Genomic DNA, 57,671 nt, shown 5'->3' with positions numbered 1-57,671 from the left:
TTTTTGCACTATCCGAGATGCTTTTCGGATTTGGAAAAGATGTAACGGTATTGTATATATCAAGAATGTTAGGCGGTGTTAGTGCGGCATTCATGATGCCGGCGGTGACCGCTTTTGTTGCGGATATTACTACATTAAAAGAACGCCCTAAAGCAATGGGTTATGTGGCAGCGGCCATTAGCACAGGTTTTATCGTTGGACCAGGGATTGGTGGTTTTTTAGCTGAACATGGTACGAGACTTCCTTTCTTTGTTGCAGCAGCTTTAGGATTTTTAGGAGCTGTTTTTTCATTAGTTATATTGAAAGAACCTAAACGACCAGAACTAAAAGAGAAGAAAACAGAGAATCAAGTAGCAAAATCAGGGTTCCGCAAAGTGTTGGAGCCGATTTATCTCATTCCGATGATTATCATTCTTGTATCTAGCTTTGGTCTTGCTGCTTTTGAAACGGTCTATTCTCTGTTCGTCGATCATAAATTCGCCTTTACACCAAAAGATATTGCTTTAATCATCACAATTAGCGGAATTCTAGGTGTCATTGCGCAAGTGTTATCGTTTGACCGTATCGTAGGGAAAATCGGGGAGATCAGACTAATCCAAGTTTGTATGGGCGTATCAGCAATATTCATATTTGCTATGATTAAAGTGTCGTCATACTGGTCTATATTAGTGGTGACTTTTATTATTTTCCTCATGTTTGATTTGATACGTCCTGCATTGACAACATATTTGTCTAAAATAGCTGGCGATGCGCAAGGCTTTGTAGGGGGACTAAATTCTACTTTTACCAGTGTAGGAAACATTATAGGTCCTGGAATTGCCGGAATACTATTTGACGTGAATATCGATTATCCATATGTACTATCGATGTATGTGCTTGCACTAAGCTTTGTTATTTCCCTATTTTGGAAAGAGCGGACTAATTAAATGAAGGCTATCCTTCGACTAGCAACCCGTTTAGCGGTATAAACATTCAAAGTAACAATTGAATTAGTAAAATATTTATATGTAAATACCACTGCAATCCACATAGTAATTGGCAATATTGTTGACACATAAAATGGCTTAGCTCTTATTCAATGGGAGCTAAGCCATAGTTATTTCTGTACATGAACTCCAATTATCGAGAAATAACAGTAAATAAATTCTAATGTGGATCTCTATTTAACCTGGAACAAGTACCTTCTTGCATTACTAATAAAAGAAACCTTTCATGTCAAAGATATATAATTTAACACTAGCCTAAAAAAGGTGGTCTTTTAACTGAGGATGTAGTCTTCTTCAAAAAAAATACTTTATAAAGTATAATGGATGAGTATTTAACTAAAATAATTTCAAGGAGTTTAGATATGGTTTCAAATAAAATGAATGCACAACAATTGGCTTATGAATACATTCAAGAGCGTATGTTGGATGGAACTTATAAGGGCGGAATGAAGTTAGTAGAAGAACGTCTTGCGGATGAGATTGGTGTTAGTCGTACTCCAATTCGTGAAGCAATTAAAAGACTGGAGCAAGAAGGTTTAATTAAAAATAAGCTTATCTATAGTCCCACTGCACAAGATTTGATATACATATACGAGATGCGCATAGTTCTAGAAAGTTTTGCGGCAAAAAGAGCAGCGAAAAATATGACACCTGAAAAGATAATAGAACTTGAGAATACCATAAAGGAATCTCGTAATTTGCTTATGGAAGGACAATCCAAAAAAATATACAATGCAAACCAACATTTTCATGAACTAATTATAGATGAATGCCAAAATCCATTAATGATTGAAAGATTGGAAAAAGCTCAGACAATTTTCTATTTGTTTAGCTTAAGACTTGATATATACAATCGTCCACGTTTAATAGATGAGCATGAAGAAATTTACAAGGCCATTAAGAATAAGAATGAACAACTTGCTGGCGAACTCATGACCGAACATTTATATAAAGACATGAATTTTACTCTAGAGGTTATTGGCAGGAACGGGGGATATTAGGATTTTGGTACACCTAATGTATACCCGTTTCTTTACTGTATCATTGTCCATCCATGTAATATTTGCAGCTCTTTTGGTTCAAAATAACCTTTTAAGATTCTATATTTTTTAATGAAATACTATAGTTTAATGTTTTGAAGTCTTTCAAAATTTATCTTTAAATTGATGCTTTAAATCAAATTTATCACCACCACCAACAGCCTAAGACATAGTAGCACCTTCATCACATATGCTTTCACGGTATATTTTCCATCAAGCAATGTCTCTTCTGTGAAATATTCTTCTGTCCATAGCCTTTTCATATTAAAGAATGCTCAATAAAGGCCATACCCAACCAATGCAATATATAATATACTAAATTCCCTTTAACAATTTTTCGTAAAACCTCTTTATTTTCTATTCACTTCTTTATATTCCGAAGCGATAGACCCCCTTTAAGCAAATTTTATAAAGCGATTCTTATAACAACCAAGTTAATAGTGTAAAAATAGTTAATGATTATATATCCTCCAATACTTAATTTTTAATGTGTACAAATAACAAATGAATGTAGTAAAATGAAGAATGTTATTCTGCATACAAAACTGATGATTTTGTATGCAAAATTTTTCTTTTAAAATAGTTCTCATTATTGCTTAAGAAAGGAGAATAAGTATGACGCAGTACAATTTAGAAGAATTGAGGATGCTCAATCAGGTGCTACTTGCCCTTTTTATCGTAGCTGATTTTGCCCTTTTACTCTTTTTCTATAATAGTCCATTCCCTTGGTTTGCCCTTTTAGGTTCTGGAATTGGTTTAGCCATCATTGTTTTTTGTTGGACAGGAAGAAAATACACCATTTTCATAGCTTCATTATTTGTTTTTTCAGCTCTTCATACGATTGTTTATAATTGGAGCTCTATTGTGCATTAAAACAAGGAACATTTTTGGCCGTTTTTTATTTAATTAGCTAAATAGTAAATTATGAAATTTATAGGAGGTTTTATGATGTCAGAACAAGAAAAGAAAAATTCCGTTTTAGACAACCGTTCGTCTAGACGTACCTTTATCAAAAATTCTGGTTTGACAGTAGGGGGAGTTGTCTTAGGTGGAGCTTTAGGAAGTCTTTTCATCAAGGATGATATATCAACAACTACTACTGAAACTCACGATCACGCAGCAACGCCTTCCGCTAATCCAAATGTAGCTCTTATGTTCTTTACACCAAACCAATATCAAGTTACTCAAGCAGCAGTGGAACGTATTTTCCCTGAAGATGCAAATGGTCCTGGTGCCAAAGAGCTGAATGCTGCTATTTATATTGATCACCAATTGGCTAGTCCATGGGGTTCTAATGTAAAGGATTACCGTTTAGGTGCATTTTATAAAGCAGAAGAAAACCAAGGTCCACAAACGAAAATGCTTCGTAAAGATCTATTCATAGCTGGTTTAGAGAGCTTAAACACGTATAGTAACGAACAATTTGAAGCTGACTTTAAAGACTTAGAAGCTACTCAACAAGATGAAGTTCTTCAAGCTTTTAGTGAAGGAAAAGTTGAATTATACGGAAAAGTTTCTTCTTCGCAATTTTTCAGTTTGCTACGTACATTAACTATTGAGGGTGTATATGCAGACCCAATGTATGGTGGTAATGATAAAATGATTGGCTGGAGTATGCGTAAATATCCAGGTTCTCGTATGCAATACGTGAATGAAATACAAGATGAGAAGTTTATCGAACTTGAACCACAAAGTTTAAATTCTCATATGGGACATTAATAGAAGGGACTGACATATAAATGGTTACAAAATTACCTAAAGTACCTGTCGTAGTAGTAGGGATGGGATGGGCTGGTGGAATCGTCTCAGCTGAACTAACGAAAGCAGGAATAAATGTTGTTGGATTAGAACGAGGTAAAGACCGGACAACAGCTGATTATACAATGGGACATGATGAACTTCGTTATCAACATCGAACAGAACTAATGCAAGATCTTTCGAAAGAAACGATTACATATCGTAATACAGTATCAGGTAAAGCTTTACCGATGCGTCACTATGGTACATTCATAGTAGGAGACGGAGTTGGTGGTGCAGGTAGTCACTGGAATGGACAAACTTATCGTTTCTTACCGTATGATTTCGAAATTCGTACGAAAACAATTGAGCGTTACGGAATCGACAAAATTCCTGCTTGGATGGAAGGTCTTAACGACTGGGGTCTCACTTATGATGAAATGGAACCTTATTATGATACATTCGAAAAAATGGCTGGTATTTCAGGTGAAACAGTAGAACTATGGGGGAAACGTACGAATCCATATCCAACGCCTCCTTTAGTAAAAACACCATTAATGAAAGAATTTGAAAAAGCAGCAACAACCTTAGGATACAAACCTTTCGTTATACCTGCAGCCAACCTTTCTGAAAGCTATACAAATCCAGATGGTATCTCTCGTGCAGCATGCCAATACTGTGCATATTGTGAAAACTTCGGTTGTGAATATGGAGCTAAAGGGGACCCTGCTGTAACAGTAATTCCGGTTGCAAAACAAACAGGTAAGCTAGATCTTCGCACACATTCTAATGTATTAGAATTAACTAAAGCTGGCGGTAAAGTAACTGGAGTAATTTACGTTGATATGCTAACGGGAGAGAAATTTGAGCAGCCCGCAGATGTAGTTGTAGTTGCAAGTTATGTATTCAACAATGCTCGTTTACTTCTAAACTCTGGTATTGGGACGCCTTATGATCCGAAAACAGGTAAGGGGACAATTGGCAAAAACTACTGTTATCAAATAACTGCTGGAGGTTCTCAGCTATTCTTCGAGGACAGAGAGTTTAATTTATATGGTGGTGCTGGTGCATTAGGTATGGAGATTGCTGAATATATGGGGGATAACTTTGACCATTCTGAAGTAGATTTCATACACGGTGCTGGCGTTCGTTCAACCCAATATGGGGACCGTCCAATTGCAGTAAACCGTGTACCTGCTGGAACACCAAGCTGGGGTGCAGAGTTTAAAGAAAAATCTATTAAATACGCTAACTCAAACTTCCCAGTTAAAACACAGGGTGCTTCTTTACCACATAAAGATAATTACCTGGATCTTGACCCGGAATTTAAAGACGAATTTGGATATCCATTATTGCGTATGACATATGAATATACAGATAATGACCGTGCGATGGGGAAATACATGTCCACTATCACGCGTAAAATTGCAGAAGAAATTGGCGCAGATATTATTGATACAAATGAAGAACAGGCTCCATTCAACGTAAACAAAGATTCCAACACACATAACACAGGTGGGGTTATTATGGGTGCTGACCCAGCAACATCTGCACTAAACACTTACCTACAAATGTGGGAAGCTGAAAATGTATTTGTGGTAGGTGCATCTGCATTCCCGCATAATAGTTGTTTCAATCCAACTGGCACACTTGGTGCACTTTCGTATCGTGCATCCGAAGGTATTCAAAGATACCTAAAAGAAGGCGGAATACTAGTTAAAGCATAATGATAACTTTTTAGTTGCTAATGAGTTATGTTAAAAATGAATGTATTCAATGCAGTAAAAAACACTATATATATGGAAAATGGACTGTTAATTAGCATACGATTAACAGTCCATTTATGTTTTGTACCATTCAAGTGAACGAGTTACTCCTACTCTGGGTTAGCTATTTATATTAGGCATAGGAGGGAAAGAAATACCTTGCGATTAGCAAATATATTATGCAAATGCTAAATAATTAAATGGTACTTTCCTGATATCTATGAAAAAAACTAGTGAGTAAACGATTATATTCATGTTTTTTTTCTAAAATTGGTAAATGTCCACAGTTCCCAAGAATGGCTAACTCAGCTCGTGGCATAAACCATTTGGTTTGAAGGACACTAAACAAAGGATTTACTTCATCGTATTGCCCTCCAATGATTAAAGTTGGCACACTGACAAATGGCAGGATAGGAAGATAATTAGATTTGATCGCTGAAAAAGAGGATGCAAGATAGGGTGTTTTTTTTATAAGAAACATTTTTTTCGCTGCATCGATTAAACTGGTTTCTTTTCGATATAAACACTTTTCTGCAGTATAGGTTGTATACTCGTCGCTTGTTGATGAATGCAGGTTTCTTGCGCCTTTCATAACTGTCAGTTGGCCTAAACAAGTAGGAGCATACGAAAAGGTATTAGATAAAACCATTGATTGTACGATTTTTTTATTTTGACAATAAATTTCTTGAACGACTAGTCCTCCCATTGAAAGCCCGCAAAAATGGGCTTTTTCAATGCCTAAAGAGGCAAGTAGTGATAAAACATCTTGTGCAAATACTGAAATTGAAATATTATCATATTCTTCCGATTCACCATGTCCGCGAAGGTCGGGTATAATCAATCGATAATTGGAGGATAATTCGTATTGGTTTTCCCAGGATTCCTTTATGCTTCCTAATCCGTGAATTAAAACGACAGGTTCGCCTTGACCGATATCTAAATAATGGATGGTATAGACCTCCTTACTAAGCTGATTATTGTCTAGTGTTCCCGTGCGACTTCCCATTATTCGTATTTTATTCATAAGGAAGTTGTTTTGTCTTTTTAGGAAAATCCGATACAATAGAAGATAAGAATATTTAGTGGTGAAATGGAGGACTTAGTCGTGCCGGAAGCAGCAACTTTACAAAAAGAAGCAATGGAAATGCTAAAAAAGACAAGCAGAACCTTTTACATACCAATCACATTTTTGGAACCAAAACTAAAAAAAGCGGTTGCCTCTGCCTATTTAGTGATGCGTGCGATAGATGAAATAGAGGATCATGAAGCGTTAGGTTCGCAGGAAAAGCAGGCACTATTGCGTGCAACGAGTAAAATGTTGGCAACTGGATTTAATGCAAAAGAGTACGAACAGCTAGTAGAACCTTTTAAAGAGATCCTGCCTGAAGTTTCCTTAAGACTTGGTGATTGGCTTGCAATTTGCCCAGTAGATTTAGTGGACAAAGTAAAAGAGTCTTCAAGTGAGATGGCAGAAGGTATGGCTAAATGGGTAGAAAAGAATTGGCAAGTAAAAACAAAAGAAGATCTGGATGAGTATACATATTATGTTGCGGGTTTAGTTGGGGTCATGCTTTCTGACTTATGGAAGTGGAGCGCGGATATCGATACAGACCGAGAACTAGCGATTGCATATGGACGAGGTTTGCAAGCGGTAAATATTTTGCGTAACAAAGACGAAGATAAAGAACGCGGGGTTCAATTTTTCCCAGATGGCTGGACACGTGAGGACATGTTCCAATACGCAGAAGATAATTTAGCAAAAGCAGATGAATACAACAAAAGTATTAAACGAAAAAGTATCGTATTGTTTTGCAAGCTCCCACTTGCACTGGCACATAAAACATTAAAAGCCTTGAAGAGTGGAAAAGAGAAAATGACTCGTGCGGAAGTAGAAGCTACAGTGGAAGAAGTACAAGCGGAAGCGTAATAAAAATAGTGACAATAATAAAAAACCAGACAAGTTGCTGTCTGGTTTTTTTATGCAAAAATCTATTATTGAGCTGTATATCCACCGTCAATTGTTAAACTATTACCAGTCATGAATGAGGAATCATCAGAAGCCAAGAATAGTACAGCCTTTGCCATTTCTTCTGATTGACCAAGGCGTTTCATTGGTGTCATTGATGCTAGTATTTGTTTGCTTTCTTCCGGAATAATTGGAGTGTCGATGAAACCTGGGCATAATGAGTTTACACGAATGTTTTGCTCTGCATATTCCAGTGCAAGTGAGCGTGTTAAGTTAATAACGCCACCTTTTGCTGCATTGTAAGCTGCTGAACCAGGTGATCCAACCCAGCCATACATAGAGGCTGTATTGACAATAGAACCCCCACCCGATTTAAGCATTTCACGAATTGCTTCGCGAGCGACTAAAAATACGCCATCTAAGTCAACATTTACCGTGTTGCGCCATTCCGCATATTCTAGTGTATGTGATGGTTGTACACGACCAATTCCTGCATTATTGAAAACGATATCTACTTTACCAAAAGCTTCAATTGTTTGTTTAAAAATAGCTTGTACTTCTTCTTCACTTGTAATGTTTGCTTTCACAAAAATCGCTTCTGCATTGTTTGCTTTTAGTTCTGCTTCGAAAGCTTTCCCTTTTTCTTCATTTAAATCTACTAGTACGACTTTGGCACCTTCAGAAACGAAAAGTTTTGCTGTTGCAGCACCAATACCTGATGCTCCACCTGTGATGACTGCTACTTTGTCTTGTAATTTACCCAAAAGAATCTCCTCCAGAATTTATATTTCGTGTTTGTTATAATGGAAAGATATAGTGACTAGTTAAACTATTTTGCTTACACTCTAATTTTATCAGTCTGTTCAAACCAATCAATCATTAGTAAATCATTAACTGTCTAACTTGTAGACATTTGGAATGGATTCGTCTATTTTCAGGAGGTTAATTCATGCACAATGAACAATATGAACTTTCACAACGGCAAAATCGGACAAGAAAACATTTAAAACAGGCATTTATCGAACTGATAAAGGAAAAGGGCTATCATGTCGTCACGGTTAAAGATATTGTTGATAAAGCTAGTTATAATCGAAGTACTTTTTATGTGCATTATCAAGATAAAATGGAATTAGCGGATGATTTACTTCATTCAATGCTTCAAGGTCTAGAAGATTCAGTGGGGAAGCCATACGTCCACGGGCAAAAAGTATATACAACTAAGTTAAATTTCCCTTCCTTTAATCTGGTGACTTATATTTATGAACATCGCCAGTTTTTTGAACTTATTAAATACGAGGACACATTACCTGGTTTACATACGCAATTGCCATCTACGATTACCAAAATTTACGATGAACAATTTATTTTCAAAACGATTAACGATATGCCCGTTAATATGGATTATTTTAAGCGCTATACGTCTTATGGGTTTTACGGACTTATCATCCATTGGATTTCAAATGACTTCCATACTCCCCAAGAAGAATTTATCCAAGAAGTGATTGATTTATCAAAAACACATATCTATTCATTTGAGTATGTAGGGCGTTAATATAAGCTTATAGGGGAAATTAGTTTCATTCATAATATGGCTAGTTGTATACTAATTATTGAAAGTGAATATTTCTGCATACTATAAGAGGAGGAATTTCCCAATGTTATCTGAAAAACTACATGAAGCATTGAATGAACAAATGAACTTCGAATTTTATTCTGCCCATGCGTATCTCTCAATGGCTGCATACTGCACAGCAGAGGCGTATGACGGGTTTGCTAATTTCTTTTTAGTACAAGCTGAGGAAGAGCGTTTCCATGCAATGAAGTTTTACAACTTTCTAAGTGATTTAGGATACAGGGCTACGATTGATGGGTTTGCAAATCCACAAAACGATTTTGCTTCTATTTTAGATACTTTTGAGACTGCATTATCACACGAAAAAGAAGTGACACGTCGTATTTATAATTTATCGGATATTGCTTTAGATGAGCGAGAGCATGCAACTATGGCATTTTTGAGATGGTTTATCGACGAGCAAGTAGAAGAAGAGTCAACTTTCGATACACTAATTAACAAAATCAAACGCATCGAAAATGATTCAAATGCCATCTTTATGCTAGATTCGGAGTTAGCGTCACGCACATTTACACCGGACCAAGCGTAAAAAGTAATGTTCATCCCAAGAAGAAAGTAGATTCTTCTTGGGATTTTTTGTGTTCCTGCACAACGAACAATTCAGAATTGTTTGTTGCACAGGGACATACCGAAATGAGTTAACCAATAAAAAAAACATGTTTACACAAATGGAGTTTCAAGTTATGATTTATTTAATTCATAGATGTCGACTTCTTTTGAAAATTTGCAATTGTTTATTGTGCTGATGGGGGAAGAAAATGAAAACAAAAGAAATGGTATTTGCTGCTTTATTTGCTGCATTAATAGGAGTATTGGGGATGATTCCACCAATTCCACTAGGTTTTATACCGGTGCCGGTCACTGCACAAACACTTGGTGTTATGCTTGCAGGAAGTTTTTTAGGAAAGAAAGCCGGAGCACTTAGTTTGGTTTTATTTATCGTATTAGTCGCTTTAGGTTTACCTTTATTATCAGGTGGACGGGGAGGGCTTGCTCCGTTAGTAGGTCCGTCTGCAGGATACATTTTCAGCTGGCCCATTGCCGCATTTTGTATCGGACTTGCTATAGAAAGAGTATGGTCAACATTAAAAGTATGGAAAGTAATCGTTATCAATTTTATTTTCGGTGTCGTACTTGTTAGTCTAATTGGCGCACCTCTAATGGCGATCATCACGAATACGTCGATTTGGGCGGGACTTGTTGGTGCAACCGCGTTTTTACCTGGAGATTTAATAAAAGCTATTATTGCAGCCATTATTATTGTGCAAATAAAAGCGGTTAGTCCAATTGAACAGAAAGTTAATAACTAAAATATAAAACGATTAACTAGGATGATGAGAGATGAATCTAGTAGGACCATTACTACATAATGCAACACAGCACCCTAATAAAATTGCCTTAACTGATGGACAAGAATCTCGTACATACGCAGAACTAGTCCAGTCGATGAAAAAGGTAGCGAATGGGCTATATCAAAATGGTTTTAAGTATGAAAATATCGCTATTTTATCAGGGAATCGGATTGAATTTGTGGAGGTTTTTCTTGGAGCTATTTATGCAGGATGTGTACCGATTCCATTAGATCCCAAGTGGAGTGCAAATGAATTGACGACTATTTTACAGCAGTGCAAACCTAAAATGATTTTTATAGAGGATGCACTAGTAGCAAATCCAAACTTTCAGGATAAAGAAATGCAAATGTTGACCTTTTCAACAGGTGAAACAGGTTCCTATGACAGCTGGCTAGTCAGTTTAAAACCGGAAGCTAAGATAGATGATACAAACGAGTTATTATTTATCGGCTTTACATCTGGCACCACAGGTATTCCAAAAGGGTATATGCGTACTCATTTGTCATGGATCAAGAGCTTTTCAGCGACCAATGAAGCATTTCGATTCGATGAGATGGAGCATATTTTAGCGCCGGGTCCCTTCGTCCAATCATTGTCCTTGTTTGCTGTAATGCAAAGTTTGTATAGTGGGGCTACTTTTCATATCATTCGTAAATTTAGCGCGAAGGAAGTTTTACGGCTTTGCAATGAACATCCCAATGCTATTTTGTTTGTAGTACCTACGATGATTGAACCGATACTTGAGCAAGTTACTCCAGGGCAGGCGCATATCCAAGCGCTCATATCTTCTGGGGCAAAGTGGTCGGAGGCGTCTATCAAAAGAGCGAAGGAAATGTTTGGTGAAGCAAAGTTATATGAATTCTACGGTTCGTCGGAAGCAAGTTATATAAGTTATTTAGACGTAAATGCAAAAGAAAAGTCCAATTCATTAGGGAAGCCTTTTCCGGGTGTCCAAGTATCGGTTCGTGATGAGCGATTTCAGGAAGTGCCGTCCGGAACAATCGGACAGCTTTGTATTCGAAGTAACATGATGTTTTTAGGGTATCATCATTTACCAGAAGAGACGAAAGCGGTTTTTCGAGACGGCTGGCTCCTACTTGGGGATTATATGTCGATGGACGAAGATGGATATTTGTATTTGGCAGGTCGAGTGAAAAATATGTTGGTGTCTGGTGGTCTTAATGTTTATCCGGAAGAAGTAGAGTTTGTGCTACGGCGACATCCAGCTATTGGAGAAGTGATGGTGCTCGGGTTACCAGATGCATACTGGGGAGAACGAGTAACAGCCCTTATAAAATGGGAGGGACAACAACATCTATCAATAGAAGAAGTGAAAGAGTATTGTCGAGATTATTTAGCAAGTTATAAAGTGCCAAAGCAACTGATAGCTGTAGATAATTTTATTTACACGAGTAGTGGGAAATTGGCACGTCAGGCGATGAAAGATTATATAGAGAAGGTGATGGTATGACGGAAGCGGTGATTGTCATGGCAAAACGTACTCCTATAGGGAAGATGGGGGGCGTGTTAAGTACGCTGGAACCGGAGGAATTATTAGCACCGCTTATCAAGCATATAGTTGCGGAAACAAACTTGCCAAAGGACATGATAGACGATGTAATTATAGGAAATGTCGTAGGACCGGGAGGGAATATTGCGAGAGTTTCTGCGCTAGAAGCAGGTCTTCCTGTCACCGTTCCTGGTGTGACTGTTGACCGGCAATGTGGTTCTGGTTTAGAGGCGATCAATATGGCTACTAGATTAATACAAAGTGGTGCAGGAGAAGTTTATTTAGCGGGTGGTGTGGAAAGTACGAGCCGTGCTCCTTGGAAAATGGCTAAGCCACAAAACCTCATGGGTATACCGGACTTATATACACGTGCCAAGTTTACACCAAGTAGCTACGGTGATCCAGATATGGGAATTGCCGCCGAGAACGTGGCAAAAAAATATGAAATTTCAAGAGAAGAACAAGATCAATTTGCTTTGGAAAGTCATCGAAAAGCTATTCATTCGCAGCAAACCGGACGATTTGAGAAGGAAATTGTGCCGCTTCAAGTTAATGGAGAATGGATTAGCGAAGATGAATGCCCAAGAGCTAATACTAGTAAAGAAAAGTTACAAAGATTGTCACCTGTATTTCAGGAAAATGGCACAGTTACTGCGGGAAATGCCTGTCCGCTAAATGACGGGGCAGCACTTATATTAATCATGTCTCGTGATAAATGCGAAGAGCTAAACCTTAAGCCCATTCTACGAGTAGTAGATGCACAAGTGGCAGGTGTGGACCCAAACTATTTAGGAATTGGTCCGATTCCGGCCGTGCAAAAAGTGTTAAAGCGGCAGCAACTGACAGTAGAGGATCTAGATATAGTGGAGTTTAACGAAGCGTTTGCCTCGCAAGTATTAGCTTCTTTAAAGGAACTTCACATTCCTTTGGAAAAAGTAAATCGTGGAGGCGGTGCATTAGCTATTGGTCATCCATACGGAGCATCGGGTGCCATTTTAATGACACGATTATGTACTGAAATGCTGCACGAGCCTTTTAAAAGGGGAATTGCCACACTGGGTATTGGCGGTGGGATAGGGCTTGCAACGCTTGTAGAGGCAGTTGAATGAACATGGTCCAACAACAATTGTATGTCACGGACGAGTGGATTTCGAGGTACGCACAAAGTATAGAAGCTCCTTTGCAAAAAATCGATGGTAAATTTATTGCCCCATCCACAATGCCAATTATTTTTTGGCAAGAATTCGATATTCCTTGGCTTAAAGAAGCTAGAGCATTGATTCATGGTACACAGCGCTTTTCATATGAAACACCAATCACAGCAGAAATGGTGCTAGATTGTGAGTTAACGTTAACGAACGCGGAGGAAAAGGTAGGAAAACAAGGAATGCTTACTTTTTTAACACATACGCTCGTTTGTAAATGTAAGGATGATCTCGTTGTTACAGCGGAAACAGTATTAATCCAAGTAGGTGACCCCCGTGAAAAAACATATAACAGTTGAGGCAATCGAAAAGTATGCAGCTGCTTCAAAAGATAAAGCGGCCATTCATCTAGATGTGGATGCTGCACGAGCAGCTGGGTTTGATCAACCTCTCGTTCATGGCATGTATATCATGGGATTAGCGCAATCATTGTACATAGAAGGGCATCCTACGCAATGGATTACAGCATATAAGATGAAATTTCAAAAGCCACTTTTTGTGGACACGGTAGCGGTTTTTAATTTTGAGCGATTGAAGGATAGTGTTGAAGTGGTGGTTACGACGGAAACAGGCGATAAGATTGCAGCAGGCACTTTTTTAGTGAAGGAGTTGCAACGATGAAAAAAGTAACAATCATTACGGGTTCTACGAGAGGGATTGGGCGAAGTATCGCCATGCATCTTGGGCAATCAGATTATCAGATTGTCGTGAATGGAACAAAACAGGAATTAGTAGACGAAGTTGTACAAGATATTAATCGAGCTGGCGGTGATGCGATAGGTTATGTTGCCAATGTTGCAGATCCAACTGCAGTTACTAAAATGCTTGATGCAGTTACAGCTCAATTTGGTCGCATAGATGTGCTCATACATAATGCAGGTAATTTGCATGATCAAAAATGTATTCGTATGACAGATGAAGAGTGGAGATCTGTACTAGATGTGCATTTGAACGGTGCTTTTTATAGCATTCAGCGAGTACTTCCACATATGCAAGTAAGTGGTGGCGATATTCTATTAATGACCTCTACAGCGGGATTAGGGGGCTCTATTGGTCAAGTGAATTATAGTGCGGCAAAAGCAGGAGTACTTGGTATGACATGGACGCTTGCAGCAGAACTAAAGCGCAATCATATTCGAGTGAATGCTATTTCACCAGCCGCCCTAACAGATATGACGAGACCTGTGATTGCCCATTTAAAGAACAAATATGCCAGTAAAAACGAGCCATTTCCGGATTTTTGGAAAGTAGGAGAGGCGGATGACGTCGCTCGCTTTGTAGGGGCCCTTCTTGCACAGCAAGACCCGGATTTAACTGGTCAAATATTTGGTGTTAATGGTTCAAAAGTGACGAAATGGGAAAAGCCAGTTGCTGCGTTTTCGGAAAATAGTATAGATGCGTTTTTTACTAAGTGGCAAAGTCGAAAGGGAAGTGAATAAATGCTTACTTTCGATCATGTTCATTTTTATTATAAAAAAGGTCAGCCCATCATAAACGATATAAGCTTTACGATTCAAACAGGGGAATTTGTGTCGATTGTCGGAGCAAATGGTAGTGGGAAATCCACTGTTGCAAAGCTAATGGACGGATTACTTTTTCCTAAGAAAGGAACGGTGAAGTTTCAACAACTAGATACGGCAGATCCTGATGATCTCATGAAAATTCATCGGCAAGTAGGATTCGTCTTTCAAAATCCAGAGGATCAATTCATTACAACAACCGTTATGGATGAAGTGCTTTTTGGCTTGCAAAATATTCGCGTCCCAAGGGAAGAAATGCGGGGGAGAGTGGATGCTGCCTTGCGCGCTGTTCAGATGGAGGAGCATTTAGAAGCGATGCCGCACCAACTCTCAGGTGGTCAAAAGCAAAGGGTAGCTATTGCTGCAATATTAGCGATGCAACCTCAAATGATAATTTTTGATGAGGCGACTTCGATGTTGGATCCACAAGGAAGAAAGCAAGTGCTATCTATTATGCATGAACTGCATGACCAAGGCATGACGATTATTCATATCACACATCATATGGAGGAAGTGCTATGTGCAGATCGTATTTTACTCATACATGAAGGACATCTGGAATTCGATGGCGACCCTTTCGTTTTTTTTGAAACAATGTCTGTAGAGAAATATCAATTAAAATTACCGTTTGCCGTCCGTTTAAGTAAAACACTCCAACTAGAACCACCGTTAACGGTAAATTGGAAAGAAGGGATTCGTTCACAATGGTCTATCAATTAAACAATGTGAGTGTGAACTATTCTCGTCAAATGGCATTAAGAAATGTAAATTGCACAATGGAAGAAGGTAAGTGGATTTCGGTTATAGGTCAAACAGGTGCAGGAAAGTCGACGTTTGTCCAAGTGCTGAAAGGATTAATTCCTCATATGGATGGGGACTATTTAATCGATCAACAGCCTGCTAAAAGAGATGCTAAGGGACAGCTAAAGGTTATTCCAGAAATCGGCTTTGTTTTTCAATATCCAGAGCATCAACTATTTGAAACAACCGTATTCAAAGAGCTTGCTTTTGCACCGAAGCAACAGGGCATGTCTAATCAGCAAATAACAAAGAGCATATCAAAAATTTTACCGCAACTTGGCCTGTCCGAAGACATTTTACCATTAGCTCCATTCCAATTAAGTGGTGGTCTGAAACGACGTGTAGCTATTACTTCCGTATTGATGATGGAACCACGGTTGCTTATTTTGGATGAACCAACTGCAGGTCTGGATCCAATCAGTAAAGTCGCGTTATTACAATTGCTTAAAAAATGGCAGCAGCAAGAAAATCGTACAATTATATATGTGTCACATCAAATGGAAGATGTCGCGGAGTACTCGGATGAGGTCATTGTATTTCATGAAGGTAGCATCATAGGACAATTGGACACTTGTACATTATTTTTGGAACAATCCCATTTACTAGAGAAAATAGGAATGTCGCTACCAGAATCTATACAATTATTAAAACTAGTAGAGGAATTGTCTGGGGAGAAAATGAATGTATCCAGTTGTAGGGAACAGGAAATTTTCGAAAAGGTTCTCCCACTTTGGAGGGCAAGGAGGCTTCAAAATGTCTGATACCATATTAATCGGTCAGTATATGGAGACGAATTCCATTTTTCACCGACTTGATCCGAGGACAAAGATTGTGAGTATCTTTCTTATCATGCTTAGTTTTCTAGTGCTTGAAACTGGGACGAGTTATATAATTGCCACTTTATTTGTCTTGGGCATTCTGGTGCTATCGAAAATTCCATTTCCTGTTTTTTTGAAAGGGTTAAAGCCCATTTTATTTATTTTGACCTTTACTTTTGTCTACAATGTCTTGCTCACCAAAGGGAATGTCATTTGGTCTTGGTCTTTTATCGAGGTGACGGCGGAAGGATTGCAAAATGGGGTGCACTTCGTCTGGCGTATTATTTTACTTGTTTTGCTAGCTTCCATATTAACATTAACAACAAAGCCATTAGAATTAGCTAGTGGTCTTGAAAAACTATTAGCACCACTATCTAAACTTCATGTGCCAGTCGAACAGTTTTCTTTAATGATCGTTATTGCGATTCGTTTTATCCCGACGATTTTGCAGGAGCTAGACCGAATTGTACTCGCTCAAAAAGCAAGAGGACATGACATTGTTAATCTACCGTTAGTAAAGCGTATGCTCGCTTATATTCCGATTTTAGTTCCTTTATTGTTCACTACTATTCTGCGTGCGGAGCAGTTGACATACGCAATTGATGCGCGTGCTTATGGCAAGGGCAAGGGAAGAACTGCGTATAAGCTATTGCAATTTCAGCAAATAGATTATGTTGTAGGAACAGTTGCTATTTTGTTTGTAATAACGTTGATTATCATACAGTTAGGGGGATTATAGATGAAAGTATATGGTGCTGTCGTGGACAATGAAACGCGCTGTACGCATTACCATACAGAAAAAGATATTATTGCCATAAAATTTAAGTGCTGTAATCGTTATTATCCTTGCTATAAATGCCATGAGGAAGATGCCGATCACAAAATCGAACGTTGGCCAAAGCAACAGTTTGATGAACTGGCTATTCTTTGTGGGAGTTGTCAGACAGAGCTAACGATTCATGGGTATATGAATACAGACAGCTGTCCGCATTGTCAGTCAACTTTTAATGAAAGATGTGCTGCACATTATCCGATTTATTTTGAGTGATTTTATTGACAATAAAATCCCAAGACATAATTCTTCTTGGGATTTTTGAGGTTTGCAATATGAATTTAAAATCCAAACACACATAAAACTAAAGCAACTGTTCCGATTAAATGATTAATAATGGTCAATTGGATAGAGCGTTTATGCTCTCCTTTTTTCAATCGATACGCTACTTGGCAAGCACCATACATAAGCCATAATGCAGCAAATGCAGCAATGTGAAATGTTCCATAATTATTTTCCCAATAGGTGAACCCGACTAAAATCGAGACAATTGCTAAATAGTTTAATAAATGATGCGTCCAGTTTAACGACCATTCACGATATTTAATAATAGGATATTTCCGTTTAAACCACAATGTCACCGAAAATGGAGCAAAAAATAATAGCAGTATTCCAATGATCTTTCCCAAATTAGAATTTGGTTCTTTAAAAATCTCGCTTGAAAAGTCCAACCAATCATCTGATGGAATGTAAAACAGCTCGTCTGTCTTTAGATCAAGAAAGAAAGAACTGCCCAATTCTTTTAAACGCCGCTCGGATCCATCTTTGGATATGATTAATATGTCGGTAGCAGTGTAATCATTGCTGTACCAACTATCAACATATTCTTCCTTAGATTTAGGTACTCTCGTTTCTAAAAAAGTAGCGAACTGTTTTATCATATTCGTTTCATTCACTACCCCAACATGTAAATAAAAAGGAGACCACTTTTCAAAAAATGTATCCTCATCCATCGTTCCATTTGTAAAATAATATACCTTTTCAATGCTTTGAGCGTCAGCTGTTGAAGTTATAGGGTTATTATTAGCGGGTGTCACTAAATAAAAGGTTAATAAACAGACCGCGACTAATGATATGGTGCTAATGAAAGAAACCATCCAATTTTTGATTGGCTTTGCTGTTGCATCAGTAATTGCCTGGATCAATGTGTTTTGTTCCGTATCCGTTTGCTTTAACTTTCGCATTTGCTCAAATAACTTTTCTTCATTCATCCTGCACACCTCCCATTTCTTTCCGCAAAGCCTGAAGCGCTCGTTTCAACGTGTTTTTGACTTTTTCTTCATTCCAACTAAGTATTTCGGCCGTTTCTTTTATAGATAGCTCCTCAATTTTTCTCCATATAATGACTTCTCGGTAAGAAGCTTTTAATTTTCCTAACGCATCGTATAACTCGCGAACTTCCTCCATTTCGAAAAATGGGTGCTCACCTACTCTTTCATGGATTGATATAAAAGGAATAAATTCGAATAGCCGCTTTCTTCGCAAATAGTCAAACGCAATATTTCGTGCTGTTTTGCGAAGCCAAGCTTGAATTTCTACTGGTGTTCTATGTACATCCCCCGCCCTGACAAAGCGAATAAAAACTTCCTGTGTCAAATCTTCTGCCACTTGTTTATGCTGCACTAAATAGGACATATACCTGAATATGGACGGGCTAAATTGCTTATATATATTCGCTAGCTCATAATCATTCAACAACTGCACCTCCCTACTACTTAATACGAATGAGTGGCTAAAAGGGGTCAAAAATTAAGTTGAAATATTAGGTAATTATTTAAGGTGTATTTTTGAAATATTCCAAACATCGGTATAATTAAATAAACGACATAAAGATAGGGATTCATGTATCCAATAGATGGATGATGTAATAACAAATATGTCGATAAATACTCAAATGATTAGTTCTTTTTACTAAGGGGGAAATATGGATGACAACAATGAAAGAGAATATTAGGCAATTAATAGATGACAAGTTGACGAAAGGTAGCGAAGAAGAAAAACAACTATTGTTAGATGGACTTTACACAATAATCAACAACTATGATCACTTGTTATATCAAGAAGCATTAGATAATTTATATGATGGAATCTATATAGCAAATGCAGAAGGAAAAACATTGTATGTGAATGATGCTTATTTACAGATGACGGGACTAAAGCGAGAAGATGTTATTGACCAATATGTAGATGAGTTATTAGAAAAAGGGGTATATCAAAATGCAGTTACCCCAAAGGTGTTGAAATATAAAAAGCAAGTGAATTCAATTGGTAAAGCAGCAGATGGGGTTGATATGCTTATTACAGGTAAACCGATATTTGATGAAAATATGGATATTAAATCAGTGGTCGTTATCGATCGGGATTTGTCTGATTTATGGTCGATGAAAAATCAGCTCGAGATTACAGAAAAGAAAATGGCAACAGTTGAACAAAAAAACTTAGAAAAAGTAAATGAAATAGAACATTTAAAAAAGCGGTATATTCATTCGAGTATTATTGGCAATAGTGAGGAAATTCAGCAAGTTATTGACATGAGTCAAAAGGTTGCTCCTTTAGATGTGACAGTCTTAATAACAGGGGAAAGTGGGGTTGGAAAGGAAGTCATTGCCAACGAAGTATATTTAAAGAGCACACGTAACGATAAGCCCTTCGTGAAAGTTAACTGTGCAGCCATACCAGCGCATTTAATGGAATCAGAGCTATTTGGATATAGGAAAGGTGCGTTTTCTGGTGCGATAAAAGATAAACCTGGTTTATTTGAAATTGCTAATAATGGCACAATTTTTTTAGACGAAATTGGAGAAATTCCACTAGATTTGCAGGCGAAACTATTACGGGTCATTCAGCAAAAAGAAATCATATCAGTAGGAAGCACGACAGTACAGAAACTTGATGTACGAGTTTTAGCGGCGACGAATAGCAATTTATTAGAGCTTTGTCGGCAAGGAAAGTTTAGAGAGGACCTTTATTATCGTTTAAACATCGTGCCGATTCATATTTTACCGTTAAGAAAGCGTAAAAGGGATATCTCGGTATTAATCAATTTCTTTATGAACAAATATAATAAAAAGTATGGTAAAAATGTTTCGATTGATTATAGCGGTTATCAGGTATTAGAAGAATATAAGTGGCCCGGCAATATAAGAGAGTTAAAGAATATTATTGAGCGATTAATTATTATATCAGAAGCTGGAGTGACCATTAATAAAACACAAATTAACAACGTCATTTATCCAAATGTCACTACGGAAAACTTAGTTGGAGATGAAATTGGTTTAAAAGAAATGCTTGAACAAGTAGAGAGAGAAATCTTGATTAATGTATTAAAAGAAACAAAAAGTACACGGAATGCAGCAAAAAAATTAAAAATAGACCAATCAACTGTCGTAAAAAAGGTAAAGAAGCTAGGAATTAGTTATATAGATGATATAAATCATCGGATGTGATGAATAATGTCATCGAGAAAATAGGTATACAATAGGATGTTTTAATAGAAATGAAGGAAAAGGTGATGATAATTTTCATCATTTTTTCTTTTTTTTTATTGATCAATGCTTATTCTAAGCCATTTACTACATGGCATGCATCTTGCAATAAAGATTAGTAATAAAAAGAAGGAGTGGTATGAATGAAAAATAAAGTAATTATTACAGCAGCGTTGACAGGTGCATTTCCTGCGAAGGATAAAAATCCAAATATTCCTTTGACACCACAAGAAATCGCAGATGATGTAATTAAAGTGTGGAAAGCAGGAGCTGCAGTCGCGCATCTACATATGATTGATGAAGAAGGTAACGGTACGATGGATAAAGAAAGGTTTAAAGAAACGGTGGAGCTTGTCCGTGGACGAGAATGTGACATTATCTTAAATTTAACAACTTCAGGTGATTTGAATGCGACGGATGAAACGCGTATGACCCATTTAATCGAACTAAAACCTGAGATGGCATCATTTGACGCAGGTAGCATGAATTGGATGCACAAAACGCTTTTCTTAAACACGCCTACTTTTTTGGAAAAGCTTGGACAAGTGATGCTAGATAACAATGTGAAACCAGAAATTGAAGTTTTTGATGCAGGTATGCTATACAACGCACTTTATTATGTGAAAAAAGGATTGGTCGCAGAACCAACACATTATCAATTTGTTCTTGGTGCACCGGGTGGTACAGCAGCCACTGTTGAAAACCTTGTTTATTTAAAGAGTTTGCTCCCTGAAAACAGTACATGGTCCGCTTTTGGAATTGGGCAAGGTCATTTACCGATTCTCTATACGACATTAGCACTGGGTGGCCATATTCGAGTTGGGATGGAAGATAATATTTATTATGCAAAAGGGAGAATTGCAAAATCGAATGCAGAATTTGTGGAAAGAGCCGTTCGTATTATCCATGAATTAAATAAAGAAGTAGCGTCACCTACAGAAGCACGCCAAATTTTAGGATTAAAATAAGGGGAGAGTGCGTGGAAATGATTAAGACTATTGGTGTTATCGGTGCTGGAACGATGGGACATAGTATTGCAATGAGTTTTGCAATCGGTGGTTACGAAATTCATCTATACGATGTAGACGAGGTACGAGTATACAGTGTAGCGAAGGATATAGAACGAGAGCTTCGTTTATTAAGTGATGAAAAAGTGATCGAAGAATCTACAGTTGTAAAAGTACTCCAGAACATTAAGTATTTTAATGACTTACGTGAAGCTGTTTCACAATGCGATTATGTAATTGAAGCGGCACCCGAAATTATAGAGCTAAAACAAAACCTTTTTAAACAATTAGATGCTTATTGTCCCAATCATACAATTTTAGCAAGCAATACATCTAGCTTGGATTTGGCAAGTATGATGGCACTCGTGAGTGAGGGGCGTAAACAACGTATGATGATCAATCATTGGTATAATCCGGCTCATATTATGCCAATTGTCGAACTATCCTTCTTTGGTAATATGCCACTCCATATTTATGAAGAAGTCGACAAGCTTTATCAATCGATTAACAAGCAATGTATTAAAGTATTAAAGGATGTGCCAGGTCTAGTAGCAAATCGAATTCAGCAAGGTATCGCACGGGAAGTATTTTCGATAATTGAGCAAGGTATCGCTTCTTACGAGGATGTGGATCGTGCGCTGAAATTCGGACCGGCTTTCCGTTATGCCACCGCCGGTCAGCTGGAAATCGCTGATATGGGTGGACTCGATATTTGGTGTACAGTCGGGGATAATCTGTTAAAGGTGATGGACAATCGTCAACAATCCAATGAACTATTAAGAACTAAAGTATCTGATGGGGAGTTAGGGGTTAAAACAGGAAAAGGATTTTTTGAGTATGATGAAAAGCAAAGTGCAGAGATTAAAAAACAGTTTAATAAAAGACTCATTCATCAATTAAAAGCGTCACAAAGTTATATGTAGCAGTAAACAAGGGGGACTTGTCATGATCAACAAATCATTGTTGTTTTTCGTAAAAGTGATGCGTAACTATTTACCGAATCCGTTTACGCTAGCCTGGCTCATTACGCTAGTAGTAGCAGTTTTAGCATTAGCTTTTACGAAAACAGCACCGACCGATCTAGTCGTCGATTGGGGTGGCGGTTTATTTTCACTATTACCATTTGCGATGCAAATGAGTTTAATTCTTATAACGGGCTATGCTTTAGCATCCTCACAGGTCGTAAAAAAATTGTTAGCAAAGCTTGTAAAGATACCTCGAACGCCGAAGCAAACAGTATTATTTGTCGCTTTAGCATCCATGGGTTTGTACTATTTGAACTGGGGTCTTGGCTTGATTGCGGGCGGTTTTTTAGCAAAGGAAGCTGCTCGTCATCATAAAGACGTGGATTTCCGTCTCTTAGTAACAGCTGCATTCTCAGGTATTATTATTACTCACGGTGGTTTATCAGCATCTGTCCCTCTTCTTATTAATACGGCTGGACATTTTGCGGAAGAACAAATGGGATTAATTCCATTAACAGAAACAATTTTTGCGCCACAAGCATTATTTATTACTATTTCATTAGTTATTTTAATTCCACTTTTATGTGTATTAATGACACCGAAGAAAGGACAAGAAGTGCTTGTAGATACTTCTTTATTTGAAGACGAATTAAAGGAGCCTGAAAAGGTTGATGCATCCAGTCTTACGTTAGCGGAACGACTTGATAAAAGTAGAATTATTGGATTATCGCTAGGGCTAGTTGGTTTAGGATATCTATTATATTACTTTTACAACAACGGCTTTAACTTAAATATTAATACTGTCATCCTTATTTTTATTGTTTTAGGAATTTTAGCGCATGGATCCCTTATTAATTATTCGAATGCCATTACTGCCGGGACATCATCCGCTGCCGGCATTATCCTGCAGTTTCCTTTTTATGCGGGGATTATGGGGATTATGGATGAAAGCGGACTCGTCATGCTTATTTCAGATTGGATATTAAGCTTCGCTACGTATGAAACATTCGAGTTATTTAGTTATTTCTCTTCTTTAGTTATTAGTATATTTGTTCCTTCTGCTGGGGGGCATTGGGCTGTGCAAGCGCCATTTATGTTACCTGCAGCTGAAGCTTTAGGTGTGGAGTCTTGGAAAGTCGCAATGGGTGTTGCTTGGGGAGAAAGTATTTGGAATATCGTATGTCCATTCTGGGCACTACCTCTAATTGCTATCGTTAAAATCGATTTACGGGATTTGATTGGCTTCTCTGTTCTATTATTTATCGTCGGAAATATAGTAGCCATTGCAGGTATATTACTTTTCACATAGTTTAATAAAATTGTTAATTTCATAAATAGAAGATTATAAAAAGGACGGTTCCGTTACAGCAATGCATCCGGTATTAATGATGGGGCTGCAGCAGTTGTTGTCATGTCAAAACAAAAGGCAAAGCGTGACGTTAAAACTGGACTAGCAACTTTATGTATAGGCGGTGGCCAAGGAGTCGCAACTATTGTACAACGTGGATGATATATAGAAAATAGAAAAAGGGCTAACCCTTAAAAGTCGTTAGTGATGACTTTAAGGATAGCCCTTTCTGTTTGTAATCTATCAAATTAAACAATGAAAGAAAGTATTACAGCAGTGCCAAACGCTACAAGTGCTTTCATAATCGTAATAGCGAAAATATCTCCATATGATTGGCGATGAGTAAGACCGCAAATAGCAAGGATAGTAATTGTTGCACCACTATGTGGCAGTGAGTCTAAGCCACCTGCTGACATGGAGGCAACCCTATGAAGAAATTCTGGGTCAATCCCCATGGAATTTGCTAAGTCCAAATAATGTTGCCCCATTACTTCAAGGGCAATTGACATCCCACCAGATGAGGATCCAACAACGCCGGCTAGCACGTTAACAGCAATAGACTCGGATATCAATGGGTGAGAAGAAATACCTGTAATCGCATTCCTAATTACTTCAAATCCAGGTAGTGTTTTAACGACATTTCCAAAACCTACTTCCGCCGCTACATTAAATACAGCTAGTAATGAACCACTTGCTGCTATAGTGAGCCCGGAGGAAAGCTTTGACGCCGTAAATGACCTTACATTTATGAGTAACGCAGCAATAATTCCAAATACCAGTGCTACAATTAATGCCCATGTGGAGGTTAAACTACTTAAGTTTTGAACATTAAAAGTTTGTTCTAATAATTCAGGAGCATACCAGTGACTTACTGCTAATTTCGTTTTGGTAAATACAAAGTTTAGAACTACTACAACAACTAAAGGAATAATAGCTAACCAAAAGTTCACTACTTTTTCATCTGGATTGGTAATAGGTTCGTTCGTGTGACCCTCTCCATAACCTTCCCCAGTTAAATTTGCTTTCTTCACTCTTTTTGATAGCCAAAGATAACCTAGTGAGAAGATAACTAACCCTGCAACAAGTCCTGTGATAGGAGCGGCATAAGCATCCGTTCCGAAATAGTTTGTTGGGATAATATTTTGGATTTGTGGTGTGCCTGGAAAGGCGTCCATTGTATATGTACAACCGCCTAAGACAATAACCGCGGGTATAAATCTCTTAGGTATATCGGCCTCGCGAAAGATTGCTGCCGCAAATGGATATACCGCGAAAACCACAACAAAGAGGGAAACTCCTCCATAAGTCAAAATAGAACAAGCGAGTATTGTTGCAAGAAGGGCCCTTTTTATGCCAACGAGCTCCATAATCTTTTTGGCAATAGATGCTGTACCCCCATTTAACTCCATTAGTTTTCCGAACACCGCACCTAAAATAAAAATAGGGAACCATGTTTTAATATAGTTTGCCAAATTCGGCATATATACTTCTGTATAGCTAGGTAATAAAGCCATACCGGAAAGGGCAACTGCTAATAATGTGACGATAGGAGCGATGACGATAACTGGAAAACCACGATAGGCTAAAAATATAAGTAATCCTAATGAGATGAGAATAGCAATAACTTCGATAAACATTGGTTACACCGTCCTTTTCATATAACTTGCTTGAAAGAGCGGGTTTATTCCCGCCCTTTCCTACATTTTATTCTTTCAATTGAGTGCTTTTCGCTCATCGCTCACTAAGTTAAATTCATTCATATTTTCTGCAAAAACTGGCAGATCTTTTGTTTCTTCTGATTTTTTTACAAGTGCACAGACCAAATCATTGTAAGGAGTAAGGATATTTTTCTCTCTTCCTTTTTTCGAAACATGACCATTAATAAAATCAATTTCTGTTTTACGACCTTTCTCTAAATCTTGTAACATACTAGCTTTAAGGCTCGCATGAGGTCCCCACACTTCTTCGTAAAATGCCATTTTTTTAGGGATGTCTTCTTGTTTTTCCAGCTCTAAAAACTCAAAGTCTTTCCCTTGCATTTCTACTAGTTGGACATTATTCGCTCGAGCTACTTTAATCGTTTCATCGGCGATGTTTGCCAAACTTCCCATAGCACCTTGATCATTTAATACATCTCCGAATGTGCACCCTAATGCTGCAGACATTCCACTAAAGGTGGCATTCATTAACAGCTTAGACCATTTCATTCCATTAATATTAGTAACCATTTGACAATAGCCGACTGATTCTAAAATATCTTTGATTGTCTTTAATCTTTCGGTGATTTCTCCACTAAGTTCCCCAATATCAAAAGCGTATTTTCTTACTACTTCTAGCTCAGTTGTCAGCTCGGATATCCCGGGTCCAATCCAAGTGGCCCCGAAGCCGACTACCCCACCAATGGTTCTTTCCTTTCCAACAATGGCGGCAACATTTTCTTCAGGTATACCGTTTTGCAAGGTACACACTATACTATTGTCATTTAAAAAAGGAAGAATGGATTCCAGTGAATCTTTAGTAAAGACTTGCTTTGTAAGAAGGAATATCACATCATATTTTCCAGTTAAATCATTTGGATGTTTAGCTTTTACAGGAATTGTCTCTTCTAAAAAGCCTGTTATTTTTGCCCCATTTTGATTTAGTCCGTCTACGTTTTGCTGGTTAATATCAATTAAATCAACATCATATCCTCCTTTAGTGATCAACGCACCAATAATTGTCCCAAGTGAACCTACTCCTAATACGCCTATTTTCATAAATAGTCACCCCTTGATTAGATTTTTTGATAGTTGTAAAATTTTTCTTGCCTCATCTGGTGTAGCAATTTCTCTTCCAAGAGTACCAGCCAACCCTACAATTCTTTTTACAAATTGAGCATTAGTTGTAGCTAACTCTCCTTTTCGGTAGTACACACTGTCTTCCATTCCTACTCGAACATGACCACCTAGAAGTATACTCATCGTATTAATGGTTAGCTGATCTTTACTAGCCCCTATTGCAGACCATGTGGAACCCTTTGGAATGCTATCAACTAAAAACATTAAATTTTTAGGAGTTGCTGGCATCCCACCTTGGACTCCTAATACAAATTGAAAATGGAATGGTTCTTCCAATAAGCCCTTTTTCGCAATTCTTAAAGCATTATCTATCATTCCGATATCAAAAATCTCAATTTCCGGTTTTATTTGGCGTTCTTTTGTAACCGCTGCCAATTCTTCTAAAAAGAAAGGTGTGTTGTGAAAAATTTCTTGGCCAAAGTTCATCGTACCTGCATCGAAAGTAGCCATTTCTGGGTTTAATTCGCAAACTTTTAATCTCGCTTCCTCATCATTCACTAATCCTCCGGCAGTTGTTAAGTTTAAAATAATATCGCATTTATCCTGAACTCGATCAATTACTTCTTTATACGTGTCTAAATCAAGTGTGTTGTCTCCTTTGTAGTCTCTGACGTGAATATGGGCAATGGCTGCACCTTCTTTCCATGATTCATAAACAGAATCTGCAATTTCTTTTGGCGATAATGGTAAATACGGTGTATGCTCCCTAGTAGTTTGTGATCCTGTCGGCGCTACTGTAATGATTAGTTTTTCCATCGGTTTTCCCCTCGATTTCTATATAATTGGTTACTCGCTTTATATAATGCAATTTGTGTGCCAACTATAAAAAACGCAATATCAAAGACTTTCCTTCCTTGATTAAAATGGAGTGATGAAATAATTCATCACTTTTAAATGGAGATTATAGTTATCTGTCCATTTTTGATATTCATAGGCGATTAAAAAAGGAATCAGTTTTGATTCCTTTTCTAATCACCTATATGAATTCCTAATTTTTTTGCCTTTTTTACTACAGATGACTGGCTAATTTTTAAAACGGCCGCTGCTTTTCTTGTACTGCCATAATCTTTTAGTGCATTCTCTATTATCTTCCTTTCTACTTTTTCTACAATTTCTTTAAGACTTAGCTCACTAGTTAGTGTTTCTGTATTCTCCGGTTCCATATTTAATATTTTTCTGGCTAATTCCATATTGATTTTTTTATATTTATCTGAGGTAATAACTAATCGCTCCACCACGTTTTGTAATTCCCTTATGTTTCCGGGCCATGTATACGTTTTGAAAACCTCATACACTTCAGGATTGAAACCTACTTGTTTTCCATACTTCGTGTTATATATGCCTAAATAATGTTTCGTTAATAATTCAATATCTGAAAATCGATTTCGAAGGGGAGGGATATGGATAGGAAATACATTTAACCTGTAATATAAGTCTTCCCTGAATTTTCCTTTTTTCACTAGTTCATATAAATCACAATTGGTTGCAGCAAGAATTCGAACATCGAGTTTAATCGGTTTCGTTCCACCAACGCGGGTGACCTCTTTTTCTTGGATAATTCTTAAAAGTTTTGATTGTAATTCAAGGGGCATTTCCCCAACTTCATCTAACAGCAATGTTCCCTTATTTGCCAATTCGAACATACCGATTTTCCCTTTACTAGATGCTCCAGTGAAGGATCCGGCTTCGTATCCAAATAATTCTGCCTCTAGTAGATTTGCCGGTATTGCTGCACAATTTACTTTTATAAAAGGTTTGTCATGTCTATCGCTATTTATATAAATTTCATTTCCTATCACTTCTTTGCCTACTCCTGTTTCTCCTGTTATAAGAACAGTTACATCCAAATTGGCTACTTGATGAACCATTTGAATAATAGGCTGGATTTCTTCGCTTTTTCCTATTAACTTATTCGTTATTTGTAAATTCCTTAGATGTTCAATTTCATTTTGTGATGCGACCAGTTTCTTTTGCATATCCAAAAGATCTGACATATCCCGGTTAATAACGACGACTTTTTTTATATTGCCGTCCTGATCCAAAATAGGTGATCCAGAGAGTAATACTTTTACCCCTGTACGAATTTCTGCCATTGCATTAATTGGTTTTTTTGTTTTAATAATGTCTGGTGTTATAGCATTTTTGTATAAACCTTCTTTCATTAGGTCACTTACATACTTACCTAAGACAAGGTCTGGTGACAATCCAGTAATTCTGCTATAGGACTTGTTGACATATAGAGTCTTTCCTTTCTCGTCGGCAATATAAATCCCATCGTATAATTCATCACAAATTTTCTTATAATCGACAGATTCAATATACTCTCCCAATTTTTCACAATCTCCTTTTAACTTCGATTCCATTATGTTCTAATGGTAGAATCGAGTGACGATTTTTAAATGCTTATCTCATACTTTTCTATATTTTCAGTGTAATAGATATTAAGTTTACCATGCTACTACTATATGAAGCGTAAATGAATGGGAAATAGTAAAACCCCTCCTGATTTAGCTATACAATCTGGAGGGGTTTTTAGATTAATAATTTAATTGGCGATTAATTGTGTTATTTCGCTCTTACAAACAATACCTTTAAATAATTCCCCTCTTTAAAAAGTGGAGATGTTCTAAAATCACTAGGAAGCGAAAACTCTTCCTCAATTGTGTACTTCCGATTACTGTCTTTAAAAGCTTTTTCTACAAAAGTTTTAAATTTTTTCATCCCAAATGTTGCGTTGTTTGTAGAGGCTACGATGACACCGTTCTTTTCAGTAATAGCAATAGCATCTTTCAATAAACTCGTGTAATCCTTAGAAGAGCTAAAAGTATATTTCTTCGAACGTGCAAAGCTTGGTGGATCTAGAATAACAACGTCAAAAGACAATTCTTTTCGCTTGGCATATTTAAAATAATCGAAAACGTCCATTACGATAATATCTTGTTCCTTTGCATCGATCCCATTTACTTCAAACTGCTCGGTAGTTTTGCTAAGACTCCGTTTTGCTAGGTCCACACTTGTTGTTTTCGTCGCGCCCCCTGCAGCAGCAAAAATAGAGAAAGCACCTGTATAAGAAAATGTATTCAGCACTGTTTTGCCTTTAGAATAAGCATCACGAATCTTTTGACGAACGTCGCGTTGATCCAAAAACACGCCAACCATTGCTCCATCGTTCAAGTAGATGGCAAAGTTTTGTCCGCTTTCTTTCACGATTAGCGGAAACTCCCCACGTTCCCCTTTAACAAAATCATCATCTTCCAAATACTGACCTTTTGTATCGAAGCGTTTTTTCTCATAAATACCCTTATAGGTAACGGAAGCTTCCAGACCAGCTAAAATCATTTCTTTAAACGAATAAATCCCTTCACTATACCAGCTTAATAAGTAAAACCCATCAAAATAATCTATCGTTAAGCCGCCAATTCCATCGCCTTCTCCGTTAAATACACGGAAAGCAGTCGTATCGCTACTATTGAAATAATCCGTACGATGTTTGATCGCAGCTGCAATTTTCTTTTGGAAAAAGTGCGTATCGATTGGTTCGTTTTCATTTTTCGTCAGAAGCCAGCCCATTCCTTTATTTTGCTTTCCTACATAGCCTTTTCCGACAAAGTTACCAGCCGGGTTGCGCAGTTTTAGAATGGCTCCTTCAGGTAAAGAATCTATTTCATTGAACCCGTCTTTTAGTAAAATAGGAACTCCTTTTTGTAAGTCTTGTGCGAGTGCATCTTTTATTTTTATATCTATTTCTTTTGGCATAATCGTCATCCTTAAAGTTCGTTTTTCTTTTATTATCTCATAATTTTTCGTTTGGATTATGGTTTTCTAGTTGCTTTACTCTTTTCTCCAGTTTTTTATATTTATTTGCAGAATTTAGTGCAAATACGAAGGCGATAATGGCAAATATAAAAGAAATAGATTCCATAGGCTTTCACTCCTTTTCACTAGTATTCTTATGGTACAATATACTATACATATGTACGAGGAAGGAAGTTCGTTGTGAAAAAGTCGAAAGTAGTTATTCCGATTATGGTCGTAGTAGCAGTACTAGCAACATGGATTCTAAAAGATCATACGGACGTACCAATTCTCCATAAGGTCCTTATTACAATAGGTGCTTGTATAATGTCAGGAGGACTTGGCTACATATTACTAAAACCTGATGTCCAAAAAGTTGACCCGAAGTCAAATCCGCAACATACAAACAAAAAGGGAAGCAGAAAGTAATCTGTTTCCCTTTTTTCTTAAATAGACAGGAGGTAAGAGAATGCTCGAGAATGCACGCCAATTATTACAAAATTATTTTGGATACGATTCCTTTCGAGAAGGACAAGAAACGATTATCAACTACGTGCTAAACAATCATTCAAGTCTTTGTGTTATGCCTACAGGAGGCGGGAAGTCACTTTGTTATCAAATCCCCTCGTTAATGTTAGATGGAACTACGATTGTCATTTCCCCACTTATTTCCCTTATGAAAGATCAAGTAGACACTTTAGTGCAAGCCGGCATTGCAGCCACTTACATCAATAGTACACTGACTGCAGAAGAAGTAAGAGAAACGATGGAAGAAGTGCAAAACGGACAATATCGTTTACTATATATAGCACCCGAGCGATTAGAATCGCAAAGCTTTTTAAACCAATTAAAACGTGTCAAAGTACCATTAATCGCAGTCGATGAAGCACATTGTATTTCTCAATGGGGGCATGATTTCAGACCAAGCTACCGTGCTATCCATAGACTTAAAGATATATTTGAAGTAGAACCTGTTGTACTTGCAGCAACAGCAACAGCAACTCCAGAAGTTCGTGCGGATATATGTAGATTGCTTCAAATTGAAGAAGATAGCACCGTGATCACGGGATTTGCCCGTACTAATTTAACTTTCTCGGTCGTACTTGGACAAGACAAAAATAAATTTCTGAAAGATTTTATTAAAAAGAATGCGCAAGAAGTTGGCATTATTTATGCGGCAACTCGGAAAACAGTGGACCAGCTATATGATTTATTAAACAAAGCTGGAGTGCGCACCGCGAAATACCACGCAGGGCTTCCTGAAGCGTTTCGCAATAAAGAGCAGGAACGTTTTCTAACCGATGAAGCGCAAGTAATGGTAGCAACAAATGCATTTGGAATGGGTATCGATAAATCGAATGTCAGATACGTGATCCATTATCAGTTGCCCAAAAACATGGAAAGCTATTACCAGGAAGCGGGAAGAGCTGGACGAGATGGGTTACCAAGTGAATGTGTTGTGTTATATGCATCTCAAGACGTGCAAACCCAACGCTTTTTAATCGATCAAGCTTTGGACAGAGAACGAATTCCAGGGGAGTTAGAGAAGCTTCAAGGGATGGTCGATTACTGTCATACAGAAAATTGTTTACAGCAGTTTATCGTGACCTATTTTGGAGAACCTGATGGAGAGACTTGCGGTAGATGTGCGAACTGTACGGATTCACGGGAAGTTCAAGATGTTACAAAAGAAGTACAGATGGTATTATCTTGTGTTGTTCGAATGGGGCAAAAGTTTGGCAAAACKATTACAGCTCAAGTATTAACAGGTTCGCAAAATAAAAAAGTGTTAGATTTCGGTTTTACGAAGTTGTCTACTTACGGAATATTAAAAGACCGGTCTTTAAAAGAAGTATCAGGTTTAATGGAGTTTATGATTTCAGAAGGAATTCTATTAGTAAATCATGGCAGTTTACCGACCATATATGTATCGGATAAAGGGAAGGATGTATTACTTGGAAAAAGGCAGGTAATGCGTAAAGGAGTAGCAATAACAAAACAAATTGCGAAAAGTGATCCGTTATTTGAAAGTTTAAGAGTACTTCGGAAAAAACTTGCGGACGAAGCAGGTGTACCACCATTTGTTATTTTTTCTGACAAAACACTACAAGATATGTGTGTAAAGCGTCCGCAAACCGAAGAACAATTTTTAGAGGTGCACGGTGTCGGTGCAAATAAACGTGATAAATACGGAAAGGCTTTCCTAGAAGAGATTAACCGTTATACCACTGTATAGTTTTTATGAGACACTACTGTTAAATTGGAAGGAACATTGATCTTTTTCGCATCTTCCATCGATATTTCGACAATAACGGAGTGTTCTAAAATTTTGAAAATAGTACCTTGTACTTCACAATCATTACGAGTAAAAGAGATCTTCTCATCAATTTTCCGTGCTGCTACGAAGTCTGAAACTTCCTTTGGTTGTCGTTGGAAACTCATGTATCTGCCTCTATTCTAGTTTTTTTACGCAAATAGCGATACTTCTATTATAACATAAATAAACTATTAAAATGCGTGATAGGGATTATTAGATATAATTGGTAGTAAGCTTTAAAAAAAATGAGCGAATAACGAAATGGAATTTTTATTTCTTAGAAATTAATGTTTAGGATAGTATTAAGGAATTAGTTATAGGGAGGAATATTCATGAATTTAATCGAAACACCATATTTACTTGAAGAAAAAGACAAGTATGTGTCGAAAATGGTTCAATTTGATAACCATCAGGTGATGAATATTCAATTGCGAACAGGAGAAGAAATAAAAGAGCATGATGCAAAAGAAAATGTTTTAATTGTTGTAAGAAAAGGGAATGTATTATTTACAGTAGATGGCGTAGAACAACTAGTAACGACAGGACATATTCTTCATATGAATCCACTCGAAAAACATTCATTAAAAGCAGTAGAGGATTCAGACGTAGTCGTTATTAAAATTGGAAATTAAGAGGAGATTATGCATAGTGCATTTTAACGAACTAAAATTAGACGAAAAGATTTTACAGGCAATCGAACAATTAGGTTATACAGAACCGACGGAAGTTCAACAGAAAGTTATCCCTGTTGCACTAAAAAAACAAGACATTTTAGTAAAATCGAAAACAGGTAGCGGAAAAACAGCAGCGTTTGCAACGCCACTATGTGAGCTGGTTGAGTGGGAAGAAAACAAACCGCAAGCATTAGTATTGACGCCAACTAGGGAATTAGCAGTTCAAGTTCAAGAAGATATCACAAATATCGGTCGTTATAAGCGGATAAAAGGACTTGCCCTATACGGGAAATCACCATTTGCCAAGCAGAAGCTTGCATTAAAACAAAAAACACATATCGTTGTTGGTACCCCCGGTCGTGTGCTAGATCATATCGAAAAAGGGACATTAGATGTATCAAAAATTGAATATCTAGTAATTGATGAAGCAGACGAAATGCTGAATATGGGCTTTTTAGAGCAAGTCACTTCAATCATTAAACTACTTCCGACAAAACGCACGACGATGTTATTTTCAGCTACTTTATCGGATGAGATTAAAAAGTTAAGTAGTAAGTATATGAAGCAACCGGTTTCCATTGAAATCGATGCTGCCGAAGAAAATGCCCCGGATATTGAGCATGTAAAGTATGTTGTACAGGAGGAACTTAAGCTTTCATTCCTTGAAAAACTGACGATTATCGAAAATCCTGATAGTTGCATCATCTTTTGCCGTACAAAAGAACGGGTAGAGCAACTTGTAGATATATTAGACGAAAAAGGATATACAGCAGATAAAATCCATGGTKGCATGATGCAGGAAGACCGTTTTGAAGTAATGGATGACTTTCGAAAAGGTGATTTCCGTTATTTAATCGCAACCGATGTTGCGGCGCGTGGAATTGATATTGAAGATATCACGCACGTTGTTCACTATGATGTTCCACTAGAGCAAGAAAGCTATGTGCATAGAACAGGTCGAACAGGTCGAGCAGGTCGTAGTGGAAAGTCGATTATGCTTGCAACACCATTTGAAGATAAATTTGTGAAAGAAATCGAAAGCTTTATTGGTTTTGAAATTCCAACTGGTCCGGAATTATCTGCTGCAGAAGTAGCGAAAAATCGTGCTGCATTTGATTTGAAAATGCAAGAACAACCAGAATTGAAGAAATCGAAAAATGAACAATTAAATGCCAATATCACGAAATTATATTTCAATGGTGGCAAGAAGAAAAAACTTCGCGCAGTAGATTTCGTTGGTACCATTGCCAAAATAAACGGCATGTCTGCAGATGACATTGGTATCATCACGATTCAAGACAATGTAACTTATGTAGAAATTCTAAATGGCAAAGGCTCACTTGTTTTAAAAACAATGAGAAACACAACGATTAAAGGCAAACAACTTAAAGTGCATATTGCACATAAATAAAATAATGCCTAGGAATTTTTGTCAATAAATGGCTAAGAGCAACCAATCAGACATCGAAAGCAACCATTTCTATTACGAAAGCAATCAAATCTGCACGAAAGCAACCAAATTACAAATGAAAGCAACCAATTCTCAAAGTAAAAAGTTTACTTAGCGTGAAACGACGACGATTGCATAAACGAGCTTGGAGTTACCTAAACTCCAAGCTCGTTTTCAATAAATGTACGATAAGATGGTAAAATCCCAACTGGTAAATTACTCGGTTGAAAAAATTGAAGACTAAGCGATTCAATCCCGTCTGCTGAAAGGCTTCCTTCATATCCCGCCGTTTTATAAACTGCTGTTACCGAATAAAAAATATCTCCATTAGGATTTTCCATATAATAGTCTGGGCCCGAATATACATGACATAATTTTAGTTCTCCAATATGTAATCCCGTTTCCTCTAAAACTTCACGACGAGCGGTATCTTCTAGGCTTTCACCAAGCTCCATTAGCCCGCCAGGTAATCCGTAAACTCCGGGTTCTCTTTCTTGCAGCAATACTTCATTATGCTCATTCATTATAAGTACAACGGAGCCTGGTAGTATTAATGGACGATGGCCGACATATTTTCGAAGTTCCTTGTAATATTCCATTCGTTTTATCCTTTCAAAGGCAAGATTTTAATATTAGTTTACAGGAAAAAATGGTAAGATACATAATAATGTGAAACTTCCAAGATAGGGAATCGTATATTTTATTAATGAGTAAAAAGTAAGGATGTGAACGTTGTTGACAAATAAGCGTTGGTTTCAAATAGGCGTAGCAATACTATTGACATTATTAATCATTTTTCTATTTATGAAAGTAAAAAGTATTTTTTCGCCATTCGTTATTATCGGACAAACGATCTTTATGCCATTATTGATAGGGGGAGTTTTGTTTTATTTAACAAAACCACTTTTAAAATGGTTAGAGTCTATAAAATTTCCAAGATGGGCCAGTATACTGTCCGTTTTTCTTGTAATTGGATTAGTTGGGTGGGGCTTTTATGCGCTAGTTGGTCCACATCTAACAAAACAAGTAAATGCACTTGTAAAAAATACACCAGAGATTATATCAGAAGTGCAACAGTTTTCGAAGTATATAACTGAAGACCAAGAGCGTTTTCCTGAGTTTCTTCAAAAAACAATAACAGAAGTGTCCGGTAGAGTTGATACAATTGCAGTTGCTGCTGGTTCCTTATTGATCAAGTTTATCCAAAGTGTGTTCCAAGGAGTTTTCTTATTCGTCCTTGTACCGTTTTTCCTAGTGTATATGTTGAAAGATCATGAAAAGTTTGCTCCTTTTTTAGCGAATTTCTTTAAAGGGGATAAGAAAACTTGGATCCGCAAAACATTAGCTGATATTGACGATGTATTGCGTTCCTATATTCAAGGACAATTATTTGTCAGCTTTTTAGTCGGTGTTATGCTATTCATTGGTTATTATGCGATTGGGCTTCGATATGCATTGTTGCTTGGATTATTTGGAATGATGATGAATGTTATTCCATTTCTAGGGCCTTATATTGCGCTTGTACCAGCGATTATTATCGCATTCATACAAGAGCCTAAGATGGCAATATATGTAGCGATTATTATGCTCGTTTCGCAGCAAATTGAAAGTAATCTTATTACACCGAATGTAATGGGGAAATCATTAGATATTCATCCCTTGACCGTCATAACCATTATTTTAGCTGCGGGTAATATTGCTGGATTATGGGGAATTATTTTAGGAGTTCCGACTTATGCAGTAATAAAAGCGATATTGAAAAATATTTATGCACACCGAGGAGAAATTAAAGACGCCGCAACGGAGTCTGTTTAATAAAAAAGTACTATGATCTAAAAGCTAGGTTGAGATCATGTTTTTATTGGAAAAGCACCACATGTTCATTCAATGAAATGAGGGTTCTACTAATGGATAATGATAATTTCAATAGACCAAGTAATGATTTAATCGGGGATATTCTAAAAAATTATGAAAAAACGGGCGGTATGGATAATCTAAAAGGGCAAGGAAAACCTTTACCAGATGATTATTTTTCGGGAGATATATTTCAACATTTTCAAAAGATAGCGCAGGATGCAGGCTTTAAACCACATTGGTTAAAGCTTCAGCATGCGATTCGGGATGAGTTAACAGATATAGCCGAAAAATATACAAATGGACACAAGGATGGTTTGCAATTCCGTGTAACGAAGGTGAATGAAAAAATAATCGAATACAACAAATCCTGTCCATCTCCAATGCAAAAAGGTATCGTTCGCTTAGAAACAATCGAAACAGCTAGTAAAAGATGGTAAAAACAGAGTGCTCATTTTTATGAGAACTCTGTTTTTTTATATTGACGTGAACCTACTTTTTAATTAAGATTAAAATGAGTTAACATATAATAAAATGAAGTTAACTCATTTGTAGAGGGGGAAATAATATGAGAAATGAACATTTAAAAATGATGATTGTCGCTGCATTATTCGCTGCAATTATAGCGGTTTCGGCACAAATAATGATTAATATTCCGCCAGTTCCATTTACGTTGATGACGATAGCTGTGATGTTAACGGCAACCATTTTGGGGGCGAAATATGGTAGCATTGCTGTAGCTGTATATGTATTGATGGGGGTCATTGGTATTCCTGTGTTTGCGGGGATGAAAGGTGGATTTGGAATTGTATTAGGTCCAACTGGCGGCTATATTGTAGCGATTATTCCCGCTACATTGTTTATTGGGTGGTATTTAGAGAATTTCGGACATACAAAAGTACAAGCAATTATCGCGAATATGATTGCCGTAATCATCATTTTAACTCTCGGTTCCATTTGGTTGAAAGTAGCTGCCGACCTTCCGTGGAATGGGGCATTCAAAGGAGGCATGATTCCCTTTATTGTACCGGATTTAGCAAAAGCAATTATAGCTGCGATTATAGGGATTCTTATAAGAAATCGCTTAGTTGCGGCAAAACTAATATAAAAAAACTTGCCTGAGAGGAGTCAGGCAAGTTGTTGACGTTTAGGGGTATCGTTCTTCACTTAAAGAACGATTTTTGGTGTGGTGGTGGAATGCCTCGTCTTGCACTTGTATGTTGAGTTCTTCCACTGGAATAGGATCTACTGTTTGCATATCTTCGTGCATGTCAAAGAGGCTTTCTTTTGTCGTGCGTACGCCATCAGGATTATCCAGAAAGCGTCCTTGTGTCTCTTTTCGTATTTTATCCTTCATTTTTCACAAGGTTTAAAAGCATATGACTAAGAGCGTGCTGTTGCTCCTTGTCTCCACTTTTCCACAGTTGTTGTAGCAGATGCTCTTCGCGGTTACGAGGTTCTTCATGTTTTGCGAGGTAACCTGCTACTTTTTCTGTAGCTTTAGCTAGTGCTTCTTCACTTAAACCGAGCTTTTCACCAGCAGCAACTTTACTTGCTAAATACGATTTAAAAGTGTTGAAATTTTTTAGGATTTCTTCTTTTTCTTCCTCGTTAATACTACTTAGCTTAGCATCGAGACGGTCATCAATATTCATTGCCATTCACATACACTCCTTTCTCATTAGAACCATTAATAGTTATATCCAGAGAAAGAGCAATCATGCATATTCATTTTAGGAAGTAAGTGGACAAAATCCACATTTTTGTAGCCCTGGGACATCCTTAGAAAAACAACAAGTCGTACGAACTGGACTATTGATCAATTGTGCTGGACTTTTCCCTTTCAAATAATTGGATAAAAAAGATTTAGAAGTAAATGCAGTCCAAATGGATTCATCTTGCATACTCGCCCAATCTTGTTTTGCCCGGTCTGCAATTGCTTCATTATCGAAAAAAACGTAGTAATGCCAAAGTAAATAGCCAAAGACGTTTTCCCATAGAGTAAGAGGGGAGACGCTGCATGTCGCGCGCAATTGTTGAATAATGGGATAGCACTGTCGCTCCCAAATAAGTTGCACATCTTCGGCACGATTTGCTCTCGTTTCGCGAAAATGCTTTTCTCGTATATATGTGCTTATTGTTTTATTTCCATACTCGACCGTTGTGAAAAATGATAAATCTTCTAGTGGTCCATCCCAAATTTCATCATACATCGTCATCATATAAAACTGCATGGAAATAAACATACCAACTCTTCGCATGAAAAATGAAGCAGCAATAGGATCGGTTGGAGCACCGGAGATTAACTTAATCATGGAAAGTGAGCTTTCTACGTTTTTAGCATGGAATAGCGGTGTTCCAACAGGTTCCAAATACACACTATAATTATTTAGTTGTCTGATTTGATCATTCGATAAAGTAGTCATATACATATTATACAGAATTTTATCAAAACTGTTGACTTTTTAAATGAAAATGATTATCATTACCATATAAAGAATTACTCTTAGTGAGGAAGATTCTTCCCAGCGACTTTTCTCCAAAATTGTAGCTGGCTCTCGCACACTTAACCCCCCTCAATGTTAAGATAGTGCATTCATGCGCATCGGTAACCAAAAACTGGTTGCCGATTTTTTTGTTTTAAGAAATAAAAAAGTTAAAAAGCGCATTGTGGGGAAAAAGCATCGTAAAGAGTTGAATGAAGTGTCCGCTGGGATTTCCGCTACAGGGCGGACGCTTTCCACGGGGTAAGCGATGAGCCTTCACCGCCGCTTAGGCGGACGTTGTGAAGTCTCATTTTGCTCTGGTAGAGGAACAAAGGCTAAGAGCGCCACATCATGTGGCAAGGCCTTCGTGACCAACGTCCTGTTGGCCTCCGGTAGGAGTCGACGCCTGCAGCGAAAATCAATGGAAATTGCTGACTTATTAAGTATCGACTAGCTAAAAACAGAGTTTTATACTGGTTTTTCGAATATTTTTATCCAGTAAATGGCTTAGGGCAACCATTCGGTCATTGAAAGCAACCAATTCTATTCCGAGAGCAATCAAATCAGCATGAAAGCAACTAAATTGCTGATGAAAGCAACCAATTCTTAAAATAGAAAGTTTTCTTGAATTGAGACGACCAGGAATTTGACGTAGTTTTTATTGAACAATCTTCTCCGAATAAATTGAGTGGATATTGTTGCCGTAGCGCTGCCTAAGCCGCATGAGCCGCAGTCATGAGGCCCACTCGTATGCAACACGAGTTGGCTCATGCAAGGTGCGGCAAGCGCGAAGGCTAGTGGTTACTTCACTAAGACACATTATCCCTTTCTTGCGAACATCCCATAAATAAAATAATTTTTTATTAAAGATAATTATTTTTGAATAATTTTACATATAAATATAAACATAGGAAAATATATGTGAAGAACTTCACTAAGACTTTAGCGTTGACTTTAAAATATACACCCTCTATAATTTTCAGAATATAGAGTTAATCGGATGTGCGTATCCGGTTTTCATTATAAAAGGGGAGCATTTTGAAAATCTAAAGGATAGGTGAGTGAGAAGATGGATTTGAGAACACGTGCGTTGAACTTGCACCGAGAGAGTAGAGGAAAGCTAGAGTTAGTAGCTAAGGTCCCAATGGGTAGTATGGAGGATTTAAGTTTAGCCTATTCCCCAGGGGTAGCAGAACCTTGTATAGAAATAAAAAATGACCCCTCCGCTATTTATGAATACACCGCAAAAGGCAATTTAGTCGGGGTTGTAACTGATGGCACAGCTGTTTTAGGGCTAGGGGATATTGGGCCGGAAGCTTCTTTACCGGTTATGGAAGGAAAAGCAATTCTTTTGAAAAGATTTGCGAATGTTGATGCCTTTCCAATTTGTCTAGATACTAAAAATGTTGATGAAATTGTTCAAATTGTAAAAGCCATAAGCCCAACATTTGGTGCGATAAATTTAGAAGATATTTCTGCACCACGTTGCTTCGAAATAGAAGATCGTCTTCGCGCAGAGCTAAATATCCCAGTTTTTCACGATGACCAGCATGGAACGGCAATAGTAGTAGGAGCTGGGCTTCAAAATGCAGTGAAGCTCGTGAATAAGCACATACCAGCACTAAAAGTAGTGATTAATGGCGCAGGTGCTGCAGGAATGGCTATTTTACGCATCCTACAGCAATTAGGGTATACGAATATTATTATGTGCGATTCTACAGGAATTATTTATGAAGGACGCGAAGAAGGCATGAATTCCGTTAAGGAGTCCATCGCTAGTACAACAAATCCATTTGGATTAAAAGGGAATTTACAAGATGCAATGGAAGGTGCAGACGTATTTATTGGCGTTTCTGTAGCCAATCTTTTAACGAAAGATATGATTGATTCGATGAATAATGACCCAATCATTTTTGCCTTGGCGAATCCAAATCCGGAAGTATCTTATGACTTGGCAAAAGAATGGGGAGTAAGGGTTATTGCAACTGGTCGCTCTGATCATCCAAACCAAGTAAATAATGTGCTAGCATTCCCTGGTATTTTTAGAGGGGCACTTGATGTAAGAGCAACTGATATCAATGAAGAAATGAAACTTGCAGCAGTTCATGCGATTGCCTCTCTAATCGAGGAGCATGAAATTAGAGAGAATTATATTATTCCAGATGCATTTAATGAACAGGTTGTAGATGCCGTTGCGAAAGCGGTAAGTGAAGCAGCTATTCAAACAGGAGTTTCGACTTTATATCAACCAGCGTTAAAAGAATCATAAGAAATTTTTTGTTACAAAAATGGAAAATATTTTATAAAAATAACAATATTCGTTATTTTTGCGAATAAAATAACTAGTAGCAGTACGTGAAATTGTATCACTTATTGAGGAGCATTATTTTATTCCAAATTCGTTTAATAAATAGGTTGTAGGCGCCATTACTAAGGCAGTAAGTAAAGCATCAATGTTTGAAGAAGCGTAAAATAAAGAATGTTCCTAGAGAAAAAGTCTCTACGGAACATTTTTTGTTTCCTTCTATTCTTAGAAACTATTTTCTCTTTCAAACGTAAAAATAAGTATAAGAGGAAATGGGGGATTCGAATGGATATACGCGACTTTTACGTTTCGTTGACACCGAAAGCTGCGCTAGATATTTTGCAACAACATATTGTGCAAGGGAGTATTACAGGCACGATTATAGATGTGTACGAGCGAGTAGTAGGCGACCAGCAAGTGGTGGTATGCGTACTAGAGAAGTATTATATGCGTACAAGCAATCGGGCTTCACTGACTATTACGATTGATAATTTAGAAGACAAAACAAAAGTACATGCCGCTTCATCAGGAGCAGGGTCAGGTGCTATTTTTCGCTTTGACTGGGGGGCAGGGGACGATTTTGTAAATAGTGTAGAAAAAGCACTTGAAGGATATGTGGTATAAAAAAGTACACGGTTATGAAGAAGATCATTCATAACCGTGTACTTTTTTTGTATCTTTTGAAGTTAATACTGCCGCCCTCGTATTTAAAACCTTCGTATAATAGCTGTGTAAAAACATTCCTAAAATAATAATGCCAAGTCCGATTAAAGCGATTGGTGTAGGCAATGGAATATGGAGAATAATCATTTCTCCGGCAATAACAAATAGTATTTCCGTCGATTGAGTTGCTTCTACAGCGGCAAGCTTTCCTTGGTGATTTCGCACACGATCCGTTGCCATGAAAAACAGCGTAGTGGCGATAACGCCAGAACTAACTGCCACTATTAATGATTGTACGACTTGACTCATAGAAGGAAGCCCAACTGTAAATAGGGCAAACACTACTAGAATAATCCAAGCAGGAAGCGAGGCAATTGTCATCCCAAGCACGCGTTGAAATGTATCCAGTTTACCATCTAAATGCTCCATCATTTTCCGGTTGCCTAGTGGATAGGCAAATGCAGCTACTATTACAGGTAATATCCCTAGAAAAACAGCACTCATTGAAAGAGAATTTGTATTTGGAATTTGAATAAGAATAATGCCTATTAAAATGACCAATGAGATTAATAGAGAAATGACTGGAATTTTTTGTTTAATAGTGCGATCTTTTATTTTTACTGAAAAAAATGGTGCAAGTAATACGCCGGCAACAATGGTAAATTGCCACATACCTGAGATTAGCCAGCCTGGTCCATATGCGGCTGCAAATGTAAGTGGTGCGTAAAACAAGACAAAACCTACAAAACTCCATATAAGCCACGGAGCATGAGCAAATCTTAGTTCATGAAACATATTGGCTAACCCTTTTCGATAAGAAACAATGATAAATAGAAAAGGTAGCATGAAAAAGAAGCGGAGGGAAGAGCTCCAAAGCCAGCTTCCTCCGGATACTTCCATCGAACGATTAAGAATGAATGTTACCGCAAAAAACAATGAGGCAAGAACCCCTAGTAGTATTTCCCGCATGAATTCACCTACTTATGCTTGTTCTTCAAAAGCTTGAATAATCCCTTTGACAACTTCTGTAGATTTTTCCATAACGTCTACCGAAACGTATTCATATTTGCCATGATAGTTTTCGCCACCAGTAAATATGTTAGGAGTCGGCATCCCCATGTAAGAAAGCTGAGAACCATCTGTACCGCCACGAACTGGAATAATAAGTGGTTCGATATTTTGTGCAACCATCACATCTCTTGCTACATCTACAATTTCCTTTACAGGCGTAATTTTTTCACCCATATTGTAGTATTGGTCTTCTAGTTGAACGGAAATAGCACCTTCTCCGTATTCTGCTTTGATTTTTTCCGCAGTATCTAGGAACAATTGCTTTTTCGCTTCAAATTTTTCACGATCATGATCGCGGATAATATAGCTAAGTTCTGCTTTTTCCACGTCGCCATTGAAATTCATTAAGTGGATAAATCCTTCGTAGCCTTCCGTTTTTTCAGGAACAGCATCTACTGGCATATGCGATTGGAACTTTGTTGCGATTGTAATCGAGTTCACCATTTTGTCTTTTGCAGAACCAGGATGCACACTTGTACCATTTGTTACAACATGTGCACCCGCAGCGTTGAAGCTTTCGTATTGCAATTCACCAAGCGGACCGCCATCCATTGTATAAGCAAATTTCGCACCGAATTTTTCCACGTCAAATTTATGTGGTCCACGACCGATTTCTTCATCCGGATTAAATGCCACACGAATTTTTCCGTGTTTTACATCTGGGTTTTGTACGAAGTATTCCATTGCCGTCATAATGATTGCAATACCGGCTTTATCATCGGCACCTAATAGCGTAGTGCCATCAGTAGTAAGGAGTGTGTGGCCGACATAGTTTTTAAGCTCAGGGAAATCTTTCACAGCCATTACAGTCGATGCATTTAAGGAAATATCTTTCCCATCATAGTTATCAATACGTTGCGGGTTCACATTTTTCCCAGTATAATCGGTTGCCGTATCTACATGTGCTAAAAATCCAATTGTTGGTATATCTTTATCTGTATTAGAAGGCAGCGTAGCAAATAAATAACCATTTTCATCTAAAGTAATTTCTTCTAAACCAATCTCTGCAAGCTCTTTCTCTAATAGATGTAGCAAATCCCATTGACCTTCTGTTGAAGGGCAAGTCGTACTTGCTGCATCGGACTGCGTGTCTATTTTTGCATAACGAGTTAAACGCTCGATTAATGTTTCTTTCATGTGATGAAATCCCCTTTCAAATTAAAAAGCATACACTAATTTTAACAGATTCTTTCGAATTACGGAATTGTTACTGGTGCCAGGTATTACAGGTGCCTGGCACCTGTAATAATTCATCCAGTAAATTACAATTCTGACTAAGGGACTGGTTTTTCCGACTAAACCCGAATCCCACACAAAAAGGCTACCGAAAGTTTATCTTTTCGGTAGTCCTTGCTTCAAATCTGTTCTTTTTCTTCTACTATATTTTCCGGTGGGTCGTACGTTACATATGTTCCGGCGATGAAATCATGAATTGCGCGTTTATCTTCACGGATTGCTACCATAAATGCGCTGACAATTAGTGCAATTCCAAACGTGAATGCATATATGAGACCTCCGACAACTACGCGCAAAAGCATCGTTCCGAAACCAAGTTTGGATCCATCTACTTTGGCAATCCGGATGCCCAACACTTTCTTTCCTATCGTATATCCATACCACAAAACTGGAACAAGTAATGTATATAACACATTTCCCAAACTTGTGATCGGAGTTTCATCCCAACTTCCAAAAAGCAGATAGCTAATAAAAGATAAAGGTAACCCGATAATTAGACCATCTAAAAGATTTGCAGCAAACCGAGCCCAAAAACCAGCTGGATTCAAAACTTACAACTCCCTTAATCAATTTTTATAATGCAGAGTCATCCACACTATTTAAATACGTTTCAATTGTGCCAACAACCGATTCCACGCAGCCTTCCTCAAATGGGGAGATTAAATTCGCTTCTTCTACTAATTTAGTAAAAGATTTCGAACCGCCTAATTGACATAGGTGCAGATAATCTTTCCATGCAGCTTCATGATCTTCTCTAGAACGTTTCCAAAATTGGAAGGCACAAATTTGTGCTAATGTGTAATCAATATAATAAAACGGACTAGCGTAAATATGTCCTTGACGTTGCCAGAAAGCACCCGCTTCTAAATAACTATTGCCATCATAATCGCGGTGTGGCAAATAAATTTCCTCAATTTTCTTCCAAGCAGCTTTTCGCTCAGCCGGAGTCATTTCCGGATTTTCATACACAGCATGCTGGAATTCATCTACCGCAACTCCGTAAGGCAAGAATAGAAGTCCACTGCTTAAATGTGCAAATTTATATTTATCTGTTTGCTCTTTAAAGAATAATTCCATCCAAGGCCATGTGAAAAATTCCATACTCATCGAGTGAATTTCACAAGACTCATATGTTGGCCAAATGTATTCTGGAATTCCAATATTGCGGCTCGTATATACTTGGAAAGCGTGACCAGCTTCATGTGTTAACACGTCGATATCACCGGAAGTTCCATTAAAGTTGGAGAAGATGAACGGAGACTCGTAGTCATCGATAAACGTACAATACCCTCCAGATTCTTTTCCTTTCTTTGCAACTAAATCCATCAAGTCACGATCAATCATAAATTGGAAAAACTCAGCTGTTTCAGGTGAAAGCTCATCATACATTTTCTTCCCATTTTCTACGATCCACTCGGCTGAACCTTGAGGTGTAGCATTTCCTGTTAAGAAATTCAGTGATTCATCGTAAAACTTCAATTGATCAACACCAATTCGTTTTGCTTGGCGTTCATATAGTTTACTTGCTAAAGGAACGATATAATCACGCACTTGATCACGGAACTTTTTCACCATTTCTGCATTGTAGTCGATACGATTCATACGTACGTATCCAAGTTCCACAAAGTTTTTATAGCCTAATTTCGTCGCAATCTCATGGCGAACTTTTACGAGTTGATCGTAAATATCATCAAACTTTTCCTCATGTTCTTGGAAGAAACCGAATCTTGCTTCTGTAGCTTTCTTGCGTACATCTCGGTCCGTCGATTCGGAGTAAGGTCCAAGCTGTGCAAGTGTTAAAGTTTCTCCGTTAAATTCTACTTGAGCTGAAGCTACTAACTTAGAATAATCGGAAGCTAGTTTGTTTTCCTTCTGCATAAGCGAAATAACTTCAGAAGAAAATGCTTTAATTTGAAAATCGGCCAGATCAAATAACTGACTACCCCATTTATTTTCTAGCTCTTCACGGAATGGGGAGGCTACAAGCGCTTTATAGTATTCCGTAACAAGTTCATCTACTTCAGGGCTGATCTCATCAAAATAATCCCGTTCTTTTTGATAATAATCATCGTTTGTATCAATCGATGCCCGAATGTACACCAAGTTAGCTTGCGTTGAAAAGTCATTGCGCAACTTGTTGAGTTCCTCAATTGCTGTACTTTGCTCTTCCATAGTAGAAGCCTGATTAAATTTTGTTAAAGCTTCGTTAAACTTTACTTTGTCTTCTTCCAAATTTGGACGTTTGTATTCGTAATCTTTAAATGTTACCAATGATATTCTCCTCCTCTGTCGCTTCTTCGAAATCCGAAACGTTTTCCTTTCCATTGTTCATTATTTTCTGATAGATTGCAACTATATATTTGCGACTTGATGTTTCATAGATAATATTATATTATGTTTATAAATTAATAAACAATGAATGGTTGTGTTTGTGTAATGGAGATTTCAGATTTATTTTGGAACGCTGACTTAGAACAGTTAAAAGTGGGATATGTGGAGGAAAAAGATGCTTTTATTTGTTTAGTGTGCGGCGAAAAAGTAGAGAAGGGTATTATTTATCCATATCAAGAGGTTTTATTGGAATCGGAACGATTTATGAAGTTACATATCGAACAGGTGCATGGTTCCATGTTTCATTACTTAATCGGTATGAATAAAAAGTTAACAGGGTTAACGGATCACCAAAATAGCTTACTTCGATTATTTTATGAAGGGAAAAGTGATACAGAAATTCAAGCCGAATTAAATATAGGTAGCAGTTCTACTATAAGAAATCATCGCTTTGTCCTAAAAGAAAAGGAGCGCCAAGCGAAAATTTTCTTAACGATGATGGAATTATTAAAGGAAAAAGACGACCATGCACCAGCGTTTTTACCCGTTCATAAAAATGCGACAATGGTAGATGACAGATACAATATGACGGAAGAAGAGCAGGAGGAAGTGGAAAAGAAATTTTTCCTAGAAGGTACAGATGGTCCACTAGTAAAATTCCCGAAAAAAGAAAAGCAAAAACTGGCAACACTACGCGTTATCATTAAACGGTTCGAACAAGAGAAAGTGTATAGCGAAAAAGAAATAAACGAAGTACTCAAAAATGTATATGCAGACTTCGTAACTTTAAGACGTTATTTAATCGAATATGGATTTTTAGATCGCAAAGACGACGGTAGTGAATACTGGGTAAAAAATTAACATAAAGGATGAATAAAATGGAACGAAAAAAAGAACTGAAACAAGCATATAAAGAAGTAAAGATAGAAAGCGGCGTTTATACAATTACAAATAAAGAAAATGGCAAAAAGCTCGTTGCATCAACTCGCAATTTTAAAACACTTAACGGCACGAAATTCACACTTGAAAATGGTATGCATACAAACAAAGCGTTACAAAAAGAATGGAACGAATATGGAAAAGACGCATTTGAAGTGGAGCAAGTGGAAGTATTAAAAATTTCAGAAAATCAATTTATGAATGAAAAGAAAGAACTAGAAAAACTGTTAGACCAGTGGGTGGAGAAATTGCAGCCTTATGGGGAGAAAGGGTATCATACGAAAAAAGATTAATAATAAGCTTGGTGATTACTATACGCAACAAACATGGGCAATCTATGTTTGTTGCGTATTTCTATTCCCTAGTAAACTTTTATATTAACAGAATTAATTGTCTTTTCCATCAAACTATGAAAGGAATTGTAAAAAATACTTATTTTTCACCTAATTCTAAAGAGTCGGAAAAATAATTGACTTTGGTATAACAATATTATAATATGTCATTATCAGCTTAGACATTACATCGCAGCGTTTATTTGAAAAGAAAGCGATTACACCCAAAGGATAAGGTTCTAAAATAAAGGGCTATTAAAATGATAGGAGGTTTTAACTATGCTAGATAATATACAAGAAAATAATTCAGGGGTTGTTCGTACAGTTCTTGGACCGGTCCCAACAAACGAACTTGGTGTTGTACTTATCCACGAGACACTTCTTTCTGTAATGCCTGGGGCAGAGTATGCACCTGAGATTAACATGGATAAGAGTGAAATTTTTGAGATATTAAAACGTCAACTAATGGATTACCGCCGACTTGGGGGGAATACGATTGTTGATCGTAGCGGTATGTTCCACGGTCGAGATGTCGAGCTTTATAGAACGCTTTCAAAAACTACAGGTGTACATATCATTGCATCAACTGGATTAGGACCTGAGCCAATGCTAGGTGGTTATTTTATGACACCTCAAAAAACCCCACCTACCCCTTGGTCAGCTGAACAGTTTTCTGGCCTTTTTACAAAAGAAGTGACGGAAGGAATTGTTATACCACGTGTTGAACGTTCGAGTTCAGCAGGACTAGTAACATCAATCGCTTCTAGAACAGGGAGAACACAAGTAGAAACTAGTCTGTTCCAAGGCTCTGCATTGACGGCGCTTTCAACTGGCATACCAGTATCGGTACAATATGGTGCTGATGCTGTAAACGATTTAGAGGTTTTATTAAGTGAGGGTATCGCTCCGAATCGTGTCATTATCGGAGGTCTTGATAGTTTAGATGCGGTAGAAAGTAGAGTAGTTTTCGAAATTGCTGAACGTGGAGCATATGTCGCGATTGACCATGTTGGTTGGTCATCCAATGAAGGCTATATAAGTGATATAGAACGTGCTAGGTTGGTCGCTGAATTATTTGCAGTAGGATATGGTGAACGGATATTAATCTCTAGTAATACGGTTGGTGTGGCTAAAGGTCATGAAGCAAAAGAGCTTGGTGTAGATCACTTATTAACATCATTCGTACCGCAACTTCGTAAAGCGGGAGTAACAGAAGAACAAATTCGTACTTTACTTCAGGAAAATCCACAAAAAGTATTAACAATGGATCCTTCAGCAGAGCAAAAGATTTCTGGATGGAACTATGAATGGGATAAATTATATCAACCTGTCACTAATTAAGAAGAACAGATAAAGAGTAATTTTAAAATAAGGAGTGATAAACATGGGGAAAATTAATACTGTTTTAGGTCCAATCCCAACGGAAGATTTGGGAATCGTAGCAATGCACGAGCATATTGGATTTGGTTTACCGGGGTGTGACTTAGATACACAATGGTGGAAAAAACCTGAAGAGGCATTCGAAGTAACACTCCAAAAATTACGCCGCTTTCGTGAGCATGGAGGAAAAACGTTTGTTGACTGTACAGGGATTGGGAATGGTCGCGATATCGAATATTTCCAAGTACTGTCCCGCAGAACGGGGGTTCATATTGTCGCAGTTACAGGATTTGTAGCAGCTGACTCAGCTTTACCATACTTCCGTAACAAATCAGTTGAATATCTTACCGATTTACTTGTTCATGAAATAACGGTAGGTATTGATGGTACAGATGCGAAAGCGGGTGCTATAAAAGTAGGAGTTAGTCGTGGTGGAAAACTAAATGAGTTAGATAAACGTATTTATCGCGCCGCTGCACGTGCGGCATTAAAAACTGGTGCCCCAATCATTACACATCTATGTGTAGACGCTGAGACTGCAATTGATATTTTCAAAGAAGAGGGTCTATCACTTGATCGTATTCTTTTCGGGCATGCAGATGACGGAGGGTATCTTGATGAAGCTCGTGATTCAAACATTGCAGAGCTAGGTGGTTATGTAGGTTTTGACACGATTGGCTATGACAGTGAGGTAGAGGGTGCACCTTATTGGTCAAGACCCCGCCAAGACCGTGTAGACCATTTCCTTCGTTTCCTTGATAAAGGATTTTTAGATCGTGCAGTTATTTCAGCAGATGCCAACTGCTGTGCGTTAGGGTGGCCTGGATTGAAAGGGCATTCGGTCAATTATTTATTCGAGGAATTCATACCAGATCTTCGTAAAGCTGGCGTGGGTGAAGAAGTATTTGAGCAGCTCTTAATTCATACTCCTGCCAAAATTTTAACGATGAAAGAGCCTCGTTTAGTTGGTGTTCGAGAAGCAGTGGCAATATCTGAATAAAATAAAGTAGATTTTTAATCTAGAAGTCTACGAAAAAGGGGTTAAGCAAAATGAGTGTTAAAGGGATAGCTTATATTGCTGGTGCATACGAACACCCAACGCGTAAGGCTGAAAACAAGTCTGTTGCAGCCTTACATGCAGAATGTGCTAAAGGTGCTTTGGAAGATGCGGGGCTATCGTTTGCAGATGTAGATGGTTACTTTTGTGCTGGTGACGCTCCAGGGGGTGCCTTAACTATGGTCGATTACCTAGGGCTTAATGTTCGCTATGTCGATTCTACGGAATTGGGTGGGTCATCGTACATCGCACACGTTTCACATGCAGCGCAGGCCATTGCAGCAGGCAAATGTAATGTAGCATTGATCACAATGGCAGGCCGTCCACGCTCAGAAGGTAGAAGTGGTGTCAAACAAAAGATTGTTGGTGCGAATGTTCCAGATACACCATTTGAACTTCCTTATGGTCCGACTGCAGTGAATGAGTATGCAATGGCTACAATGCGTCATATGCATGAATTTGGTACGACGAGTGAACAGTTAGCATGGGTTAAAGTTGCTGCTTCTCATCATGCCCAATACAATTCAAACGCAATTCTACGCGATTTAGTGACTGTTGAAGACGTACTGGCATCTCCTCTAATTGCAGATCCATTACACCGATTAGATTGCTGTGTTGTTAGTGATGGTGGTGGTGCATTAGTTGTGGTGAAAGCTGAGATAGCAAAAAGTCTAAAACGACCACTTGTCCGAGTAATGGGTAGTGGTGAAGCACCTAAAGGACTATTAGGTGGCAAAGTAGATCTTACATATACGGGAGCAATCTGGTCAGGACCTAGAGCTTTTGAAGAAGCGGGGGTAACGCCTCAAGATATTAAATATGCTTCCATCTATGATAGCTTCACCATTACGGTGTTGATGCAACTCGAGGATTTAGGTTTTTGTAAGAAAGGTGAAGGTGGTAAGTTTGTTGCGGATGGGAACCTAATTTCAGGTGTTGGCAAGCTTCCAATTAATACGGATGGTGGTGGTTTAAATAATAATCACCCAGCAAGCCGAGGTGGCATCATTAAAGTAATCGAAGCTGTTCGTCAGTTACGTGGAGAGGCGCAACCTGAAGTACAGGTGAAAGATTGTGACATTGCATTGGCTCATGGTACTGGTGGGGGGCTAGCAAGTCGTCACGGTAGTGCGACACTTATCTTGGAGAGGGTGTAGATTATGGTAACTACGTATCAATCAAGAACGATGGCAATCCCTGAAATCCATCCAGAACATAAAGAGTATTGGGATGCAACTGCAAAAGGAAAGCTATTGATCAAGCAGTGTTATTCATGTGGGGAGTATCATTATTATCCACGGGTGCTATGCCCATATTGCATGAGCGATGAAACGACATGGATAGAAGCAAAAGGCACTGGAAGTATCTACACATATAGTGTGATGCGACGAGGTGTTCCATATGCAATTGCATTCGTTGAGCTCCATGAAGGTCCGAAAATGATGACAAATATTGTAGATTGCGACCTCGATAAAGTGCGCATCAATCAAAAAGTAAAAGTAGTATTCAAACAAAGTGGAGATCAAGACAATGTGGGACCTTTTGTTGCCTGTTTCACCCCAGTTGAGGAATAATTACGGTTTAAATAGATAGAAGAGTTTATAAAAGGAGCGGATCCAAATGATCATTACTAAAGATGAACGTATTAAAATGCGTGACGGTGTGCATATCGCTGCAGATATTTACCGTCCTGAAGGTACCGAAAAAGTACCAGCATTACTTGCTATTAGTCCCTACGGTAAAGAACTACAAGCACAGGCACTCACCTTACCGCCACAAGCACGTCCCAGTCATCTTTGGAACGGAGCAATTGAAGCAGGGGATATTCATGAGGTAGTATCAAGAGGTTATGCGCATATTATTGCAGACGTACGAGGTACAGGTGGTTCTGAAGGCCAAATGTGTGGTAACTACAATTCCGGTGGTCATGGGGATGGAAAAGACATTTATGACCTCGTGGAATGGTTAGCCGAGCAAGATTGGTGCGATGGCAATATCGGGATGATTGGTATTTCATATTTTGCATCCGTTCAACTATTAGGTGCAGCTGAGCAACCCCCGCACTTAAAAGCAATTTTTGCAAACGGAGGTCATTTCGATCTTTATGAACTTTGTTATCATGGTGGAATTATGTGGCTAATGCCACGCGCTTCTCGTGAAGGACGCGGCGGCGATAGCGGTAATGCATTCAATAATGTAGCAAGTAAGAGCTCGAAAGTTTTTTCGCCAGAAGAGCTTAAACAAAAAACGCAAGAGCGCTTAAACGATCCAGATATCGCACATTGGTCAGACTTTGTTCATTTATTACATTATCAAGATCGACATGAATTGTGGATGGATTACTTATTGAATCCACTAGACGGACCGTTCTGGCAAAAAGACTCTGCAATAGAAGTAGCGCATAAAGTGACTATCCCAACTTACTTCCAAGCAAAATGGGGACGCGGTTGGAACGTGGAAGGCACAATCGAAGGTTTTCATAAAGTATCAGGCATTAAAAAACTCGATATCCAAGCGCTTCCGCCGATGTTAGAACGACCATTCCATGAAAACCACGACGAGATGTTCCGATGGTATGATTACTGGTTAAAAGGTATTGATACAGGCATTATGGATGAACCAGCAGTTCAGTTCTCTGTAGAGGGTTCTTACAAATGGCGTGGTGAGGATCAATGGCCACTACCATATGAAGAAAAGAAAGAGTTCTACTTACGTCCACGTCACAAAATTAGCGCTAAACCAGAACCATTAACATCTGAATACGCACATCCAGATGGATTCTACCAAGCACCATTAACCGTAACAACCAAATCAGAAGCGATTAAATGGACTAGTGATAAATTCTTAGAGCCAGTAGAAATGACAGGCACTGGGGCATTATATATCCACGCAGAAATCGATACGGATGACACGAACTTTATCGCCAAGCTCTACGATGTAGATCCAAGCGGCAAACGTACTTTAATGACTTCAGGTTATTTAAAGGCATCCCATCGCGAATTAAATGAAAAAAAATCTACATATGGGGAGCCGTGGCATCCACATAACCGTGCAATCCCAGTACCACCTAGTGAAATTATTGAGTATGCAATCCGTCTATATCCATTCTCCTTCCTAATAAAGCAAGGCCATCGTATGGAATTGGAACTTGGATGTAACGAACCACTTGATGGAGAAGATGCGAAATTATTACCACCAGATAGCTATCATTTACCAAGTGGTCGTGCGACAATGCACAAGATTTATCGAGACAAAGATCATCAATCTCGCCTAGTTTTACCAGTCATTCCGAAAGAGTTCAATATTCTTAATTAAAGGAGTGAAACGATTGCAAAATTCAGTACGTATTATTCCAATTGAATGTAAATTTGGTCCAGTCTCTGCATTTGCTTATTATGTGGATGCGGTAGAACCGGCAATCATTGATACCGGCGTTCATGCATCTGCTACGCAAGACATTGAACCAATTCTAGCCGAACACGGTATACGAATAGAGGACATTCGTTGGATTCTACTAACGCATGGTCATGTGGATCATCTAGGTGGCGCTTATGCAGTATGGGAAAAGACAGGACGCCGCGCAAAAGTAGTGATACCGAAAAAAGAGGCTCGATTATTACGAGATCGTAATGAACAGATTGTTGATTACAAAGCATTACAAGCGAAATATATTACCGATACAACCACACAAGAAAAGCATATAGCCATGTTAACAACGGATATCGGTGGCAATATAGAACCGGAACTAGAAGTGAAAGATGGCGATCACATCAGCCTTGGTAATGACGTATCGTTTACCGTTGTGGAAACACCAGGACACTCCATTGGATCCGTGACATTTGTGCTAGATGATCTAAATTGGGCATTTGCGGCAGATGCGGTCCAAATGTATGGTGGATTAAGCGGCTTACCTACAATTGAAAAACCGCGACTATACCGTGAAAGTGTAAATCGCTTATTGGAAGAAGTTCGTCCAAGTCGTTTGTACTTAGGGCATCCATTCCGTAATATCAATGGCCAACTGCAAAAAGCACAAATCACTGGTGATGAAGTAGTATCTGTGTTGCAAGCAAGCCTTGACATGGATGCGAAGTTGAAGGACCTTGTGCAGCGACATCTTTCAGGAGATACAAGGACGAGCGAAAGTGGTGGAATATATGGACCGTTTGAATCCATTGCAACGGAACTTGGCTATACAGGTGATCCAAGGCACTTACCTTGCACATTTTTTGTCACAATGCACGGTTATCAAGAAGAACTAGATGGTACACATAAAAAATGAAAGGGGGAAAATCTAATGATCCAAAAAAAATATGAAAATGTAGCACAATCTATTGCAGATATGAAGGACGGAGCAACACTTCTCGTCGGAGGATTTGGAGGTAGCGGACTACCATTAAATCTTATCGCCGCCCTTACTGAGCAAGGCACGAAAGATCTGACGGTTGTATCAAATAATATAGGTGCTGTTAGTGATGGTGTGGCATCACTAATTAGCAACAACCAAGTAAAGAAGATTATTTGTTCTTTCCCAGTAGGTCCTCACGCTGACGATTTAGTAGAGCGGCTTCAAAAAGGTACGATTGAGCTAGAAATTGTCCCTCAAGGAACATTAGCGGAGCGTATTCGTGCAGGTGGTGCAGGAATTCCAGCTTTTTACACGCCAACAGGGGTGCAGACAGAGCTTGGAGAAGGAAAGGAAACACGTGATTTTAATGGTCGAGAATACCTTTTAGAGCATGCGATTGTAGGAGATTACGCTTTTGTTAGAGCACATCGCGCAGATCGTTGGGGAAATCTTGTTTATCGTAAAACACAAAGGAATTTTAACCCTGTGATGGCGACAGCGGCAAAAATTACAATTGCTGAAGTGGACAAAATTGTAGAAATTGGACAAATCGATCCAGAAACGATTGTTACACAGAGCGTCTACGTACATCGTTTAGTGCAATTGAAAAGCGAAGGGAAGGTATTAGTACATGAGTAAAGTTCAAAATCAAATTGGATGGTCAATGCCAGAACTAGCCTCTCGAGTAGCTTTAGACTTAGAAGATGGGTGGTTCGTGAATCTTGGAATCGGTTTACCTACACTTGTAGCTGATTACATTCCGGAAGGAAAAGAAATCATTTTACACAGTGAAAATGGACTTCTTGGATTGGGACCAAAACCAGAATCAGGAAAAGAGGATTGGGATCTTGTAAATGCAGGAAAAGAGCCAATAACACTAAAACCGGGAGGCTCATTCTTCTCGCAATCAGAATCCTTTGCCATGATTCGTGGTGGTCACCTAGACGCAGCAATTCTTGGCGCATTTCAAGTATCACAGTACGGAGACTTAGCAAGTTGGAAGCTTCCTAACGCAACTCTTGGACGCGTTGGCGGCGCAATGGACCTTACTGCTGGTAGTAAACGAGTTTTTCTGTTTATGCAACATACAAGTAAGCAAGGTCCAAAAATTGTAGAAGAATGCACGTATCCGCTAACGACTCCTCGTTGTGTAGACCGAATTTATACAAACCTTGCAATAATCGACGTAACAGAGACTGGACTTGTTGTTTTAGAACTTGCTCCTAATGTTTCATTTGAATACGTACAAGAACGTACTGCAGCAAAGCTTAAGCTACATGCTAGCTTACAAAAAGAAACGATTGGAGTACAGCAATGACTAGACATGCATTAAAACTTACTATTGACCGTCAATCGGGGGTGCCACTTTATAAACAGATTAAAGAAATATTGATAAAGGAGCTACAGGCAGCTGCTGGGGAGACGGGTCGCCCATTTAGCACCGAGCATGAACTTGTGGAGCGGTTCCGTGTGAGTCGGGCGCCTGTTCGTCAGGCACTGAAGGAGCTTGCAAACGAAGGGTACGTTTACCGAGAGCGAGCAAAGGGCACCTTCCCTGTTCAGGAAATGCCCGTACGACCTCCGGGTCTAGAGTTAGGGGGACTTGTTGGCTTTCTTCGCGATCAAGGGATGGAATGCAAATCGAAAATATTAAGCGTTGATTGGGTATTACCTACAGAAAATCTTCGTGAAATCCTTCGTATTGAGCCGAATGACAACGTTTTAAGAATTTCTCGTTTAATCATGCTCAAAGGGAAACCGCTCGTTTGGGCACAGACTTACCTGCTTGTACCAGAAGATTTCCAACCGGGTAAACGAGAGCTTGAAGAAGCAGAGAGTGTCTTTGTGCTTCTTGAGAGAGACCAAGGAATCCTCATTTCTCGAGGAGATCATCAAATTTATGCATCTGGTGCTAGCCAAATGGTGGCAGAGGTTTTAGACATTGAAGACAGAGAACCTGTTCTAATAACGGAAACCAAACTGTACACGCGTAATGACCGTCTTATAGGCTGGAGAAAGGCTGTCCATATTGCAGATGATTACAAGTTATCTTTTTCAGTGAATCGTTGAGATGGTTCACAATAGGGGTGTATGAATAAAAAATAGTTGTGAAAAAACACATTTAGGGGGAAATGTTTATGAAGTCAAAAGCTGAATTAAGAATTGCAATTATTGGTGGAGGTATTGGGGGGGCATCAGCTGCAGTCGCATTAAAGGCAAAAGGAATTCGTGCAGACGTGTATGAGCAAGCATCATCTATGAAGGAAGTTGGAGCGGGAATTGGGATTCGGCCGCCAAGCGTAAGATGCTTTAAGGAATGGGGTCTATTTGAAGCACTAGAAAAAGTAACAACACAAAGTGACCACATGGAAATTATTGCAGGAGATGATCATGTTCTTATTAAAGAAGCATGGCCGGTATTAACCGATGACAAAACAGAAGCTTATGCTCGTCTAGTTCACCGTGCAGATCTATTAGAAACAATTGTGTCGGGTATTCCAGAAAATCAAATTCATTTAAATCATCGTTGTGAGAAAATTATCGACCACGGAGATTATGCGGAAGTCACCTTTGAAAATGGCACAACAATTGAAGCAGATCTTGTCATTGCAGCAGATGGTATTC

The 57,671-nt window shown here is 38.2% G+C and carries 61 protein-coding genes and 1 pseudogene (2 of these 62 cut by a window edge); 44 read left to right on the top strand and 18 right to left on the bottom strand.

Annotated elements, in window-relative coordinates; translation table 11 throughout:
• The 5 genes from AC1DFT_RS09855 to AC1DFT_RS09835 form a co-directional block, all read left to right on the top strand.
• Window positions 1-926 carry the 3' portion of an MFS transporter gene (locus tag AC1DFT_RS09855; RefSeq protein WP_477919054.1) on the top strand. Its footprint begins 244 nt before the window's first position, so the window shows 926 of its 1,170 coding nt (coding positions 245-1,170); the start codon falls outside the window, past its left edge; the stop codon is at window positions 924-926.
• Between the two features lie 422 nt (window positions 927-1,348).
• Complete coding sequence (locus AC1DFT_RS09850) at window positions 1,349-1,987, top strand: GntR family transcriptional regulator (protein WP_477919018.1); 639 nt, start codon at window positions 1,349-1,351, stop codon at window positions 1,985-1,987.
• A 654-nt stretch (window positions 1,988-2,641) separates the two neighbouring features.
• Window positions 2,642-2,899 carry a hypothetical protein gene (locus AC1DFT_RS09845; protein WP_477919017.1) on the top strand — a complete coding sequence of 86 codons (258 nt, stop codon included), beginning with the start codon at window positions 2,642-2,644 and terminating at the stop codon, window positions 2,897-2,899.
• Between the two features lie 75 nt (window positions 2,900-2,974).
• Window positions 2,975-3,745, top strand: a complete 771-nt coding sequence (locus tag AC1DFT_RS09840) for a gluconate 2-dehydrogenase subunit 3 family protein (protein ID WP_477919016.1) — start codon at window positions 2,975-2,977, stop codon at window positions 3,743-3,745.
• Window positions 3,746-3,765: 20 nt separating this feature from the next.
• On the top strand, window positions 3,766-5,490 hold the full coding sequence (locus tag AC1DFT_RS09835; RefSeq protein WP_477919015.1) for a GMC family oxidoreductase: 1,725 nt from the start codon (window positions 3,766-3,768) through the stop codon (window positions 5,488-5,490).
• 235 nt (window positions 5,491-5,725) lie between these two features.
• Here AC1DFT_RS09835 and AC1DFT_RS09830 read toward each other — a convergent pair whose 3' ends face one another.
• Complete coding sequence (locus tag AC1DFT_RS09830) at window positions 5,726-6,553, bottom strand: alpha/beta fold hydrolase (protein WP_477919014.1); 828 nt, start codon at window positions 6,551-6,553, stop codon at window positions 5,726-5,728.
• A gap of 81 nt (window positions 6,554-6,634) precedes the next feature.
• Between AC1DFT_RS09830 and AC1DFT_RS09825 the strand changes: the two genes are divergently transcribed.
• Entirely contained in the window at window positions 6,635-7,456 is an 822-nt protein-coding gene (locus AC1DFT_RS09825) for a squalene/phytoene synthase family protein (protein WP_477919013.1), read from the top strand.
• 65 nt (window positions 7,457-7,521) lie between these two features.
• Here AC1DFT_RS09825 and AC1DFT_RS09820 read toward each other — a convergent pair whose 3' ends face one another.
• Entirely contained in the window at window positions 7,522-8,259 is a 738-nt protein-coding gene (locus AC1DFT_RS09820) for an SDR family NAD(P)-dependent oxidoreductase (RefSeq protein WP_477919012.1), read from the bottom strand.
• A 185-nt stretch (window positions 8,260-8,444) separates the two neighbouring features.
• On the opposite strand from AC1DFT_RS09820, the gene AC1DFT_RS09815 reads away from it, so the two are divergent.
• From AC1DFT_RS09815 to AC1DFT_RS09760, 12 genes are all read left to right on the top strand, one after another.
• A complete protein-coding gene (locus AC1DFT_RS09815) occupies window positions 8,445-9,047 on the top strand; it encodes a TetR/AcrR family transcriptional regulator (protein ID WP_477919011.1) in 603 nt (200 codons plus the stop codon).
• Window positions 9,048-9,150: 103 nt separating this feature from the next.
• Complete coding sequence (locus AC1DFT_RS09810) at window positions 9,151-9,657, top strand: ferritin (RefSeq protein ID WP_477919010.1); 507 nt, start codon at window positions 9,151-9,153, stop codon at window positions 9,655-9,657.
• A 229-nt stretch (window positions 9,658-9,886) separates the two neighbouring features.
• On the top strand, window positions 9,887-10,438 hold the full coding sequence (locus AC1DFT_RS09805; protein WP_477919009.1) for a biotin transporter BioY: 552 nt from the start codon (window positions 9,887-9,889) through the stop codon (window positions 10,436-10,438).
• 31 nt (window positions 10,439-10,469) lie between these two features.
• Window positions 10,470-11,951, top strand: a complete 1,482-nt coding sequence (locus AC1DFT_RS09800) for an AMP-binding protein (protein ID WP_477919008.1) — start codon at window positions 10,470-10,472, stop codon at window positions 11,949-11,951.
• A complete protein-coding gene (locus AC1DFT_RS09795) occupies window positions 11,948-13,099 on the top strand; it encodes a thiolase family protein (protein WP_477919007.1) in 1,152 nt (383 codons plus the stop codon). Before AC1DFT_RS09800 ends, AC1DFT_RS09795 begins: the two co-directional genes overlap by 4 nt.
• A complete protein-coding gene (locus AC1DFT_RS09790) occupies window positions 13,096-13,494 on the top strand; it encodes an FAS1-like dehydratase domain-containing protein (RefSeq protein ID WP_477919006.1) in 399 nt (132 codons plus the stop codon). Before AC1DFT_RS09795 ends, AC1DFT_RS09790 begins: the two co-directional genes overlap by 4 nt.
• Window positions 13,472-13,816, top strand: coding sequence for a MaoC family dehydratase (locus AC1DFT_RS09785; protein WP_477919005.1), 345 nt, complete (start codon window positions 13,472-13,474; stop codon window positions 13,814-13,816). Before AC1DFT_RS09790 ends, AC1DFT_RS09785 begins: the two co-directional genes overlap by 23 nt.
• Entirely contained in the window at window positions 13,813-14,634 is an 822-nt protein-coding gene (locus AC1DFT_RS09780) for an SDR family NAD(P)-dependent oxidoreductase (protein WP_477919004.1), read from the top strand. The genes AC1DFT_RS09785 and AC1DFT_RS09780 overlap by 4 nt, the downstream gene beginning before the upstream one ends.
• Window positions 14,635-15,435 (top strand): energy-coupling factor transporter ATPase, encoded by an 801-nt coding sequence (locus AC1DFT_RS09775; protein WP_477919003.1) that lies wholly within the window; start codon window positions 14,635-14,637, stop codon window positions 15,433-15,435. It abuts the gene before it with no gap.
• Window positions 15,420-16,277, top strand: a complete 858-nt coding sequence (locus tag AC1DFT_RS09770; RefSeq protein WP_477919002.1) for an ATP-binding cassette domain-containing protein — start codon at window positions 15,420-15,422, stop codon at window positions 16,275-16,277. The genes AC1DFT_RS09775 and AC1DFT_RS09770 overlap by 16 nt, the downstream gene beginning before the upstream one ends.
• Window positions 16,270-17,073 carry an energy-coupling factor transporter transmembrane component T family protein gene (locus AC1DFT_RS09765; RefSeq protein ID WP_477919001.1) on the top strand — a complete coding sequence of 268 codons (804 nt, stop codon included), beginning with the start codon at window positions 16,270-16,272 and terminating at the stop codon, window positions 17,071-17,073. Before AC1DFT_RS09770 ends, AC1DFT_RS09765 begins: the two co-directional genes overlap by 8 nt.
• A complete protein-coding gene (locus AC1DFT_RS09760) occupies window positions 17,074-17,382 on the top strand; it encodes a CHY zinc finger protein (protein WP_477919000.1) in 309 nt (102 codons plus the stop codon).
• Between the two features lie 65 nt (window positions 17,383-17,447).
• Here the strand turns inward: AC1DFT_RS09760 and AC1DFT_RS09755 are convergent, their stop codons facing one another.
• Together AC1DFT_RS09755 and AC1DFT_RS09750 are read right to left on the bottom strand one after the other, a co-directional pair.
• A complete protein-coding gene (locus AC1DFT_RS09755; protein WP_477918999.1) occupies window positions 17,448-18,377 on the bottom strand; it encodes a hypothetical protein in 930 nt (309 codons plus the stop codon).
• On the bottom strand, window positions 18,370-18,861 hold the full coding sequence (locus AC1DFT_RS09750; protein WP_477918998.1) for an RNA polymerase sigma factor: 492 nt from the start codon (window positions 18,859-18,861) through the stop codon (window positions 18,370-18,372). Before AC1DFT_RS09750 ends, AC1DFT_RS09755 begins: the two co-directional genes overlap by 8 nt.
• Window positions 18,862-19,094: 233 nt before the next feature.
• On the opposite strand from AC1DFT_RS09750, the gene AC1DFT_RS09745 reads away from it, so the two are divergent.
• The 5 genes and pseudogenes from AC1DFT_RS09745 to AC1DFT_RS09725 form a co-directional block, all read left to right on the top strand.
• Window positions 19,095-20,612, top strand: coding sequence for a sigma-54 interaction domain-containing protein (locus AC1DFT_RS09745; RefSeq protein WP_477918997.1), 1,518 nt, complete (start codon window positions 19,095-19,097; stop codon window positions 20,610-20,612).
• A gap of 182 nt (window positions 20,613-20,794) precedes the next feature.
• A complete protein-coding gene (locus AC1DFT_RS09740; protein ID WP_477918996.1) occupies window positions 20,795-21,619 on the top strand; it encodes a beta-keto acid cleavage family enzyme in 825 nt (274 codons plus the stop codon).
• 17 nt (window positions 21,620-21,636) lie between these two features.
• Entirely contained in the window at window positions 21,637-22,581 is a 945-nt protein-coding gene (locus AC1DFT_RS09735) for a 3-hydroxyacyl-CoA dehydrogenase family protein (RefSeq protein ID WP_477918995.1), read from the top strand.
• A gap of 22 nt (window positions 22,582-22,603) precedes the next feature.
• Entirely contained in the window at window positions 22,604-23,932 is a 1,329-nt protein-coding gene (locus AC1DFT_RS09730; protein ID WP_477918994.1) for a short-chain fatty acid transporter, read from the top strand.
• 34 nt (window positions 23,933-23,966) lie between these two features.
• A pseudogene (locus tag AC1DFT_RS09725) lies at window positions 23,967-24,133 on the top strand (thiolase family protein); the annotation flags it as partial.
• An 86-nt stretch (window positions 24,134-24,219) separates the two neighbouring features.
• Here the strand turns inward: AC1DFT_RS09725 and AC1DFT_RS09720 are convergent.
• From AC1DFT_RS09720 to AC1DFT_RS09695, 6 genes are all read right to left on the bottom strand, one after another.
• Window positions 24,220-25,608 carry a GntP family permease gene (locus tag AC1DFT_RS09720; RefSeq protein WP_477918993.1) on the bottom strand — a complete coding sequence of 463 codons (1,389 nt, stop codon included), beginning with the start codon at window positions 25,606-25,608 and terminating at the stop codon, window positions 24,220-24,222.
• A gap of 75 nt (window positions 25,609-25,683) precedes the next feature.
• A complete protein-coding gene (locus AC1DFT_RS09715) occupies window positions 25,684-26,727 on the bottom strand; it encodes a ketopantoate reductase family protein (protein ID WP_477918992.1) in 1,044 nt (347 codons plus the stop codon).
• 6 nt (window positions 26,728-26,733) lie between these two features.
• Entirely contained in the window at window positions 26,734-27,564 is an 831-nt protein-coding gene (locus AC1DFT_RS09710) for a beta-keto acid cleavage family enzyme (RefSeq protein ID WP_477918991.1), read from the bottom strand.
• Between the two features lie 212 nt (window positions 27,565-27,776).
• A complete protein-coding gene (locus AC1DFT_RS09705; protein WP_477918990.1) occupies window positions 27,777-29,138 on the bottom strand; it encodes a sigma-54 interaction domain-containing protein in 1,362 nt (453 codons plus the stop codon).
• A 235-nt stretch (window positions 29,139-29,373) separates the two neighbouring features.
• Window positions 29,374-30,564 carry a class I SAM-dependent rRNA methyltransferase gene (locus tag AC1DFT_RS09700; protein ID WP_477918989.1) on the bottom strand — a complete coding sequence of 397 codons (1,191 nt, stop codon included), beginning with the start codon at window positions 30,562-30,564 and terminating at the stop codon, window positions 29,374-29,376.
• A 37-nt stretch (window positions 30,565-30,601) separates the two neighbouring features.
• Window positions 30,602-30,730: a hypothetical protein gene (locus tag AC1DFT_RS09695; RefSeq protein ID WP_477918988.1), complete on the bottom strand. Its 129-nt coding sequence runs from the start codon at window positions 30,728-30,730 to the stop codon at window positions 30,602-30,604.
• Window positions 30,731-30,804: 74 nt separating this feature from the next.
• Here AC1DFT_RS09695 and AC1DFT_RS09690 point away from each other — a divergent pair, with 74 nt between their 5' ends.
• Window positions 30,805-31,032 carry a hypothetical protein gene (locus AC1DFT_RS09690; protein WP_477918987.1) on the top strand — a complete coding sequence of 76 codons (228 nt, stop codon included), beginning with the start codon at window positions 30,805-30,807 and terminating at the stop codon, window positions 31,030-31,032.
• Between the two features lie 40 nt (window positions 31,033-31,072).
• Complete coding sequence (gene recQ / locus AC1DFT_RS09685; RefSeq protein ID WP_477918986.1) at window positions 31,073-32,839, top strand: DNA helicase RecQ; 1,767 nt, start codon at window positions 31,073-31,075, stop codon at window positions 32,837-32,839.
• Here the strand turns inward: recQ and AC1DFT_RS09680 are convergent.
• Window positions 32,824-33,045, bottom strand: a complete 222-nt coding sequence (locus tag AC1DFT_RS09680; protein ID WP_477918985.1) for a DUF2187 family protein — start codon at window positions 33,043-33,045, stop codon at window positions 32,824-32,826. The two genes, recQ and AC1DFT_RS09680, sit on opposite strands and share 16 nt — an antisense overlap.
• 207 nt (window positions 33,046-33,252) lie before the next feature.
• Between AC1DFT_RS09680 and AC1DFT_RS09675 the strand changes: the two genes are divergently transcribed.
• Window positions 33,253-33,552 (top strand): cupin domain-containing protein, encoded by a 300-nt coding sequence (locus AC1DFT_RS09675; protein WP_477918984.1) that lies wholly within the window; start codon window positions 33,253-33,255, stop codon window positions 33,550-33,552.
• Window positions 33,553-33,568: 16 nt separating this feature from the next.
• Entirely contained in the window at window positions 33,569-35,005 is a 1,437-nt protein-coding gene (locus AC1DFT_RS09670; protein ID WP_477918983.1) for a DEAD/DEAH box helicase, read from the top strand.
• A gap of 194 nt (window positions 35,006-35,199) precedes the next feature.
• On the opposite strand, the gene AC1DFT_RS09665 is transcribed toward AC1DFT_RS09670, so the two are convergent.
• Window positions 35,200-35,643, bottom strand: a complete 444-nt coding sequence (locus tag AC1DFT_RS09665) for an NUDIX hydrolase (RefSeq protein WP_477918982.1) — start codon at window positions 35,641-35,643, stop codon at window positions 35,200-35,202.
• Window positions 35,644-35,779: 136 nt separating this feature from the next.
• Here AC1DFT_RS09665 and AC1DFT_RS09660 point away from each other — a divergent pair, with 136 nt between their 5' ends.
• The 3 genes from AC1DFT_RS09660 to AC1DFT_RS09650 all read left to right on the top strand — a co-directional run bounded on the left by AC1DFT_RS09660 (window position 35,780) and on the right by AC1DFT_RS09650 (window position 38,006).
• A complete protein-coding gene (locus AC1DFT_RS09660; RefSeq protein ID WP_477918981.1) occupies window positions 35,780-36,859 on the top strand; it encodes an AI-2E family transporter in 1,080 nt (359 codons plus the stop codon).
• A 92-nt stretch (window positions 36,860-36,951) separates the two neighbouring features.
• Window positions 36,952-37,338 carry a DnaJ family domain-containing protein gene (locus AC1DFT_RS09655; protein ID WP_477918980.1) on the top strand — a complete coding sequence of 129 codons (387 nt, stop codon included), beginning with the start codon at window positions 36,952-36,954 and terminating at the stop codon, window positions 37,336-37,338.
• 128 nt (window positions 37,339-37,466) lie between these two features.
• Window positions 37,467-38,006, top strand: a complete 540-nt coding sequence (locus AC1DFT_RS09650; RefSeq protein WP_477918979.1) for a biotin transporter BioY — start codon at window positions 37,467-37,469, stop codon at window positions 38,004-38,006.
• A 238-nt stretch (window positions 38,007-38,244) separates the two neighbouring features.
• Here the strand turns inward: AC1DFT_RS09650 and AC1DFT_RS09645 are convergent, their stop codons facing one another.
• Both AC1DFT_RS09645 and AC1DFT_RS09640 read right to left on the bottom strand, forming a co-directional pair.
• The gene (locus AC1DFT_RS09645; RefSeq protein WP_477919053.1) at window positions 38,245-38,553 is read right to left on the bottom strand and encodes a DUF3243 family protein; all 309 of its coding nucleotides are present in this window, start codon (window positions 38,551-38,553) and stop codon (window positions 38,245-38,247) included.
• Window positions 38,554-38,631: 78 nt separating this feature from the next.
• Window positions 38,632-39,324 carry a hypothetical protein gene (locus tag AC1DFT_RS09640; protein ID WP_477918978.1) on the bottom strand — a complete coding sequence of 231 codons (693 nt, stop codon included), beginning with the start codon at window positions 39,322-39,324 and terminating at the stop codon, window positions 38,632-38,634.
• Window positions 39,325-40,453: 1,129 nt separating this feature from the next.
• Between AC1DFT_RS09640 and AC1DFT_RS09635 the strand changes: the two genes are divergently transcribed.
• Together AC1DFT_RS09635 and AC1DFT_RS09630 are read left to right on the top strand one after the other, a co-directional pair.
• Window positions 40,454-41,653, top strand: coding sequence for an NAD(P)-dependent malic enzyme (locus AC1DFT_RS09635; protein WP_477918977.1), 1,200 nt, complete (start codon window positions 40,454-40,456; stop codon window positions 41,651-41,653).
• A 321-nt stretch (window positions 41,654-41,974) separates the two neighbouring features.
• Entirely contained in the window at window positions 41,975-42,313 is a 339-nt protein-coding gene (locus AC1DFT_RS09630) for a DUF6054 family protein (protein ID WP_477918976.1), read from the top strand.
• 24 nt (window positions 42,314-42,337) lie between these two features.
• Here AC1DFT_RS09630 and AC1DFT_RS09625 read toward each other — a convergent pair whose 3' ends face one another.
• From AC1DFT_RS09625 to AC1DFT_RS09610, 4 genes are all read right to left on the bottom strand, one after another.
• Complete coding sequence (locus AC1DFT_RS09625) at window positions 42,338-43,321, bottom strand: DMT family transporter (protein WP_477918975.1); 984 nt, start codon at window positions 43,319-43,321, stop codon at window positions 42,338-42,340.
• A 12-nt stretch (window positions 43,322-43,333) separates the two neighbouring features.
• On the bottom strand, window positions 43,334-44,560 hold the full coding sequence (gene pepT, locus AC1DFT_RS09620) for a peptidase T (RefSeq protein ID WP_477918974.1): 1,227 nt from the start codon (window positions 44,558-44,560) through the stop codon (window positions 43,334-43,336).
• A gap of 218 nt (window positions 44,561-44,778) precedes the next feature.
• Window positions 44,779-45,207 (bottom strand): RDD family protein, encoded by a 429-nt coding sequence (locus AC1DFT_RS09615; protein WP_477918973.1) that lies wholly within the window; start codon window positions 45,205-45,207, stop codon window positions 44,779-44,781.
• A 25-nt stretch (window positions 45,208-45,232) separates the two neighbouring features.
• On the bottom strand, window positions 45,233-46,930 hold the full coding sequence (locus AC1DFT_RS09610) for a M3 family oligoendopeptidase (protein WP_477918972.1): 1,698 nt from the start codon (window positions 46,928-46,930) through the stop codon (window positions 45,233-45,235).
• Between the two features lie 165 nt (window positions 46,931-47,095).
• Between AC1DFT_RS09610 and AC1DFT_RS09605 the strand changes: the two genes are divergently transcribed.
• The 12 genes from AC1DFT_RS09605 to AC1DFT_RS09550 form a co-directional block, all read left to right on the top strand.
• Complete coding sequence (locus AC1DFT_RS09605; RefSeq protein WP_477918971.1) at window positions 47,096-47,851, top strand: DUF2087 domain-containing protein; 756 nt, start codon at window positions 47,096-47,098, stop codon at window positions 47,849-47,851.
• 17 nt (window positions 47,852-47,868) lie between these two features.
• Window positions 47,869-48,222 (top strand): GIY-YIG nuclease family protein, encoded by a 354-nt coding sequence (locus AC1DFT_RS09600; RefSeq protein WP_477918970.1) that lies wholly within the window; start codon window positions 47,869-47,871, stop codon window positions 48,220-48,222.
• Window positions 48,223-48,540: 318 nt separating this feature from the next.
• Window positions 48,541-49,602: a phosphotriesterase family protein gene (locus tag AC1DFT_RS09595; RefSeq protein WP_477918969.1), complete on the top strand. Its 1,062-nt coding sequence runs from the start codon at window positions 48,541-48,543 to the stop codon at window positions 49,600-49,602.
• 43 nt (window positions 49,603-49,645) lie between these two features.
• Window positions 49,646-50,641 carry a phosphotriesterase family protein gene (locus tag AC1DFT_RS09590; RefSeq protein WP_477918968.1) on the top strand — a complete coding sequence of 332 codons (996 nt, stop codon included), beginning with the start codon at window positions 49,646-49,648 and terminating at the stop codon, window positions 50,639-50,641.
• Between the two features lie 50 nt (window positions 50,642-50,691).
• Entirely contained in the window at window positions 50,692-51,855 is a 1,164-nt protein-coding gene (locus AC1DFT_RS09585; protein WP_477918967.1) for a thiolase domain-containing protein, read from the top strand.
• Between the two features lie 3 nt (window positions 51,856-51,858).
• Window positions 51,859-52,272, top strand: coding sequence for a Zn-ribbon domain-containing OB-fold protein (locus AC1DFT_RS09580; protein WP_477918966.1), 414 nt, complete (start codon window positions 51,859-51,861; stop codon window positions 52,270-52,272).
• Window positions 52,273-52,318: 46 nt separating this feature from the next.
• Window positions 52,319-54,013, top strand: a complete 1,695-nt coding sequence (locus tag AC1DFT_RS09575) for a CocE/NonD family hydrolase (protein WP_477918965.1) — start codon at window positions 52,319-52,321, stop codon at window positions 54,011-54,013.
• A 13-nt stretch (window positions 54,014-54,026) separates the two neighbouring features.
• Complete coding sequence (locus AC1DFT_RS09570; protein WP_477918964.1) at window positions 54,027-54,980, top strand: MBL fold metallo-hydrolase; 954 nt, start codon at window positions 54,027-54,029, stop codon at window positions 54,978-54,980.
• 18 nt (window positions 54,981-54,998) lie between these two features.
• Window positions 54,999-55,685 carry a CoA transferase subunit A gene (locus AC1DFT_RS09565; protein WP_477919052.1) on the top strand — a complete coding sequence of 229 codons (687 nt, stop codon included), beginning with the start codon at window positions 54,999-55,001 and terminating at the stop codon, window positions 55,683-55,685.
• Window positions 55,678-56,364: a 3-oxoacid CoA-transferase subunit B gene (locus tag AC1DFT_RS09560; RefSeq protein ID WP_477918963.1), complete on the top strand. Its 687-nt coding sequence runs from the start codon at window positions 55,678-55,680 to the stop codon at window positions 56,362-56,364. The genes AC1DFT_RS09565 and AC1DFT_RS09560 overlap by 8 nt, the downstream gene beginning before the upstream one ends.
• On the top strand, window positions 56,361-57,116 hold the full coding sequence (locus AC1DFT_RS09555) for a GntR family transcriptional regulator (protein ID WP_477918962.1): 756 nt from the start codon (window positions 56,361-56,363) through the stop codon (window positions 57,114-57,116). Before AC1DFT_RS09560 ends, AC1DFT_RS09555 begins: the two co-directional genes overlap by 4 nt.
• A 68-nt stretch (window positions 57,117-57,184) precedes the next feature.
• Window positions 57,185-57,671, top strand: partial view of an FAD-dependent oxidoreductase gene (locus tag AC1DFT_RS09550; RefSeq protein WP_477918961.1) — the beginning only. It continues 611 nt past the right edge of the window; the window shows 487 of its 1,098 coding nt (coding positions 1-487); the start codon lies at window positions 57,185-57,187; the stop codon falls past the right edge of the window.

The sequence above is a fragment of the Psychrobacillus sp. 05T411 genome, assembly GCF_056396485.1.
This window is presented reverse-complemented; position numbering and strand designations above follow the sequence as displayed.

Excerpts from the sequence above, each read along its gene's own strand:
- AC1DFT_RS09850 (WP_477919018.1), top strand. The coding sequence starts at position 1,349 with ATGGTTTCAAATAAAATGAATGCACAACAATTGGCTTATGAATACATT.
- AC1DFT_RS09845 (WP_477919017.1), top strand. The coding sequence starts at position 2,642 with ATGACGCAGTACAATTTAGAAGAATTGAGGATGCTCAATCAGGTGCTA.
- AC1DFT_RS09840 (WP_477919016.1), top strand. The coding sequence starts at position 2,975 with ATGTCAGAACAAGAAAAGAAAAATTCCGTTTTAGACAACCGTTCGTCT.
- AC1DFT_RS09835 (WP_477919015.1), top strand. The coding sequence starts at position 3,766 with ATGGTTACAAAATTACCTAAAGTACCTGTCGTAGTAGTAGGGATGGGA.
- AC1DFT_RS09830 (WP_477919014.1), bottom strand. The coding sequence starts at position 6,553 with ATGAATAAAATACGAATAATGGGAAGTCGCACGGGAACACTAGACAAT.
- AC1DFT_RS09815 (WP_477919011.1), top strand. The coding sequence starts at position 8,445 with ATGCACAATGAACAATATGAACTTTCACAACGGCAAAATCGGACAAGA.
- AC1DFT_RS09810 (WP_477919010.1), top strand. The coding sequence starts at position 9,151 with ATGTTATCTGAAAAACTACATGAAGCATTGAATGAACAAATGAACTTC.
- AC1DFT_RS09805 (WP_477919009.1), top strand. The coding sequence starts at position 9,887 with ATGAAAACAAAAGAAATGGTATTTGCTGCTTTATTTGCTGCATTAATA.
- AC1DFT_RS09800 (WP_477919008.1), top strand. The coding sequence starts at position 10,470 with ATGAATCTAGTAGGACCATTACTACATAATGCAACACAGCACCCTAAT.
- AC1DFT_RS09795 (WP_477919007.1), top strand. The coding sequence starts at position 11,948 with ATGACGGAAGCGGTGATTGTCATGGCAAAACGTACTCCTATAGGGAAG.
- AC1DFT_RS09790 (WP_477919006.1), top strand. The coding sequence starts at position 13,096 with ATGAACATGGTCCAACAACAATTGTATGTCACGGACGAGTGGATTTCG.
- AC1DFT_RS09780 (WP_477919004.1), top strand. The coding sequence starts at position 13,813 with ATGAAAAAAGTAACAATCATTACGGGTTCTACGAGAGGGATTGGGCGA.
- AC1DFT_RS09775 (WP_477919003.1), top strand. The coding sequence starts at position 14,635 with ATGCTTACTTTCGATCATGTTCATTTTTATTATAAAAAAGGTCAGCCC.
- AC1DFT_RS09770 (WP_477919002.1), top strand. The coding sequence starts at position 15,420 with ATGGTCTATCAATTAAACAATGTGAGTGTGAACTATTCTCGTCAAATG.
- AC1DFT_RS09765 (WP_477919001.1), top strand. The coding sequence starts at position 16,270 with ATGTCTGATACCATATTAATCGGTCAGTATATGGAGACGAATTCCATT.
- AC1DFT_RS09760 (WP_477919000.1), top strand. The coding sequence starts at position 17,074 with ATGAAAGTATATGGTGCTGTCGTGGACAATGAAACGCGCTGTACGCAT.
- AC1DFT_RS09755 (WP_477918999.1), bottom strand. The coding sequence starts at position 18,377 with ATGAATGAAGAAAAGTTATTTGAGCAAATGCGAAAGTTAAAGCAAACG.
- AC1DFT_RS09745 (WP_477918997.1), top strand. The coding sequence starts at position 19,095 with ATGACAACAATGAAAGAGAATATTAGGCAATTAATAGATGACAAGTTG.
- AC1DFT_RS09740 (WP_477918996.1), top strand. The coding sequence starts at position 20,795 with ATGAAAAATAAAGTAATTATTACAGCAGCGTTGACAGGTGCATTTCCT.
- AC1DFT_RS09735 (WP_477918995.1), top strand. The coding sequence starts at position 21,637 with ATGATTAAGACTATTGGTGTTATCGGTGCTGGAACGATGGGACATAGT.
- AC1DFT_RS09730 (WP_477918994.1), top strand. The coding sequence starts at position 22,604 with ATGATCAACAAATCATTGTTGTTTTTCGTAAAAGTGATGCGTAACTAT.
- AC1DFT_RS09720 (WP_477918993.1), bottom strand. The coding sequence starts at position 25,608 with ATGTTTATCGAAGTTATTGCTATTCTCATCTCATTAGGATTACTTATA.
- AC1DFT_RS09715 (WP_477918992.1), bottom strand. The coding sequence starts at position 26,727 with ATGAAAATAGGCGTATTAGGAGTAGGTTCACTTGGGACAATTATTGGT.
- AC1DFT_RS09710 (WP_477918991.1), bottom strand. The coding sequence starts at position 27,564 with ATGGAAAAACTAATCATTACAGTAGCGCCGACAGGATCACAAACTACT.
- AC1DFT_RS09700 (WP_477918989.1), bottom strand. The coding sequence starts at position 30,564 with ATGCCAAAAGAAATAGATATAAAAATAAAAGATGCACTCGCACAAGAC.
- AC1DFT_RS09695 (WP_477918988.1), bottom strand. The coding sequence starts at position 30,730 with ATGGAATCTATTTCTTTTATATTTGCCATTATCGCCTTCGTATTTGCA.
- AC1DFT_RS09680 (WP_477918985.1), bottom strand. The coding sequence starts at position 33,045 with ATGAGTTTCCAACGACAACCAAAGGAAGTTTCAGACTTCGTAGCAGCA.
- AC1DFT_RS09675 (WP_477918984.1), top strand. The coding sequence starts at position 33,253 with ATGAATTTAATCGAAACACCATATTTACTTGAAGAAAAAGACAAGTAT.
- AC1DFT_RS09665 (WP_477918982.1), bottom strand. The coding sequence starts at position 35,643 with ATGGAATATTACAAGGAACTTCGAAAATATGTCGGCCATCGTCCATTA.
- AC1DFT_RS09655 (WP_477918980.1), top strand. The coding sequence starts at position 36,952 with ATGGATAATGATAATTTCAATAGACCAAGTAATGATTTAATCGGGGAT.
- AC1DFT_RS09650 (WP_477918979.1), top strand. The coding sequence starts at position 37,467 with ATGAGAAATGAACATTTAAAAATGATGATTGTCGCTGCATTATTCGCT.
- AC1DFT_RS09645 (WP_477919053.1), bottom strand. The coding sequence starts at position 38,553 with ATGAATATTGATGACCGTCTCGATGCTAAGCTAAGTAGTATTAACGAG.
- AC1DFT_RS09640 (WP_477918978.1), bottom strand. The coding sequence starts at position 39,324 with ATGACTACTTTATCGAATGATCAAATCAGACAACTAAATAATTATAGT.
- AC1DFT_RS09635 (WP_477918977.1), top strand. The coding sequence starts at position 40,454 with ATGGATTTGAGAACACGTGCGTTGAACTTGCACCGAGAGAGTAGAGGA.
- AC1DFT_RS09630 (WP_477918976.1), top strand. The coding sequence starts at position 41,975 with ATGGATATACGCGACTTTTACGTTTCGTTGACACCGAAAGCTGCGCTA.
- AC1DFT_RS09625 (WP_477918975.1), bottom strand. The coding sequence starts at position 43,321 with ATGCGGGAAATACTACTAGGGGTTCTTGCCTCATTGTTTTTTGCGGTA.
- pepT (WP_477918974.1), bottom strand. The coding sequence starts at position 44,560 with ATGAAAGAAACATTAATCGAGCGTTTAACTCGTTATGCAAAAATAGAC.
- AC1DFT_RS09605 (WP_477918971.1), top strand. The coding sequence starts at position 47,096 with ATGGAGATTTCAGATTTATTTTGGAACGCTGACTTAGAACAGTTAAAA.
- AC1DFT_RS09600 (WP_477918970.1), top strand. The coding sequence starts at position 47,869 with ATGGAACGAAAAAAAGAACTGAAACAAGCATATAAAGAAGTAAAGATA.
- AC1DFT_RS09595 (WP_477918969.1), top strand. The coding sequence starts at position 48,541 with ATGCTAGATAATATACAAGAAAATAATTCAGGGGTTGTTCGTACAGTT.
- AC1DFT_RS09590 (WP_477918968.1), top strand. The coding sequence starts at position 49,646 with ATGGGGAAAATTAATACTGTTTTAGGTCCAATCCCAACGGAAGATTTG.
- AC1DFT_RS09585 (WP_477918967.1), top strand. The coding sequence starts at position 50,692 with ATGAGTGTTAAAGGGATAGCTTATATTGCTGGTGCATACGAACACCCA.
- AC1DFT_RS09580 (WP_477918966.1), top strand. The coding sequence starts at position 51,859 with ATGGTAACTACGTATCAATCAAGAACGATGGCAATCCCTGAAATCCAT.
- AC1DFT_RS09575 (WP_477918965.1), top strand. The coding sequence starts at position 52,319 with ATGATCATTACTAAAGATGAACGTATTAAAATGCGTGACGGTGTGCAT.
- AC1DFT_RS09560 (WP_477918963.1), top strand. The coding sequence starts at position 55,678 with ATGAGTAAAGTTCAAAATCAAATTGGATGGTCAATGCCAGAACTAGCC.
- AC1DFT_RS09555 (WP_477918962.1), top strand. The coding sequence starts at position 56,361 with ATGACTAGACATGCATTAAAACTTACTATTGACCGTCAATCGGGGGTG.